The organism is Cyanobium sp. NIES-981 (assembly GCF_900088535.1).
GTDB lineage: Bacteria > Cyanobacteriota > Cyanobacteriia > PCC-6307 > Cyanobiaceae > NIES-981.
Genome location: NZ_LT578417.1, coordinates 709,086 through 763,161, shown reverse-complemented (window position 1 = coordinate 763,161; position 54,076 = coordinate 709,086). Strand labels below are relative to the sequence as shown.

Genomic DNA, 54,076 nt, shown 5'->3' with positions numbered 1-54,076 from the left:
GCCTGGACTTGCCGCTGAGCTTCCAGCTCCGTACCTGCCCAGGGGTGGACTGTTCAACCCCGCCGATCCCTCCTTCGGGGGCCCTGCTCTGGGAGACAATGCCGGCATCCGAGCCGAGCCCTTGCCCACCCTGGTGATCGCCACTGGCAATCCCCACAAGGTGCGGGAGATCGGGGCCATGCTCCAGCCCCTGGACCTGGAGGTCTGCCCCCAGCCGCGCGACCTCGAGGTGGAGGAGACCGGCGCCACCTACGGCGAGAACGCCAGGATCAAGGCGAGCGCTGCGGCGGTGCGCACCGGCCACTGGGCCCTGGCCGACGACTCCGGCATCGAGGTGGATGCCCTGGGCGGCGCGCCGGGTCTCTTCTCCGCCCGCTACGCCCCCACGGATCCCGAGCGGGTGGCCAGGCTCCTGGCCGAACTTGGCGACACCCCGTACCGCAGCGGCAGCTTTGTGTCCGCCATGGCCCTGGCGGATCCCAGCGGGACCGTGCGGCTGGAGGCCGAAGGGGTCTGTCGCGGGGTGGTGCTGGACGCCCCCCAGGGGCAAGGCCCTGGCTACGACCCGATCTTCTACGTGCGGGAGGCGGCCTGCACCTACGCCCAGATGGGCGAGCATCAGCGCCTGCGGCTCGGCAGCCGCGGCAAGGCCGCCCGCCAGCTTGCCCCAGGGCTGAAGGCCCTGCTCGGGCTCTCCTGAAGGCTGCCAAGGGCCCGGAGCAGCCCGGAGGCCCCTCAGCCTCGGGCCGTGGCGTTGATGTGGTGGATGGCCCGCATGGCGGCGGCGGCGGCCTCCTCCACGTCGCCTTCGCGGCCGGCCAGGGTGAGGCGGCCGAAGGCTCCCACCGCCTTCACGTCCACCACCGTGATGTTGGAGGCCTTTTCGGCCTCGTTGGCGGCGATCAGCACATAGCCGGCGGGCTCGGTCTCCAGGATGAACATGCTCATGCCGGCCTGGATCATCGAACCGCGCCGGTTCTGCCGGTTGATGAGCACGGCGTGGTCGGGCGTGATCGCCCGGATGATCTCCGTCCAGCTCACCTCGCAGCGGCTGCGCTGTTCGACGGTGTTGCCAATGGCCTCGAGCACCACGTCACCGGAGTGGAGCACGTTGCTCTGGTCGCGGTGGTAGAGCGCCAGCGAGCCGAAGGCCCGCTCCACGATCATCTGGCCCAGCCGCACGGTGCTGGCCTTCAGGGCGATGTCGGTGACGCGGTGCACCGCCATGCCGGGTGAAACCTCCAGCCACAGGCAGGCATCACCAGGGATCGGCAGGAAGCCCTGGCTCACGGTGCCCATGTAGGCGGCCAGCTGGGGTTGCAGCGAGTCGAGGAACACGTAGGTGCGCAGCTCGATGGACTGCACGTGGCTGTTCTGCCGCGCCAGCCGGCTGCCTTCGCTGTCCGTGGTGATCACACAGCTGGCGCCGGAGCTGTCCCGATCCACCGCAGTGCCCGTGATCAGACGCCCTCCGCCGAGGTAGCTGCCGCGTCGTTGCCGTGGGGCCCGATCGTCTGGGTTGAGCGGGCTGGAGGGCATGGGGTGGGCTGATTCTCCTCGTGATGCGCCAGTGGCTGAGCGTGGGGGCGGGGTGTGGAGGCTGGGTTGGCGGCGCCATGCCGGCGCTGCTCGCCCCGGCGGGAGTTGGGGCGACTTTACCTGTCGCCTCGGGCCGGCTCGCCCTTGCCCCGGGGCTGGAAGCCGATACCTTCCGCTCAACCCGATCGGAGCGCCATGGCCGCCAAGCGCAGCACAGCCCACGCCACCACCACCCAGGCCGATCCCATGCCGGAAGGCCAGCTGCCCTTGCCCGACTGGATGGCGGCCGCTTCGGCGCAGGGGATCAAGCCGGAGCAGGCCCTGGCCTTCATTGGTCTGGGCCTGATGCAGAAAATGGCGGGGTCCGCCGCGGAACTCCCCTGGGTGTGGAACGAGGTGGAGGACGGCGGCAGCGCCGATCTGGCTGCCCTGCGCCAGCGGCTCGAACTGGTGAACCTGGCTCTGCAGACAGGGGCGCCGCTCAGCACCGCGGAGGTGACGGTGCTGCTCGGTGCACGACCCGGCGCCTCGGTGGTCGAGCGTGGCGGTCTGAGGGCCCGACGGCTCAGCCGCAATGTGTGGAAGCTCAGCAAGGCCGAGACCTCCAACCCGGGTTTCAGCGACGGCTTCCGCCGCCGTCTCTGAGCGGGCGCGATCCCTCGACCAGCGATTCAGGCCTTGACCACCGATTCAGGGCTGAGTTCCACCAGCTTGCGGGAGTACTCCCACACCTTGCGGGCTGTCTCCGGATTGCTGGCCTTGTCGGAGAGCTCCTGGCTGAACTGGCGACCGCCGCGTTTCTGGCGGTTGCCCCAGCTCCAGTGCACTCCGGAGACAGCGAATTCAGGATCCGCCACCACCTGGGCCACCCGTTCACCGGCCAGGGACTGGCTCACGTAGCCGCCCGTGATGTTCTTCTGAAACCAGGGAAAGATCCGCTGGAACAGCCGCGGCGTGTTCCGGAACAGCGGCGTATCCGCCACACAGCCTGGGTAGAGCGAGGTGAACACGATTCCGGTGCTGGCGTGCAGACGGCGGTGCAGCTCCTGGGTGGTGATCATGTTGCAGAGCTTGCTGTCCTTGTAGGCCTTGCCGGGCTTGAAGGCCTTGCCGCTGGCCATGGCGATCGGCGCTTTGAAGCCCGCCGCGAAGCCGGAGAGATCCCCGAGGTCGGCCGGGGCTGGAATGGGGATCTTGCCACCCAGTTCCTTGGAGTTGGCGGTGACGGTGCCAAGGATGACCACCCGGCGTGAGGGGTGGGTGGAGCGCTCCAGATCCGGCAGCAGCAGCTGGATCAGCAGGAAGTGGCCCAGATGGTTGGTGGCCATCGACAGCTCATATCCCTGGGGCGACCGCTCGGGCTGCTTCAGCCGAGGTTTGTACACGGCGGCATTGATCACCAGGGCATCGAGGGGGCGTCCCAGTGACGACACCAGGGTTTCCACTCCCGCTCGCACGCTGTCCAGATCACCCAGGTCGATCCGCAGGTGGTGCAGGTTGTCCGAGGCGATGCCGAGGGATTCGGCCGCCGCGGCCGCCCGCACCGGATCGCGGTTGGCCGTCACGACGGTCCAGCCGCGGTCCACCAGGGCCTTGGTGGCATGGAGACCCACTCCTGAGGTGGTGCCGGTGATCAGGACCGTTCCGGGGGGCGGGGCGGCGGCCATGGAAGAGGGCAGGGTGGACAGGCGCCCAACTTACGGAGTGGCTCAGGGTTTCCCGGGGCCAGGCCGGTCCTGCTCAACAGAAGGAAATGGGGCCTGCTGCTTCCAGACCACGCGCAGGCGATCCGGTGCGATCCACTGGTTCTGCTCGCGGATCAGGTGCTGTTCCCCTTCCACGGTGAACAGCTGGTCGAACCGCTCCCTCGCCTTGGCGAGCTTGGCCTCTTCGATCTGGAGCACCGCCGAGAGCTCCCCCTGCCGTTCCATGCGGTCCTGGTAGGCCACGGCCAGGCGCACCAGGCTGACCGCCGCCACGATGGCCAGCCCCGTCTTCACCGTGAGGCCCACCACGCTGCAGATGAGCTCCCGCCGTTCCATGGACAGGCTGGCCGCCGAGGACAGGCTGGCCGCCGAGGACAGGCTCGCGGCTGAGGCGGGGGCTGGCCTGGAACTGCTGCTGGTCCCTGCGGGCCAGGGTCCCACGGCCGCCAGCGGTGACGTGGCGGGCCTGGCCGGGCGTGGGGAGGGGGCGGGCCGGAGCGCAGGAGCCAACGTGGGAGCCGTGGAGAGTGGACTGCTTCTAGCGGGTCGGGGGGGCCATGCCAAGGGTCTGGCTCTGGCCCGCAGGACAGCCGCGCGAGGCGTGACGGCCGTCAGGCCTTGTAAAGCGTGAAGCAGAGGCGCACCGCCAGGACTCCGGCGTGGGCCGCCACCACGAGAGCGATCAGAACCTCGGCCTGGTTGAGAGCGGAGACCATGGGGGCACACAACAGAACGTGACGGCACCATTCTTTGCGCTGGTCCCGCTACGGTCCAGCCCCGCCCTCCCTGCTGTCACAGCTCTTGATGCCCACCCCGCCCCTGGCTTCCGCAACCGATCCGGGGCCCGTGCTGGTCGGAGCCGCGGCCATCGCGGCCCTCGACCTCTCCCCCCTGGCGGCCTGGGCGGCCTTGCCGCCCGAGCAGCTGCTGCAGCGGAGCGGCAGCCTCGGCCTCAGCTTCGACTGGCCGCGCCAGCCCGATGATCCGCGCGAACTGTCCGAGATTCCCGAAGTCCGGCTCTGGTGCCTGCGGGCCGACGCGTCGATGCCCTGGCTGCCCCTGCTGATCGAGCGCAGCAGCGGCCAGCTCACCCGCCACGTGGCCATGCTGCTGCCCCACGGGTTCAGCCGCGGGGAGGGGATCCGCTTCGCGCCCGAGGCCCTGGAGCTGTGGGTCACCCACCGCCTCTTCCTTCTGGATGCCTGGTGCCGAGGCTGCGGACTCCAGTGCCGCCAGGGATTGGTGCAGATGGCGGCCGTGCTGGGGCTGGAGGTGGATGCGGCCTTCTGGCGGCCGATCGATGGAGACGCCTAGCACCGGGCCCAGACCGCCTGGTCGCTGGCTGCCCACCACCTGCCTGGGCGGCGCCTGGCAGATGGCCCTCGATGCCTGGTTGCTGGAGCAGCCCCGTCCTGCCTTCCGCCTCTACCGCTGGCGGCGTCCCACCCTGTCGCTGGGGCGGCACCAGCGCCGATACCCCAGCCACTGGCGCGAGCTGGGCGCCGCCGGCACGATCGACCTGGTCCGCCGTCCCAGTGGCGGGCGAGCCGTGCTGCATGGCGGCGATCTCACCTATGCCCTGGTGTGGCCCGATCCTCCCCGGCGCCGGGTGGAGGCCTACGGGGCGGCCAGTGCCTGGTTGCAGGAGGCCTTCCGGCGGCTGGGTCAGCCCCTGATGTTCGGCACCACCCCGGCGGGTGGCCACCTGGATTCCCCGAACTGCTTCGCGCTCGGCACCGCTGCCGATCTGGTGCATGGCGATGGCAGCAAGCGGGTGGGCAGTGCCCAGCTCTGGCGTGCGGGCCGGCTGCTTCAGCATGGCGCGATCCAGCTGGCGCCCTCGCCGCGGCTCTGGCAGCAGGTGTTCGGCAGCCCGCCTCCGGCGCTGCCCCCCCTCCCCTGCCAGGGCGAGGAGCTGGAGCGGCTGTTGCTGGAGGCTGCCCGCGACGCCCTGCCCTTCCGGTGTGGCCTGGACCTGCCGGAGCCGCTGCGGGCCGCTGAACTGGCTGCGGTGGCGCTCCACCACCTGGAGGATGGCGCCAGCTCAGCTGCCGGGTTCAGGGGCTGAGCTGGTTTCGCCGGAGGCCACCATGCTGCGCACCACCTGGGGAAGGGCAAGCCCAAGGGGATAGATGTTCTGGCGGCGGGCCGCCTCCAGCAGGGGGGCGGGCAGCTTCAGGCCGAGCTTCTGCAGCACGGCTTCACCGAGGTCCGGCCGCTCCAGGGTTCCGCTGGGGAGGCCGGCCGGCCCCATCACCAGCAACCGGCTGGTCTGGTCGGTGTCCAGCAGCTGGACGGCCTGCCAGAGCGGCGCCGCTTCCGGGATCGAGGGCAGGCTGGCGAGGGGCTTGAGATGGTCAGCGATGCGGTCGGTGTCCCAGCGCTGCACGGGAATCTCCTGCAGGGCCGCATCGTCGATCACGCCGCGCCAGCGGCCCCGCTCGCACACCAGCAACCAGTCCGCCTCCCCAACCGGGCTGGGCTCGGCCAGCCGAAGCCGGCTGACATCCCGCAGGGTTCGGTCGGCCTCGAGCACCCGGAAACGGCGGCGGGCGGCATCCTTGACCTGCAGGGTGTTGAGCGCGTTCTGAAGCACGAGCATCTGCTGCTGGTTGCGCACGGCCCCCAGACCGAACCAGCCCAGCAGGATCAGCCATGCACCGCCGATACCACCACCGCGCAGCAGCAGGACGGTGCCCAGGCCCATGGCCAGGTAGGCCAGGAACCGGCCGCAGCCATTGGCCACCTCGATGCCCCGGCGACGGCTGCCGCTGGCCTGCCACACCAGGGCCTTCACGATCAAGCCGCCATCGAGGGGCAGGCCCGGCAGGAGGTTGAACAGGGCGAGCACCATGTTCAGCGTCCCGAGTTCGGCCACCATCACCCCCAGCCAGGGGGCCAGGTGGCTGGCGGCATGGCTGCTGGCCAGCAGGGAGATGCCCAGCCCGAGGCTCACGGCGGGTCCGGCGGCGGCCACCAGTAGGGCTCCGATGGCGGTGCTGCATTCCCGTTCCACACTCGCCACGCCGCCCAGCAGGAAGAGGGTGATGCTGCGCACCTTCACCCCCTGGCTGATGGCCACCAGGGAATGGCCCAGTTCGTGCAGCAGCACCGACACGAACAGCAGCACCGCCGTTCCCAGGCCCAGGGCCCAGAGACCTGCCTCCCCCACCGCCCCACCCTTGAGGGCTGGGGTGTTGGTGTAGAGCTGCTGGAACGCCGCGGTGGCCACCAGGAGGATGACGAACCAGCTGGGGTGAATCCGCAAGGGGATCCCGCGGATCTTCATCAGCTGCCAACCCTCACCCACGCTGTAACATCACGGTGCCGGTGCCGGGCCGGTCGTTCCACTGCTGATCCTAGAAAGGGCGGCGTTGATCCGCTCCCGATGCGGCCCGCCACCCCGTTGTCCTCCCGCCTTCCCACCCAGATCAAGATCTGCGGGCTGCGGGATCCAGCCCAGGCCGCTGCCGTGGCCGCCCTGGGGGTGGACGCGATCGGGGTGATCGGGGTGGCGGGCTCGCCCCGCTATGTGGCCCCGGCCCTGCGCCCCCGGCTGTTCACGGCGGTGGGGGAAGCGGCCCCCGCATGCACCGGTGTGCTCGTGGTGGCCGACCCCGACGACGCCGACCTCGCTGACCTCGAGCCTGCCCACGGCCATCGCATCCTGCAGCTGCATGGCCGGGAAACACCGGAGCGCTGCAGCACCCTGGGGCAACGGCTCGGCTGCCGGATCTGGAAGGCCTTCCGCATCCGCTCCAGAGCCGATCTGGCCCTGGCCGATGCCTACCGCGGCCATGTGGATGCCCTGCTGCTCGATGCCTACGTTCCGGATCAGCTCGGGGGCACCGGCCATCGCCTTCCCCTGGACTGGATCGAGGGGTGGTGTGCGCCTTTGCCCTGGTGGCTGGCGGGAGGCATCAGTCCCGAGCGGGTCGGTGCCGTTCTCCAGCGGGTGGCCCCCACGGGGGTGGATGTCTCCAGCGGTGTGGAGCGCTCACCGGCCGACAAGGATCTGGCGCGGGTCGCCGCTCTGGTGGCCGCCGTGCGGTCTGCGGTCTGAGCGGCACCTGCACTCCGGGCGCGAGGCCTGCACGTGAAGCGCAGGGCCGCGCTCCGCAGGAGCTTCCCGATGGCGTGGAATCAGGTGGCCAGCAGGGCTTCCTGTTGCTTCACCAGCTCAAAGAACTCCGCCTTGAGGCTGGGATCATGGCGGAAATCACCTCGCACGATGGAGTTCACCATGCTGGTCTGGGGTTCTTTCACACCCCGCCACTTCATACAGTAGTGCTGGGCTTTGACGAGAATCGCCAGGCCCTGGGGCTTGCAGAGCCGCTCAATCTCATCGGCAAGGATCATCACCGCCTCTTCCTGGATGTGGGGCCGGGAAAACACCCAGTCCGCCACCCGGGAGAACTTGGAGAGGCCGATCACATGCTCACCGGGCTTGATGCCGATCCAGCAGTTGCCGAGGATGGGCACCAGGTGGTGGGAGCACGCTGAGCGTACGGAGATCGGGCCGACGGTGTAGATCTCATCCAGCTTTTTCACATTGGGGAAGCTGGCGATCTTGGGTTGCTGGTGGTAGCGACCCTTGAACACCTCCTGCAGGTACATCCGAGCGACCCGCTCAGCGGTTTCCTCGGTATTGTGATCGTTGTCGATGTCAATCACGAGGCTGCGCAGCAGCTCACGGACCTTGCCGGCAACCTCGATCTCCAGCTGATCCAGTTCACCCTCGAGCAGGTGATCGGCGATGTTGTCGTTGGCGAAGAAGGAAGCACCAGCCTTCTCGAGCCGATCGCGGATCCTGAGGGAAACGGGCAGCGGCATGGCCGCAGGGGCCGAGCCGGTGGTACTGAAACTGGAGGGTAGGGTTGAAGTCATAAGGATGGTCAGAGCGCGCCGGCGGCCGGCATGAGGGTCAGATCTTCCACCACTTGGGTGGCGGGCTGTTGGGCCAGGTACAGCAGGGCGTCGGCGGCCCGCTCAGGGTCAAGCATGGCACGCCGATCGAAGGAACTGTGGACGGTTTCACTATCCCAGAGTGGTGTATTCACCGCACCCAGGGTGAGCGTGCTGACCCGAATGCCGTGGCTCCGCTCTTCAGCGGCCAGGCAGCGGCTGAGCGAGGCCAGCCCGGCCTTGCTCACGCAGTAGGCCCCCCACTCCGGAAAGGCCTGGTGGGCCGCATGGCTGCTCACGTTGATGATGTGGCCGCCACCTCGGGCCCGGAGGCGCGGGATCACGCACTGGCACACCTGGAACACCGCGGAGAGATTGAGCTGAAGCAGCCGTTGCCACTGCTCCAGCGGCATCGCCGCCAGTTCCCCTGTGTAGGCCATGCCGGCGTTGTTGATCACCACGTCCGGCTCCATGCCCCGGGAGCAGAGCTCGGCGATGCCGGCCGGCAGACCTTCGGCCTCTGCCAGGTCGAGAGCCGCGCACTCCACCCTGGCGCCATGACCGCCGAGGGAGGCGGCCAGGCGGCTGAAGGCGTCGGAGCTTCTGGCGACCAGCAGCAGGTTGAAACCCTCCGCAGCGAAGCGGCGGGCCGCTGCCGCCCCAATCCCGCGGGAGGCTCCGGTGATCAGAACGGTGGGCAAATTTGAGCCGGGGACAAAGAACGGGGAAGGATCAGGAGCTGGGAATCCAGCCTCGGGGCGGCGAGCCGCTGATCCCGAAAGGAACCTTAAGAGCTCAGGGAGGGTTCTGGGGTGCCGGGTTCGAGCACCTTGCCAAGACGCCGGAACTTCTCGTAGCGCTGGGCCTGCAGCTCTGATTCGCCCAGCGATCGCAGATCCGAGAGGTGGTGCAGCAGGGCTTTCTTCAGCGTTTCGGCGGCCTGGAGCGGGGCCCAGTGGTTGCCCCCGGACGGTTCGGGGAGCACCTGATCCACGATGCCCAGCTGCAGGAGATCCGGACCGGTGATCTTGAGCGCCTCAGCGGCCACCGGTGCCTTGGTCGCATCGCGCCAGAGGATGGAGGCACAGGCCTCCGGGGAGGCCACGGTGTACACGCTGTGCTCGAACATCAGCAGCCGGTCGGCCACGCCGATCCCCAGGGCGCCCCCGGAGCCCCCTTCGCCGATCACCGTGGCGATGATCGGCACCCGCAGCCGGAACATCTCCCGCAGGTTCACCGCGATGGCCTCCCCCTGGCCCTGTTCTTCGGCCAGCACGCCTGCGTAGGCCCCCGGGGTGTCGATGAAGGTGAGGATCGGCAGGCGGAAGCGATCGGCATGGTCCATCAGCCGCATGGCCTTGCGGTAGCCCCCAGGGGAGGCCATGCCGAAGTTGCGGGCCACGTTCTCCTTGGTGTCCCGTCCCTTCTGGTGGCCGAGCAGCATCACACTGATGCCGTTGAGCCGGCCCACGCCACCCACCAGGGCCTGGTCATCGGATCCGCGCCGGTCGCCGTGCAGTTCGATGAAGCTGTCGGTGATCAGCTGGATGTAGTCCAGCGTGCTGGGGCGCTGCGGGTGGCGGGCCACCTGGATCTTCTGGGCGGCGCTGAGGCTGTCGAAGATCTCCTTGCGCCGGCGGGTGGCCAGGGTTTCCAGCTGCAGCAGCTGCTGGCTCACATCCACCTCGGAATCGCGGGCCAGCTGGCGGATCTGCTCGATCTGGTCCTCCAGCTCAACCAGCGGTTTCTCGAACTCCAGGAGAGCGCGGCGGGCCATGGGGTGGCGATGCGTCGGGACAGGGAAACCTGAGGCTGAGGGGCTCAGGGGGGAGGCTCAGGCAGCGGCAAGGGCTGGTGACACGGCGCCGGCATGCTGCAGACCCAGGGCCTCGAAACCATGGCGCAGGGAGGCCTCGCCGATCCGGTCCATCGCCGCGAGGGTGATGTTGTTGCGCCCCCAGCTGAAGTTGGTGTGCAGGTCTTCGAAATCGAGCAGCATGGCCTCGGCGAAGCAGGCGAACATCTGGCGCTGGGGCACGGCCATCTCGGCCACTTCCATCATCTGCCAGCCGATGTCCTGCCAGAACTCCACGATGCCGCCCTTGAGCACGTGGATGCCCTCGGCAGCGGCCTTGGCGTCCAGGTTCTTGGGGTAACCGCCATCGATCATCAGGCAGGGCCGTTTCAGGGTGGTCGTGTCGATCTGCAGGCTCTGGGGCAGGCTGGCCACCCACACCACCACGTCGGCCTCCGGCAGGGCCTCCTCCAGCGCGAGGATCCTGCCCTCCCCCAGGTTCTCCTGCAGCTCCACCAGGGGTTGGGGCCGCCGGGCCACCAGCAGCAGATCACCGACACCGCGGCGCTGCAGCCAGCGGCAGACCGCACTGCCGATGTCGCCCGAGGCTCCCACCACCGCCACCTTGGCGGTGGAGAGATCGATGCCGAGCTGGGAGGCATTGCGCTCCACCTGCTGGCAGATCACCCAGGCCGTGTGGGTATTGCCGGTGGTGAAGCGCTGCCAGTCCAGGTGAACGGCGCTCACCCGCTCCTCCCGCAGCAGGTTCATGTCCTCAAAGATGATCGAGGTGAACCCGCCCAGAGCCGTGATGTCGATGCCGGAGCGCTGCGCCAGTTCCATGGCCTTGAGCACCTTGCGCTTGGCCGTCTTGAAACGGCGCAGCATCTCGGGCACGAAGACCGAATCGATGTAGGCCCCCTTGATGACCTTGCCGGTGCGGCTGGTCACCTCCACCCTCTCCACCAGCTGGGGAGGGGCCGCGCACCACATGTCGAGGTCACCGTCGGCGTACTCGTCAAAACCAAGGGAGCGAGCCTTCGCCCGTGCCTCCTCAAAGCTGGTTGAGTGACCGATCAGGCCGAACATGCGGAATGCGGGAGGATGTCGCGGACGCTACATCCTCCCATGGGAGCGTGGGGCCGCCGGTCAGCCGACCAGAGCGGCAGCCGCCAGCTTGGCGATCTCGCGGCCCGTGAAGCCGATGTCCATGAGGGCTTCCTGGTAGGAGCTGAGGAAATCGGCCATCAGATCCTCCTTGTCCATCTGGAGCACGGCCGCATCTCCTGCCACCTGGTCCAGCATCTTGCGCACGAGGGGAAGATTGTCGCGGTTGGCCTGCTCCAGTTCGTCCCGCACCTCGGCCAGGTTGGCCTTGAGCCATTCCTGGCCGTAATTCAGATGGGTGTATTCGTCCTTCACCACCCCTTCGGTGATCCGCCGGGCGAAGGGATCAGCAACGGGGATGTAGATGTGATAGGCGGAAATGGCGAAGGCTTCGATCAGGATGGCCTGGATCAGCAGGCAGGTGGTCACCTTGCCCTCGGCCAGGGCCTTCTGGAAGTTGCCGTGGAGCGGGGCGAAGAACTCCTTGGCGAAGGGCATGTCCGCCGTGACGCCCAGGTTGTTGGCACAGGCGGTGAAGCCCTTCATGTGCTTGAGCTCCATGCGGGCCAGCTTGGCGAGCTCCTCCGCCTGCTCAGGGATCAGGGTGCCCAGGGCGATGTAGTTGTCGTGGGCTTCCTGCTCGCCCTCGATCACGATCGCGTTGATGCGGCTGTAGGCATCCTTGTAGGCGGCGCAGCCAAAGTCGGGAAGTCCGTCGGCCAGCGCTGCTGTGGTGTCGGTGGGCTGTTCGGCGACAGCAGGGTGGGCAACAGACGCCATGGGACTCCTGAACGCGAGGCAGTGGCCAGACTGTAACCACCCCGGGCTGATCCGGGCTGGCGTCAGGACCCGTGGCCGTTGGCAGAGTCCTTGGCCGCCAGGGACGCGGTGGGCGGCCAGCGGCTCGTCAGCAGGCTCTCGCAGCGGCGCACCCAGCCGTCCACCAGCCGTTCGAACAGCTCGGCGCCCAGCTCGGCGCTCGCCCCGGCACTGTCGCCGATCACCCCGCTGGCGCTCAGATCCGAGCTGAGCCAGGCGCACGGGGCCGCTCCTTCCAGGCTCCACCCCTGGGGTGGGGGTTCTGCGCTGAGGCCGTCGCACGGTCGCTCCGGCAGCACCAGCTCGGCGGCGAGGTGCAGCATCAGGCTCGTCTCCGCCAGGCCGGCATGGAGACCATGCCGGCGTTCAGCCTCGGGCAGCAGGGCGGCCACCCCTTCCGGGCCGCTCCAGAGAAAGCAGGGCAGCACCGCCATCTGCGGCGCCGAGGCCCGCAACTGGCGGGCGGCGGCCTGCAGCAGACCGATCTGACCCCCATGGCCATTGAGCAGCAGGAGGCGGCTGAAGCCCGCCGCGGCCAGCTGCCCCCCCACCGCCATCACCAGATCCACCACCTGGCCGGCGCTGAGGCTGAGGGTGCCGCAGAACCCCTGGTGCTCCGGTGAGAAGCCGATGCTCTGCAGCGGCAGCCTCCAGATCGGCCGCTCGGGCGGCAGCCGCTCCAGCACGGCATTCACCACCCGGTCGGCGAAGAGGGCATCGGTGCCCAGCGGCAGCTGGGGACCGTGCTGCTCGAGGGCACCCCACGGCCAGATCACCGTGCTGCCGGCCTGGCTGGCGGCGGCCTGCACCTGGGGCCAGGGCAGGGCCATCAGCTCCCGCGGCTGCCCTGGGTAGGTGCGGGTCTTGGGCTGGGGCGGCATGGCGGAGGACTCCCCGCCCGGAGGGCGGTGCTGGGGTGGCTCGGTCGGCGAAGAATCCGATCCCTACAGTGTGATGCTGTCAGCCCCACCGCAGATGGCCGGAACCGGCAATCAACCGCCAGCCCCGTCCACCCGGCCTGTGCCACCGGGAGCGCCACGACCCCCGGCCGGCTCTCCCCAGCGCAAGCCTCCCCAGGTGCTGATGATCAAGAAGGACGAGCCCGCGGCTGAAGGGTCCGCCTCGGAGGCCCCGGCAGCCGGGCCGGTGGCGCCCCAGCCACCAGCCGCCGCTGCCCCCCAGCAGCCGGTGCGGGAGCCGCAGCGGCCCCAGCCCCGCAGCGATGACGACCTGTTCGACATGGGGGCCATGGAGGGCCTCACCATGGCCGACCTGCTGGGGCCGGATGCCGCCGCCGGCCAGAAACGGCCCGCCCCCACCCCCCGCCAGGGCGTGAGCCGCAGCGTGGATGAGTTCGACTTCGACGAGCAGGCCTTCCTGGCCGCCCTCGACGAGCAGGATTTCGTCGGCACCACCGGTGAGGTGGTCACCGGCGAGGTGATCGGCCTGGAGAGCGACGGGGTGTACGTGGACATCGGCGGCAAGGCGCCGGGCTTCATGCCCAAGAAGGAGGCCGGGCTGGGCGTGATCACCAACCTCAAGGAGCGCTTCCCCAAGGGCGCCCGGGTGGAGGTGCTCGTCACCCGGGAGCAGAACGCCGACGGCATGGTGACCGTGAGCGCCCGCGCCCTCGCCCTGCGTCAGAGCTGGGAGAAGGTGCGCGCCCTGGAGAAGGAGGGCAAGGTGGTGCAGGTCAAGGTGAATGGCTTCAACCGCGGTGGCGTCACCTGTGACCTCGAGGGCCTGCGGGGCTTCATCCCCCGCTCCCAGCTGCAGGAGGGTGACAACCACGAGGCCCTGGTGGGCAAGACCCTCGGGGTCACCTTCCTGGAGGTGAACCCCGACACCCGCAAGCTCGTGCTCTCGGAGAAGCGGGCCGCCACAGCCGCCCGCTTTGCGGAACTGGAGGTGGGTCAGCTGGTGGAGGGCGTTGTGGCCTCCGTGAAGCCCTATGGCTTCTTCGTTGACCTCGGCGGCATCAGCGGACTGCTCCACCACAGCTGCGTCACCGGCGCCGAACTGCGTGATCTGCGTGAGGCCTTCAGCCAGGGCGAGCGGTTGAGCGCCCTGATCACCGATCTCGATCCCGGCAGGGGCCGCATCGCCCTGAACACGGCCCTGCTGGAGGGCCAGCCCGGTGAACTGCTGGTGGAGAAGGATCGGGTGATGGCCGAGGCCGCCGACCGGGCCAACCGGGCCCGGTCCGTGCTGCGGCAACAGGAGCAGAACGCCGGATGACGGGGGTGCGTGAGACCGGCTCTGCCGCGCCGTCAGGTGTGATCCAGGGCGTCGGCCCCGACTGGGAGCTCGACTTCTACTCGAGGCCGATCCTCGAGCCCGACGGCAAGAAGCGCTGGGAGCTGTTGATCTGCTCCACCCCGGCGGTTGCCGCAGACGGCCGCCTCCTGGCGGATGGGTTCCGCTGGATGCGGGCCTGTCCCGCCTCGAGCGTGAACTCCATCTGGCTGCGGGAATCGCTGCAGCTCGCCCAGGAGCAGGCGGCCGCCGAGGGCTTTGCGCCGCCCCGGAGGCTGCGCTGCTGGCGTGCCTCCATGCGCACGATGGTGCAGCGTGCGGCCGAAGGACTCGGTCTCGAGCTCATCCCAAGCCGCCGCACCTACGCCCTGGTGAGCTGGCTCCAGCAGCGGGAACGGGAGGTGTATCCCCAGGAGGAGGGCTACATGGCAGGGCCGCTGGCACCACCTCCCCAGGCGATCCGGCCGGTGCCGGTGCCCCTGCCGGAAGCCGCCCGCGGCGACAGCTGGGCCTGGGCCACCCTGCCCGTCAGCGCCCTGGCGGGGGCCCGGGACTGGGACACCGGATTCGCCGGCCTGGTGCCCCTGCCGGAGGGGGCTGAGCCGGAAGCGCCGGTGCCGGGTCTGCGCCTGTTCAGCGCCAGCCGGGCCCTGGCGTTGGCCGGCTGGCTGGCGGGTCTGGAGCCCGTGCGCCTGGAGATCGTGGAGCGCCAGCTGGTGCTGGAGGCGGGCCTGGAGGATCGCTGGCTGCTGGCCACGCTGCCCGCGCCGGAAGCCGAGGCGGCCCGCCAGGCGTTCGGCGAAGCCCGCGAGCGGGCGGGCGGGTTGCAGTTCATCGCCGTGCAGGCCCGCGAGAGCGACCAGCGGTTCGAGGGCTTCTGGCTGCTGCGGGATCTGCCCGATGGCTGAGGCGGTCGCGGCGCCGTTCGATCGCCCCGACGCCGGTTTCAATGCCCTTCCGGGTTGGACCTGGGTGGGGTGCTACGGCGGTTACTACCTGCAGTGCGACCTGCTGGCCGACTTCGAGCACGGATTCTTCAGCCGCCAGTGGCAGGGAAGGCTGCCGGGTGTGCTGGCCGGCTACCTCAGCGCGGGCGTCACCGTGCACCGCACCGTGCAGGTGCACGGATCCCTCGTGCTGCCGGCCAGCCAGGCGGCCGCTGAACCGCGGCCCCAGGCGGACGGCCTGGCCAGCGACGCCGGTGCCCAGAGCCTCTGGGTCTGCGGTGCCGACTGCACGCCCGTGCTGCTGGCCGATGGGGCCTCCGGACGGGTGGCGGCCTGCCATGCCGGCTGGCGCGGCGTGGCCGGCAGGATCGTGCCGGCGGCTGTGGAGCTGCTGCTGCAGGCGGGCACCCGCCTGGAGGATCTGCGTGTCGCTATGGGCCCCGCCATCGGCGGCCAGCGTTACCAGGTGCTCCGGGAGGTGAGCCAACAGGTGGCCCTGGGCCTGGATCCATCCCCCAGTGAGCCGGAGCAGGCCCTGGACGCCCTGCGCGGTTGCGGCGCCCTGCTGAGCGACCCGGAGCCTGGGCGGGATCGGCTCGACATCCGTGCGGCCACCCATGGCCAGCTGCAGCGGCTTGGACTGCTGCCGGAGCAGATCGCCACGTGTCCCCTCTGCACGGCGGCGGAGCCGGAGCTGTTCCACTCCTGGCGCCGCGACCAGGTGAAGGCTGTGCAGTGGAGCGGGATCGTGTCCCAGGGCTGACGAGGGCGGGGCGGGCACTTGATCCCACCCGGCCCAGTCCGGTTGCCGCTCAGCCCGCTCCGAACAGGCTGAGCTGCTGCGCCGCGCTGCCGTTGCGGCGGCGCTGGCCGCCCGGCGTGCGGCCCATCACGAACCAGCTCTCCAGAGCCCTCAGCTCCTCCCGATCCAGGCTGTCGATGTCCACGGGCACAGGCAGCAGGCTGTGGCTGCGGCACCAGTCCGTCTCGCCCCCCGCGAACCGCTCCGCCCCGAAGGGCGTCAGGTCGGCCGGCATCGGGCTGAAACCGCCTCGGGTCCAGCTCTGGCGTCGCGCCTCGAGCGCCTGCAGACGGGCGCGCCTGGCCGTGTCGTAGTCGAGCATGGGTGGCGGATAGCCCGCCATGGCCGGAGGCATGCCCAGCTGATCATTGGTGAGTTCGGCCAGCTCGGGCAGCCAGCGGCGGATGAACATGCCGTGGGGATCGCAGCGGTCCACCGCCACCTGCCCGGGGTGGTAGATCCGCGTCCACCCCCCGGTTCCGCCCACCGTCACCCCGGCCTGCATGGCCCATTGGTAGTGGTCGATCGGGCAATCACCGTCCAGCAGGTGTCGCATGTAGTGCAGGGCGCCGTAGCGCCAGTCGATGCCGCAGAGGTTGGTGAGGAAGCTGGCGTGGATGGCGCGGCTGCGGAAGTTGAGGTCGCGCCAGCCGCCCGTGGCCAGCAGGCAGCGGGATGCGGCATCGACGATCGGGAAGCCCGTGCTCCCCTCCTGCCAGCGCCGGTACATCTCCTCCTGGGCCCCGGTCAGCGCGGCATCGTGGCGGTGGCAGCGCCACAGGGGTTCCAGCTCCAGCTGGGGCAGGTAGCGAAAGCGCTGGGCCATGCCGGCACCCCAGCGCAGGCGGCTCACCAGCTGGCGCCAGCTGCGCTGCCGGCCGGTGTCGCCGTGGCGCAGCGGGGCAATCGCGTGCAGGCACTGGCGATGGGTGACCACGCCGAACTTCAGGTAGGGGCTGAGGCCGGAGCTGGCGCGGGCCGCGGGGTAGCTGAGCTGCCAGTAGTAGCGGGACGCGACCTCCTGCCGGCAGAACGCCTGCAGCCGTTGCAGGGCCGCCGCGCTGCCCGCTGGGGGGCGGGGCTTGCCGTCCTCGACCAGCCCGAGCGCCTCCAGGGTCGGTACGGCTGAGCGGGGCTCCTCGGCCCGGGGTGGGGGAGTGGCCAGCCTTGGCGGCGGGGGCAGGGGTTCGGCCGCCATCGCCCCATGCCAGAACCGCCGGTAGGCGGGGTAGGGCACCAGGGCCTCGAGCCCCCCCGGGGGTTCGACCCAGCGCAGGGGCACCCCCGCCTCCTCCAGGTGGCGTTGCACCCGGGCATCCCGCACCCGTCCGACGATGCGCTCACTGTCCACATGGGCGATCACACCATCGGCCCCGTAGGCCCGTACCACGGCCAGCAGGCTGGCGGCGGGCTCGCCCCAGCGCACCAGCAGCCGCGACTGAAGCCGTTGCAGATCCCGCTCGAGGGCCGCGAGGCTGTCGAGCAGCACTCCCACTCTGGCGACGCCGGTTTCCGGGTGCTGCAACAGCGCCGGATCCAGGATGAACAGGGGAAGAACCGCGCCTTCCGAAGCCGCCTGATGCAGTGCAGGGTGATCTCCCAGCCGAAGATCGCGTCTGAACCAGACAACCTGCAGCCTCATGATTGTGTTGACGACCTTGCTAAAGCGTTGTTTGGATGGTAATAATGCAGGCAGTGCATACGCATTACTATGCTGACCGGAACCGATCTTCTCAATAAAGTCAAGGAGCTTGGCGACGTTGGCAAATCGGATCTTGTCAGGGCCTGCGGGTATGTCTCCACCAAGAAGGACGGCTCGGAACGACTGAATTTCACGGCTTTCTACGAGGCCCTGCTCAGTGCCAAAGGGGTGGAATTCAGCAGCTCCCCATCCACCGGTAAGGGGGGCCGCAAGCTCAGCTTCTCCACCAAGGTGCAGTTCAACGGCAATCTGATGGTGGGGCGGGCCTACACCGACCTGCTCGGCCTCAAGCCCGGCGATGAGTTCGAGATCAAGCTGGGCCGCAAGCAGATCCGCCTGATGCCGCTCGGTTCGGAGGAGGAGGACGAGTGAGACGGGGGCTGCGCGAGGCTTGGCTCAAGGGCGGGAAGGCCCAGACTGCAGCGCCAGGGCCACCTGTTCCGCCAGTTTGATGCCATCGATGGCCGCCGAGAGGATGCCGCCGGCATAGCCGGCTCCCTCGCCGCCTGGGTAGAGCCCTGGCGTGTTGAGGCTCTCCAGGCTGGTGGCGTGTCGCGGCATCCGCACGGGAGACGACGTGCGTGTCTCGACGCCCGTGAGCAGCGCCTCCGCCGTCGTGAAGCCCGGAATACGGCGCTCGAACGCCGGCAGGGCCTCCCGTAGGGCAGCCACCACGGGGGCGGGCAGACACGCGCTCAGATCAGCCCAGCACACTCCCGGCTGGTAAGAGGGCAGCACGCCCGCCGATGCGGCAACGGGGCCACACCGGCTTTTGCCCGCCAGGAAGTCTCCAACGGTCTGGGCCGGTGCCCGGTAGCTGCCGCCACCGCCGGCGAACGCCCGGGCTTCCCAGTGGCGCTGGAAGGCCACACCGGCCAGGGGGTCGTCGGCACCCTGGCCGTAGGGCCTGAGGTCATCCAGCGCCACGTTGACCACCAGGGCGCTGTTGGCGTTGCGCTCGTTGCGCGAGTGCTGGCTCATGCCGTTGGTCACCACGGCGCCGGGCTCGGAGGTGGCTCCCACCACCAGGCCTCCGGGGCACATGCAGAAGCTGTAGACGCTGCGGCCCTCCAGTCCGGCTCCCGTGCAGTGGTGCACGAGCTTGTATTCGGCGGGTCCCAGGCGCGGGTGGCCCGCCGCCTCCCCCCAGCGGGCCCGGTCGATCAGGAGCTGGGGGTGCTCGATCCGCAGGCCGATGGCGAAGGGTTTGGCCTCCATCGCCACCCCCGCCCGCTGCACCATGGCGAAGGTGTCGCGGGCGCTGTGCCCCACCGCCAGCACCACGTGGTCGGTGGCGATGCGGCGCCCATCGGCCAGCACCACCGCCTCCACCTGCCGGTCGGTGGCCCGGCAGATCAGCTCATCCACCCGGCTCTCGAACCACACCTCGCCCCCGAGTTCCTCGATGCGGCGGCGCAGCCCCCGCACCACCGTGGCCAGCTTGAAGGTGCCGATGTGGGGACGGTGCAGGGTGAGGATGTCCGCATTGGCTCCGGCCGCCACCAGCTCCTCCAGCACCTTGCGCACGTAGCGCTTCGGTTCGCTCACCTGGCTGTAGAGCTTGCCGTCGGAGAAGGTGCCGGCACCGCCCTCGCCGAACTGGGCATTGGATTCGGGGTTGAAGGGGAGCTGCCCCTTCCAGAACCCGAAGGTGTCGGCGGTGCGGCGCTTCACGGCCTGGCCGCGCTCCAGCAGCAGCGGCCGCAGCCCCATCTGGGCCAGCAGCAGGGCGGCGAAGTAGCCGCAGGGTCCGGCCCCGACCACCACCGGCCGCCGCCGGCCGACCTCGCCCTCCACCGCAGGCGGAACGACGAACCGGTAGGTGGTGTCGGGACTGGGCCGCAGGTGGGGGTCGCCGCTGAACCGGCGCAGCAGGCGCTCCTCCTCGCGGCTGGAGACATCCAGCACCAGATCGAGGCTGTAGACGAGCCGGATCGGCTGCCCCCGGCGGGCATCGACGCTGCGCTTCACCAGCCTGTGCTCGCGCAGCTGCTGGGGAGCGATGCGCAGTCGCCGGCAGATGGCCGCCGGCAGATCCGCCTCGCTGTGGTCCAGCGGCAGCTTCAGTTCACTCAGCCGCAGCACGTGGGGTCCGGTCCGACCTATCCGTTGTAGATCGCGGCGGTTCCGTTGCAATCGCGTCGCCGGCTCCCCGGCGCCGCCATGGTGGGAAGGCAGGAGTCCTCACCAGCTCCCCCCACCTGTCTCCGTCACCCGCCTCGTCGCCATGGGACTCGCCCACTGCCCCCTCTGCGTCGCCCTCGCGGTGCTGTCGGTGCTGCGCTGCGGGGCCCATGCCGTGCAGCTGTGGCATCTGGGCGCCATCGTGGTGCCCACCGCGCGGCCGCTGCGTCTGCAACCGCTCTAGGGTCTGGACGGGTGTGGTCCGATCCAGCTGCCCGCAGAGTTCCCCGCCCGGTTCCCCCCCATTTCGCTCTCCCCATGCCGCTCGGCTTGCAGGCCACCTACTACGGAGCGAACGGCTGGCTGCTGCAGTTCGACCAGCTGAGGGTGCTGGTGGATCCGTGGCTCACCGGCGCCCTGGAGTTTCCCCCCGGCCCCTGGTTCTTCCGGGGCCAGCTGCCCCGCCCCTGGCCCGTTCCGGAAGGGCTGGACCTGCTGCTGCTCACCCAGGGCCTGGCCGACCACTGCCATCCCCCCAGCCTGGCGCTGCTGGATCGGCACCTGCCGGTGGTGGCTTCACCGACGGCGGCCCGCCGCGTGGGCGAGCTGGGGTTCCGTCACGTCACGGCCCTGGCACCGGGTGACAGCCACAGCCTGGGCGATCTGCGGATCCGGGCTACCGCCGGCGCCCCCGTGCCCCAGGTGGAGAACGGCTACCGCCTCGACCACCCGGCCGGCAGCCTCTATCTCGAGCCCCACGGCTTTCTCGACCCCAGCCTCCCCGCCGAGCCGCTGGATGCGGTGATCACCCCCGTGGTGGACCTGGGCCTGCCCCTGGCCGGTGCGTTCGTGCGGGGCCGGCAGGTGCTGCCGTCGCTGCTGGAGCGCTTCAGGCCCGCCACCGTGCTGGCCAGCACCGCCGGTGGGGATGGGCGCTTCGAAGGGCTGCTCACCCGGGCCCTGTGGCAGCAGGGCAGTGCCGAGGAGGCGGCGCTCCTGTCGGCCGGGGCGGGCCCCCATCGCCTCATCGACCCGGTGCCCGGTGAGCCCTACCAGCTCGCCGGATCCGGCTGACATCCGGCGACCCCCCTCCCATGGCCGCTTCCCCTTCCCCCGCCACGGCCCCCGCCTGGACCAGTGATCCGCTGCTGGCCAAGTTCATGGCGGCGGGCCTGGTGCTGCTGGCGGTCACCCTGCTGATCCGGATCAGCCAGGCCTCCCTCACCCGCTACCTGCGCGACAACGACACGCGCTACTACGCCCGCAAGCTGGTGGCCCTGAGCGGCTATTTCCTGGCCCTGGTGGGCATCACCGTCATCTTCAAGGACCGCCTCGGCGGTCTCACGGTGGCGATCGGCGTCGCCGGCGCCGGCATCGCCTTCGCCCTCCAGGAGGTGATCGGCAGCGTGGCGGGCTGGATCGCCATCTCCTTCGGTGGCTTCTACGCCCCGGGGGACCGGGTGCAGCTCGGCGGGATCAAGGGCGATGTGATCGACATCGGCATCCTGCGCACCACCTTGATGGAGCTGGGGGAGTGGGTGAACTCCGATCTCTACAGCGGCCGCATCGTGCGCATCGCCAACAGCTTCGTGTTCAAGTCGCCGGTGTTCAACTACTCCGGCGACTTCCCCTTCCTCTGGGACGAGCTGCGCATCCCGGTGACCTACGGCGGCGACCACCGCCTGGCCCGCCGCATCCTCGAGGAGATCGGTGCCGAGATCGCCACCGAGCAGTTCACGGCCACGGTGCGCTCGGCCTGGCGCCAGATGCTGCAGAAGTATCTGCTCGAGAACGCCGGCGTGGAACCCCAAGTGACCCTGGTGCTCACCGACAACTGGATGGAGTTCACCCTCCGCTACGTGGTGGATGTGAAGAGCCGCCGCTCCACCAAGGACCATCTCTACCAGCGCATCCTGGAGGCCTTCGAGGCTTCTGGCGACCGGGTGCAGATCGCCTCCTCCACCTTCCACCTGGTGCAGGCGCCGCCGCTGCGGGTGCATCTGGAGGGTCCCCCCCCGGCTCCCGGGGAGCGGCCTTCAGCTCCCGGCCTCTGACCTTCCCGGCCCGCCGGCGCCGCCACCGAGCTCCGTTTCGATGGCCGCCACCGAGAGGCGCGTCTGCAGCACGGCGTCGGGATTGAGGCTGATCGAGTCGATCCCCTCGGCCACGAGGAAGGCGGAGAAGTCCGGGTGGTCGCTGGGGGCCTGGCCGCAGATGCCGATCTTGCGGCCGCAGCGGCGGGCGGTGCGGATCGCCATCTGGATCATGGTCTTCACCGCCGCCTGCCGCTCATCGAAGAGGTCGGCCACCAGGGCGGAATCGCGATCCAGGCCCAATGTCAGCTGGGTGAGGTCGTTGGAGCCGATCGAGAAGCCATCGAAGCGCTCGGCGAAGGCCTCGGCGGCGATCACGTTGCTGGGCAGCTCGCACATCACGTACACCTCCAGGCCGTTGCGGCCGCGCTCGAGCCCATGGCGGGCCATTTCCGCAAGCACCCGGTCGCCCTCCTCCGGGGTGCGGCAGAACGGCACCATCGGGATCACGTTGTCCAGGCCCATCACCTCCCGCACCCGCCGCAGCGCCTGGCACTCGAGAGCGAAGGCCTCGCGGAAGGCCGGGGCGTAGTAGCGGGAGGCACCGCGCCAGCCCAGCATCGGGTTCTCCTCCCTGGGCTCGAACACCCCGCCCCCCAGCAGGCGGGCGTACTCGTTGCTCTTGAAATCGGAGAAGCGCAGGATCACAGGCCGGGGGTGGAAGGCGGCGGCGATCCGGCCCATGCCCTGGGCCAGCAGGTCCACGTAGTAGTCGGTGGGCTGCCCGTAGCCGGCCGTGAGCTCGGCGATCGCCTGCCGTTCGGCCGCCTCGGTCACCCGCTCGGGTTGCAGCAGGGCCAGCGGGTGCACCTTGATGTGGTTGGCGATGATGAACTCCAGCCGGGCCAGGCCCACGCCGTCGCAGGGGATGGCCGCCAGCTTGAAGGCCTCCTCCGGGTTGCCCACGTTCATCAGGATCCGGGTGCGGGTGGGGGGCAGGTTGCCCAGGTCCTGCTCCTCCACCGTGAACGGCACGGCTCCGCGGTACACCTTGCCCTCGTCCCCCTCGCAGCAGCTGGCCGTGATCAGCGTGCCATCGGGGATCCGCTGGGTGGCGTCGCCCGTGCCCACGATCGCCGTGATCCCCATCTCACGGGCGATGATCGCGGCGTGGCAGGTGCGGCCGCCCTGGTTGGTGATCACGCCGCTGGCCCGCTTGAGGATCGGCTCCCAGTCGGGGTCGGTGCGCTCGGTCACCAGCAGGTCGCCCTGGCGGAAGCGCTGGATCTCGCCGGGATCCCGGATCAGCCGCGCCGGGCCGCTGCTCACCGAGGCCCCGATCGCCCTTCCCCGGGCCAGCAGCTCGGCGTTGTGGGCAGCCAGCGACCAGCGCCGCAGCACGGTGCCGCTGCGCCGCGACTCCACCGTTTCGGGCCGGGCCTGGAGGATGAACAGCTCGCCGGTGTTGCCGTCCTTGGCCCACTCGATGTCCATCGGCGTGGGCGTGCCCCGCCGCTGGCTGTAGTGCCGCTCGATGGCGCAGGCCCAGCGGGCCAGCTGCAGGGCCTCGGCGTCGCTGATGGCGAAGCGGCGCCGCTCCTCCGCCGGCACGGACAGGGTGCGGGTGCTCGCCTGGCCCGGTTCATGGGCCCAGCTCACCGCTCCGTCCCCGGTCGGGGCCGCGGCGTCGGCGTAGACCATGCGGATCGCCTTGCTGCCGCAGCGCCGCTGCACGATCGGCGCGTAGCCCTGCTCCAGGGTGGGCTTGAAGATCAGGTATTCATCGGGATTCACCGACCCCTGCACCACGGTTTCCCCGAGCCCGTAGGCGGCCGTGAGCAGCACGGCATCGCGGAAGCCGGTTTCGGTGTCGATGCTGAACATCACCCCCGACGCCGCCAGATCCGAGCGCACCATCCGCTGCACCCCGATCGAGAGGGCCACCTCGAAGTGGTCGTAGCCGTTGATCTGGCGGTAGGAGATGGCCCGGTCGGTGAACAGGGAGGCGTAGCAGCGGCGGCAGGCGGCCAGCAGGGCCCCTTCGCCCCGCACGTTGAGGTAGGTCTCCTGCTGGCCGGCGAAGGAGGCGTCGGGCAGGTCTTCGGCGGTGGCACTGGAGCGCACGGCCACCGCGATCGGTTCGGGGCATTGCCCCGCCGGCACCGGCGGACTGAGCTGGCGGTAGCTGGCCAGCAGGGCCTCCTCGAGATCCCGCGGCAGGGGGGCCGCCAGCAGCAGGGAGCGGGCCGCGGCGCCGGCGGCCTGCAGGGCCGCCAGGTCGCCCGCATCCAGCCCGTCGAGGATCCCGTGCAGCGGCGCCTCGAGGGCGTTGGCGGCCAGGAAATGGCGGTAGGCGCTGGCGGTGGCCGCAAAGCCCCCCGGCACCTGCACCCCGGCGGCGGCCAGGGCCTGGATCATCTCGCCGAGGGAGGCGTTCTTGCCGCCCACCTGCGGCAGGGCCTGCAGGTCCACCGCCGCCAGGGGCAGCACCAGCGCGTCAGGGGAGGCCATGGCCAGCGGCAGCTTCCCTGAATCTGGCCACGATGGACACTCTGCGCTCCGACTGTGAATGGGCCGAAAGACTGGGTGTGCCGGGTCCTGGGTGCCACAGTGGTTCCAGTCCAACCGCACCACCCACGGTTTTCGTGTTCCGCTCCCTTCAGGCCTGCCTCACCGCCAAGGCTCGGGTCTCCGTCGTCGCCACCAGCGCCGCTGTCTCAGCGCTTGCCTCCGCCCTGGCGATCAGCGCCGGCAGCCTCCCTGGCATGGGCCGGCCTGCCCTCGCCCAGGCGGCCGCTGCCAAGCCGGCCTCCATGGAGCTGATGAACGACATGGCCCTGGCCGCGGCCGTGAACGTCTGTGAGCTGGTGGTGGAGTCGAAGATCCCTGTGGAGAAGGCGGTGCTCTCCAATGCCAAGGCGATCACCTACGTGGTGACCAATCGCTACGGCGGGCAGGTGGCCAATGCCGGCAAGTTGCAGCCGGAGCAGATTGCCAATGGCACGATCATCCAGGTGGTGGGGCGGGTGCGTCAGGGTTGTTACAACCGTCTGGGTGCCGCCGACAAGAAGTTTGTCGATGAGGTGCTCAGCGAGTACTCCAAAGCCGTGGACAGCAAGAAATAGGGCGGGGAGCCTGGCCAGGCCGGCAGGCCTGACCTGATCCCGTGCTGCAGGCTGAGCGGCCCGGACGCGCTTCGGGGCGGCAGCACCAGGCGGGCTTCAGTCCCTCCTGTCCTCCTCGGGCTCCGGCTCCGGCAGCAGCTGGGCCAGCAGTCCCGCGGCCATCAGGGCGCTGCCCAGGCCCGCGGCCAGGGACCGGTTGCCCTCGGCGGCACCTTCCCCCCAGAGCGCGGCCGCCAGGAAGGCCCCTCCCAGCAGCAGGGAAGGCACCAGAACGATGCCCTTGGCGGTGCGGTTCAGGCTCATCCCAGCTCCGGGCACCCCATGGCGCCGGCGCCCGTGGCCCGCTCCGCCAGGCCGGCCTCCAGCAGGCCCTGGCCCAGATCCAGGGCGTCGCTCCCGGCGCGCTCCCGCGGCAGGCGGGTGACCCGGGCCATCAGGGTGCCGGCCTCGCTGCCGAAGGGGCGCAGGTTCACCTTGCTGCGGCGCGGCAGCGCCTGGCGCAGCCAGGCCACGGCCTCCGGGCGCTGCTCCGGCGTGATCTGGATGCAGGCCAGCCCCACCGTGTAGCTGCGGTTGCCGTCGCCGATCTGCAGCTGCCCGCTGCCCCGCACCTGCAGCACCTCGGCGGCCGCGGCGGCCCCAGCCTGGCTGACCAGGGCGGTGGCAGCCAGGGCCAGGGCCAGGATCACCCCCAGGCCCCTGCGCAGGAGCGGCGTGAGCGGCTTCAGAGCTTGGCGCCGCAGCTGGGGCAGAAGCGGTGGTCGCTGGCCGTGCTGGAGCCGCAGCTGTTGCATTGCCGGGTGGTGTCGATGGCGAGTTCGGGGTGGGAGGGCAGGCCCACCATCTGGGCGTTGCTGGCGCCCGGGGGCACCATCGGGTAGCAGTTCTCGTTGCGGCGCACCTTCACATCGATGAAGACGGGCCCGGGGTGGGCGAGGGCTTCGGCCAGTTGCTCCCGCAGCCGCGACCGCTCGGTGATCAGCATGCCCCGCACGCCGAAGGCCTCGGCCAGGGCCTCGAAATCGGGCATGCCGCCGGTCATCTCGGAGGCGGAGTAGCGCTCCTCGTAGAAGCTCTCCTGCCACTGGCGCACCATGCCCTGCCAGCCGTTGTTCAGCACCACCACCTTCACCGGCAGCCCGTACTGGGCCAGGGTGCCCAGCTCCTGGATGTTCATCAGGATCGAGGCATCGCCGGCCACGCAGATCACCTGCTCGTCGGGGAAGGCCGTCTGCACCCCCATGGCCGCCGGCAGGCCGAAGCCCATGGTGCCCAGCCCGGCACTGCTGATCCAGTGGCGGGGAGCGTTGTGCAGGTACTGGGCCGCCCACATCTGGTGCTGGCCCACATCGGTGGTGTAGTAGGCCTTGGGGGCCAGCTCCTGCAGGGCGATCACCACCTCCTGGGGCGCGATCTCGCCCTCAGGGGTGGGAATGACGAGCGGGTAATGGCGCTTCCAGCTGGCGATCCGCTCCAGCCAGGGGGCGGTGCGGCCCTGCGGCAGGCCACCGTCCTGGCCGGCCGCTGCGGCCTGGGCGGCGTTGAGCAGGGCGTCGAGGGCCAGGCGCACATCGCTCACCACGGCCACATCCGGGATGCGGGTCTTGCCCACCTCGGCGGCATCGATGTCGATGTGCACCACCTGGGCCCGGGGCGCGAAGCTATCGAGCCGGCCGGTGACGCGGTCGTCGAAGCGGGCCCCGGTGGCGATCAGCAGATCGCACTCGGTGACGGCGAAGTTGGCGTAGGCGGTGCCGTGCATGCCCAGCATGCCCACGGCCAGGGGGTGGGTCTCATCGAAGGCCCCCTTGCCCATCAGGGTGGTGGTGACCGGGATCTGGAACAGTTCCGCCAGCTGCCGCACCTGCCCATGGGCGCCGCTGCTGATCGCTCCCCCTCCCACGTAGAGCAGGGGCCGGCGGGCCTGGCGGATCAGCTGCAGGGCGGCCTGAATCCGGTCGGGGTCGGGCTGGGGGGGGAGGCGGAAGCCGGCGGGGATGGCACTGCCGGGCTCCACCGGCACGTAGTCGAACTGCTCGATGCCCACGTCCTTGGGCACGTCGATCAGCACGGGGCCGGGACGGCCCGTGGCGGCGATCACGAAGGCCTCCGCCACGATGCGGCCGATGTCGCGGGGGTCGCGCACCACCCAGGAGTGCTTCACGATCGGCAGGGTGATGCCGAAGATGTCCGTTTCCTGGAAGGCGTCGGTGCCGATCGCCGCCCGGGGCACCTGGCCCGTGATCACCACCATCGGCACCGAATCCATATGGGCGGTGGCGATGCCCGTCACCAGGTTGGTGGCCCCGGGGCCCGAGGTGCCGAAGCACACGCCCACCCGGCCCGTGGCCCGGGCATAGGCGTCGGCCGCGTGGGTGCCGCCCTGCTCGTGGCGCACCAGGATGTGCTTGAGCCAGCCGCGGCTCTCGGCCTTGTGGAGCTCGTCGTAGATCGGCAGGATCGCCCCGCCGGGGTAGCCGAAGATGTGGGTCACCCCGTGGCGGTGCAGGGCGTCCATCAGGGCGTAGCCGCCGGACACCCGCAGGGGCTGCTCTGTGAGCGGCCCAGTGGGTTGATCAGCGGGCTGCCCGGCGGTGCCGCCCGGCGACTCCGGGGCCTCCCCGGCGGGGACCGTCGTCGTCGCGGACTGGACCGCAGGAGTGAGGGGCGTAAGCGTCACGGCTGCAGCAGGCCTGCCACGCGGGCCTTCTATCGAACACCAGCAACCCTAGGCCGTGGTGCTGCTTTTGGGGCCCGCCTGGCCCGCGCCATCGCCCGCAGCACCTTGGCCGGATCGATCCACCGCCCCCCGTGGCGCAGGCCCCAGTGCAGATGGGGGCCGGTGGTGCTGCCGCTCAGCCCCACGTGGGCGATCACCTGGCCGGTGCGCACCGCCTGCCCCACCCGCAGCTGCACGTCGCCGCTGCGGTAAAGCCCGCCCTGGCCGATGCCACCCAGGTGGCAATAGATGTGTTCGTAGCCGCCGGAGCGGATCACGAGGCCCACGCCGCAGCCGCCATCGTTGATCACTTCCTGCACCACTCCCGACCACCAGCTGCGGATCGGGGAGCCGAGCGGGGCGGCGATGTCCAGGCCGTAGTGGGGACGGACATCGCCGCGGAGGGGATGCACGCGCATGCCGAAGGCGCTGGTGTAGCCGGCGAAGCTGGCCACTGGAAAGGCCCCGAGCCTCCAGCTGTTGGCCCGTGCGGGCTGGGCAGGGGCCAGGCTGGTGCCCAGAACCAGGCCGATCAGCGCCAGGCGGATGGCGGGGCCCATCGGGTCACAGCAGGCCCAGCGCATGCAACGGGCCCCGTCCACTCAGGAGCTCCAGCAGGAACGCCGAGAACCCCACCATGGCCAGACGGCCGTTCCACACCTCGGAGCTGTTGTTCCAGCCCCACGCCCACTTGTCCTGCGGGTAGAGCTTCACCTTGGTGGGCAAGGACGCCGCCTGGTCCAGGTTCACCTCGGGTCCTTCCAGGGCGTGCTGCACGAGGTTGGCCAGGCCGGAGATGAACGACGCACTGGTGTCGAGGGCAGGAACGCGGCGGAAGTTGGTGATGCCCGCTTCGGTGGCGATCTCCCGGTACTCGATGTCGATCTCCTCCAGGGTCTCGATGTGTTCGCTCACGAAGCTGATCGGCACCACCACCAGATCCTTCACCCCCTGCTCCCCCAGGTCGTGGAGGGCTTCGTCGGTGTAGGGCCGCAGCCACTCCACCGGCCCCACACGGCTCTGGTAGGCGAGGGTGAACGGATTGGTATGGCCAAGGTCGGCCTCCAGCTTCTGCATGATCAGGCCGGCGCAGGCCTCGATCTCCTGCTGGTAGGGGTCGCCCGCCTCCTCCACGTAGCTCTTGGGCACGCCGTGGGCGCTGAAGAACACGTGGGCCTGGCTGGGGTCCGGGCAGGCCTGGATCTCCCGGGCGATCAGTTCGGCCATCGCCGCGATGTAGCCGGGGTCGTCGTAGTAGCTGCGGATGCAGCGGATCGGCAGCCGCCGGAAGGCGGGGTCGGCCTGGCGCAGGCGCTGCAGTTCCCGGAAGCTGGAGCCGCTGGTGCTGATCGAGAAGTGGGGGTAGAGGGGGAGCACCACCACCTCATCCACCCCGTCGGCCTTGATGTCCGCCACGGCGGATTCGGTGAAGGGATGCCAGTAGCGCATCGCCACGTAGCTGGTGGCATCGATGCCCCGCTGGCGCAGGGTGCTCTGCAGTTCCCGGGCCTGCTGTTCGGTGATGCGGCGCAGCGGTGAACCTCCGCCGATCGAGCGGTAGGCCTCCTGGGATTTGCCGGCCCGTAGGCTGCTGATCAGCCAGGCCAGGGGCTTCTGCAGGGCCGGGTTGGGCAGCCGGATGATCTCCGGATCGGAGAACAGGTTGTACAGAAAAGGGCCGACATCCTGGATCCGCTCGGGGCCCCCGAGGTTCAGCAGCAGCACGCCCACTTTGGCCATGCTCTCGGTTCCCTTCGCCGTCATGGCCGTGAGCGTAACGCTGCAGGCCTGGGGCTAGCCGTGTCCTGTGGGGATCGATAGGGTCTGGCCGATTCGGACTTCGGCCATCTCCTCCCGTTCCGCCGTTCCCGACGCGCTGCCGCCGGCCCGCCCGGATGCCGGAACCGTGGCGGCGGTGGATGGGCTGATCGGCCAGCACAATGCCCGCCTCGCCGTGGCCGGTCTGAATCTGCGGCTTGAGCGCCGCGGCGGCCGCATCGGCCTGCGCGGGCCCCTCCCCTGCCGCGCCGGGGGCGGCCGGTGGCGGGTGCAGAGGCTCAGCCTGGCCCTGCCGGCAACGGCCGATGGGGTGGCTGAGGCCCTGCGTTGCCTGCGCGAAGTGCAACGCCAGCTGGAACTCGAGGCCTTTACGTGGTCCAGCTGGAGCCGCACCACCGCTGCGGACCCCCCGGCCGAGCCCCGGTCTGCGCCCACCACCGGCCTTGATGGCGTTATCACGGCCTTCGAGCAGGCCTTCTTCCGCGATCCACGCCGCCGCCGCAATCCGGCCGGCAGCCGCACCACCTGGACCGCCGCCTACAGGCCGTACCTCCGGCGGCTGCGCGCCCTGGCGGGTGGGCAGCCGCCGGACGAGGCCCTGCTCCTCCGGACCCTGGAGAGCTACGCACCGGGAAGCCGCAGCCGCCAGCAGTGCGGCACGGCGCTGGCGGCGCTGGCGCGTCAGGCGGATGTCGCCCTGCCCTCCGACTGGACCCAGAGAGCAGCCGGCTATGGCCTTCACGTGGCCCGCTTCCGCCAGCTGCCGAGCGACGGCCAGATCCTCGCGCTGGTGGAGCAGGTGCCGAATCCGGCCTGGCGCCTGGTCTACGGATTGATCGCCTGCTACGGCCTGCGCAACCACGAGGCGTTCTTCAGCGACCTGTCACCGCTCGGGCCCGGCGGTGACCGGGTGATCCGGGTGCTGCCCACCAGCAAGACCGGCGAGCACCAGGTGTGGCCGTTCCAGCCCCACTGGGTGGAGCAGTTCGGCCTCGAACGCCTTGGCCATGGCGCGGAGGTGCTGCCGCAGGTCTGCACGGATCTGCGGCGCACCACCCTGCAGCAGGTGGGCCGCCGGGTGGCGGAGCAGTTCCGCCGCTACGGCCTGCCGATCACCCCCTACGACCTGCGCCACGCCTGGGCGGTGCGCACCATCCACATCGGCCTGCCCGACACGGTGGCGGCCCGGATGATGGGGCACTCGGTGGCGATCCACACCCGCACGTATCACCACTGGATCACCCGCCGGGATCAGCAGCAGGCGGTGGATGCGGCCCTGGCCCGTGGCACGGGGCCCGGCTCCCCCGCCCGGCAGGTGGCCTGAACCGGTCAGGATGCTGCTGATCCGCCGGTCTGAGCGCCCCATGAGCGACACCTCCCTCGACCAGATCGCCCAGGAGCTGGGACCGGGTGGCGCCCTGGCCCCGGAACGGGATGAGGAGGCCTACCGGCGCCGCATGGCCCGGCGCAAGGAGGTGCAGCAGCAGCGGGTGGGGGAGCGCAGCCTGGAGAAGGGCCTGGTGCTCGTGTTCACCGGCAACGGCAAGGGCAAGACCACCGCCGCCCTGGGCCTGGTGCTGCGCACCCTCGGCCATGGCGGCCAGGTGGCGGTGGTGCAGTTCATCAAGGGGGGCTGGCAACCCGGCGAGGCCCGGGCGCTGGAGGTGTTCGGCGAGGCGTTGCACTGGCATGCCCTCGGTGAGGGCTTCACCTGGGAAACCCAGGACCGGGAGCGCGACCGGGCCCTGGTGCAGCTGGCCTGGGAGCGCTCCCGCGCCTACCTCGCCGATGGCAGCCGCCAGCTCGTGGTGCTCGATGAGGTGAACGTGGCCCTCAAGCTCGGCTACCTGGAGCTCGAGCAGGTGCTGGAGGGCCTGGCCCTGCGGCCGCCCCTCACCCACGTGGCCCTCACGGGCCGCGGCGCTCCCGCCGGCCTGCTGGAGCGGGCCGACCTGGTCACCGAGATGACCCTGGTGCGCCATCCGTTCCGGGAGCAGGGGGTGAAGGCCCAGGCCGGGATCGAGTACTGAGCCCTGCCGCCGCTCAGCCCAGGTCGTCCTGGAGCTGGGCCAGCCCGCTGATCAGCACCGAGAGGCCGCTGATCAGCAGGGCGTGATGCACGGCGGGCTCCCGCCAGATGCCGGCGTCGCCGCTCGCCCGCTCCAGGGCCGAGAGGGTGAGGCGGGCCATCACCCCGCAGGAGCGCACCGTGGATGGGGTGGGATCGGCGGCCATGGGGCGTCAGCCTCGGCGGGGCGTCATCGCCAGTGAAGCGCCCCGCCGGGGCCGCGACAAGCCAGACGGCCAGGGCACGACTCCCTTCCATGCCATTGCTACGGTGCGGCAAATCCGTGGTGCCGATGGGTTATCAGCGCGTGCTCCTCAAGCTCAGCGGCGAGGCGCTGATGGGAGAGCAGGGCTACGGCATCGATCCGGCGATCGTGCAGGCGATCGCCGCCGACGTGGCGGCCTGCGTGGCCGACGGCACCCAGCTGGCGATCGTGGTGGGCGGCGGCAACATCTTCCGCGGCCTCAAGGGCAGCGCCGCCGGCATGGACCGCGCCACCGCCGACTACGTGGGCATGCTGGCCACCGTGATGAACGCCATCACCCTGCAGGACGGTCTGGAGAGGGCCGGCGTGCCCACCCGGGTGCAGAGCGCCATCTCCATGCAGGAGGTGGCGGAGCCCTACATCCGCCGCAAGGCCATCCGCCACATGGAGAAGGGGCGGGTGGTGATCTTCGCGGCCGGCACCGGCAATCCCTTCTTCACCACCGACACCACCGCCGCCCTGCGGGCCGCCGAGATCGGCGCCGATGTGGTGTTCAAGGCCACCAAGGTGGATGGGGTGTACGACAAGGACCCGGCCAAGCATGCCGATGCCCGCCGCTACGAGAGCCTCTCGTTCCTCGAGGTGCTCAGCGGTGAGCTGGAGGTGATGGATGCGGCCGCCATCGCCCTCTGCAAGGACAACGCCATCCCCATCGTGGTGTTTGATCTCTTCGGTGCCGGCAACATCGGCCGCGCCGTGGCGGGTGAAGCGATCGGCACCCGCATCCACCCCGCCTGAGCCCCACCCCCTCTCCCCCAGACTTCCCGCATCAGCCCCCAAGCCATCGCCATGGACCTCGAAGCCAGCATGCGCAAATCGGTGGACGCCGCCCTGCGCAACTTCAACACCATCCGGACCGGCCGGGCCAATCCCTCCCTGCTCGACAAGATCTCGGTGGAGTACTACGGCGCCGAAACCCCCCTCAGGTCGCTCGCCAGCCTCTCCACGCCGGATTCCCAGACCATCCAGATCCAGCCGTTCGACACCAGTGCCATGGGCCTGATCGAAAAGGCGATTGCCATGAGTGACCTGGGCCTCACCTGCAACAACGACGGCAGGGTGATCCGCATCAACATTCCCCCCCTCACCGAGGACCGCCGCAAGGAGCTCTGCAAGATCGCCGCGAAGTATGCGGAGGAGGGCAAGGTGGCCCTGCGCAACAACCGCCGTGACGGCATCGACCGCATCAAGAAGCTGGAGAAGGACGGCGAGCTGTCCGAGGACCAGAGCCACGACGAGCAGGAGAAGGTGCAGAAGCTCACGGACAAGTTCATCGAGGAGCTGGAGAAGCACCTGAAGGAGAAGGAAGCCGAGATCCTCAAGGTGTGAGCGGATCGCCGTGAGTTCCCTGGCGGGCTGCAGGCCCGAGGTGATCGTGGTGGGAGCCGGCGCCGCCGGTGCCGCCGCCGCCTTTCACCTCGCCCGGCTGGGCCGCGATGTGCTGGTGCTCGACAGTGCCACCTTCCCCAGGACCAAGCCCTGCGGCGGGGGCATGGCCGCCTCGGTGCAGCGCTGGTTCCCCTTCGATCTGCGCCCGGCGGTGGACACGGTGATCGAGCGGGTGCGGTTCAGCTGGGCCCTGGGCGATCCCGTGCTGGCGGAACTGCCGGGGGAGGCTCCGTTCTGGATCGTGCGGCGGTCCCGGCTCGATGCCTATCTGATCGAGCAGGCCCAGGGCGTCGGGGCCCGGCTGGCCTGTGGCATGGCCGTGGAGGGCCTCGAGACCACCCCCGGCGGCTGGTCTGTCCAGGTCAGGGAGCCCGGGGGCGCCCGGCTCGCGCTGCAGGCGCAAGCCGTGGTGCTGGCCGATGGCTCCGGCTCCCGCCTGGCGGCCCCGCTGGGGCTGGGTCCGCGCCAGCCCCGCTTCGCCGCCACCGTGTCGGTGGAGCTGGAGGGGCCCGTGCTGGATCCTGCCGCGGCCCGGTTCGACTTCGGCCTGGTGCGCCACGGCTTCTGCTGGGCCTTTCCCCGCCAGGGCGGCTACAGCATCGGCCTGGGCAGCTTCGTGGGCCGCGACGGCCTCGAGGAGAATGCCGTGCTTGCCGAGCTGCTGCCCAGCCTGGGGTTCTCCGCTGATGCGGGGGTGCGCACCCGCGGGCGGCTGCGGCTCTGGAATGGCCATTACCCGCTGCACGGGGCCGGCCTGGTGGTGGCCGGGGACGCGGCCTCGCTGTGTGATCCCTTCCTGGCCGAAGGCCTGCGGCCGGCGCTGCTGAGCGGTTGCGAGGCGGCCGCGGCGGTGGATCGCTGGCTGGGCGGCGAGCCTGAGGCCCTGGCGGCTTACTCGGCCGTGATGCGGCGGGTGTGGGGCGATTCGATGGCCTGGGGGCGGCGGATCGCCCAGGTGTTCTACCGGGTGCCGCGGGTGGGCTATCAGCTCGGCATCAAGCGCCCCACGGCCCCGCGCCGGATCGCCCAGATCCTCTCCGGGGAGCTGGGCTATGGCGACATCGCCCAGCGGGTGATCAGGCGGCTGCTGCTGCAGCGCAGCTGATCGGCGGCCAATCCCGGCCCCGCCGGGCTCAGATGCGGGTGCAGTCCTTCAGCTGGCGCAGCCGCATGTCGATCGACCCCAGCAGTTCGATCGCGAACATCGGCGACTCCTGCACGGCGAACAGGAACTTCTCGCGGTTCATCACCAGCAGCCTGCAGGGGGTGAGGGCGCGGGCATTGCCGTAGCGGCGGTGCTCGCTGGTGACCAGGGCTCCGGCGCCGAACACATCGCCGGCGTTGATCTGTTCGTGGCCCTGGTCGCCGTTCCAGCTCAGCTCGACCCGCCCCTCCAGCAGGCCGAACATGCAGTCGCCCGGCTCGCCGGAGCTGAAGATCAGCGTTCCGGGCTCCACCGTGATCACTTCGCCGGTGCTGGCGAGGGCCTGCATTGTCTGGAGGGCGTTCACGGCGGTGGATCAGCGGCTGGCCGCCAGGGCCAGGGCGGCACCAAGACCGCCGCGCACGTCCTCCGGAGCCAGCCGTCCGTCGTTGTCGGTGTCGAGGGCATCGAAGACCGCATCGCTGCCCAGCCATTCCTCGCGGGTGATGCAGCCGTCGCCGTCGAGGTCGTTGAGCAGGAAGATCTCATGCACCGCATGGCCGAAGGCAGCGCCGCCCTCCAGTTCGGCGAGGCGGTGGGCGAGCTGGGCCTCGAGGGTCTCGATGGCCTTGCAGAAGCCCCGGATCCCCTCGTCCAGCTTTTCGGTGGCCATGGGATCCTCTTCCATCATGGCCCGGAAGCGGGCCTCATCGAGGTGGATCTGGGGCTGGGTGGGGGCTGGATCGAAGGCGTTGAGCTTGCGGTCAAGGGTTCCCTGGGTTCCGCGCAGCTGGGCCAGCAGCGCCGGGGAGATGGTGAGCAGGTCGCAGCCCGCCAGTTCGATGATCTCGTCGGTGTTGCGGAAGCTCGCCCCCATCACCTCGGTCTTGTAGCCGTAGGTCTTGTAGTAGTTGAAGATCTCGGTCACGGAGATCACGCCGGGGTCTTCGGGGCCGGGATAGCCCTCGCGGCCGGTGCTCTTCTTGTACCAGTCCAGGATGCGCCCCACGAAGGGGGAGATCAGGGTGACGCCCGCCTCGGCGCAGGCCACGGCCTGGGCGAAGGAGAACAGCAGGGTGAGGTTGCAGTGGATGCCCTCCTTCTCCAGGGCCTCGGCGGCGCGGATGCCCTCCCAGGTGGACGCCACCTTGATCAGCACCCGCTCCTTGCCGATCCCTGCCTGCGCATAGAGCTCGATCAGCCGGCGGGCCTTGGCGATCGTGGCCGCGGTGTCGTAGCTGAGCCGGGCGTCCACCTCGGTGGAGACCCGCCCGGGCACGATCTTGAGGATCTCCTTGCCGAAGGTCACGCAGATCTCGTCGAGGGCTTCCCGCACCACGGCATCCGCTCCGGCGTCAGCGCCGATCGCCTCGCGCGATTCCCGCAGGGATCGGTCGATCAGCTCCTGGTAGGTGGGGATCTGGGCGGCCGCCAGGATCAGCGAGGGGTTGGTGGTGGCATCGCGGGGGGTGAACTGCTGGATGGCCTCGATGTCGCCGGTGTCGGCCACCACCACGGTCATGGCGGACAGTTGGTCAAGCAGGTTGGCCATGGCCGGCGATGATCCCTGGAATGTCCGCACGCTAGCCAGATCGGCTGTCCTGCCCTGTTCCGTGATGGGCTCGTTGCGTGAATGGCCACAGAGCTGATGTCAGTCCCTCTGGGCTCCAGCGGCCCCCTTCAGCGCGGTGGTGGTCACGGCTCCGGGATCGGAGGGCGGCAGCTTCTCGAGCACCACCAGCGCGTCGATGATCTTGCGGGCCACCGGGGCCGCCACCGTGGAGCCGTAGGTGTTGCCGCCCTTGGGTTCATCCACCACCACCAGCACCACGTAGCGCGGGTCGTCGATCGGCAGATGGCCCACGAAGCTGGTGATCAGGGCGCCGGGGATGTACACACCGCGCTCGGCCTTCTGGGCCGTGCCGGTCTTGCCGCCGATGCGGTAGCCGGGGATCTGGATGCCCAGACTCTTGCTGTTGGCCACCACGCTCTCCATCCAGCCCATCACGACCCGGGTCACCTTGGGATCGAGCACCTGCAGCCCGCCGCCGCCGGGGGTCGGCGCCAGCGCATCGCCGGAGCGCAGCCCACGGGTGATGTGGGGGCTCACCAGGCGGCCGCCGTTGGCCAGCATGGCGTGGAGCTGCAGCAGCTTGAGCGGGGTGAGCGAGAACCCCTGGCCGAAGGCCGCCACCGCCGGTTCGATCGGATGGCTGATGAAGGTCTTGCGGTCCTTGAGTTCGCCGGCCACCGCCCCGGGCAGGTCGGTGTCGGGGCGCTGGTCGATGCCGATCGTGTGCAGCCACTTCCAGAAGCGCTCCCGCTTCACCTGGCCCATGGCCTTCACCATCGCCACGTTGCTGGAGGCCTGCAGCACGGTGGGAAAGTCGATCAGGCCGTTGCCCTGGCGGTCGTGGTTGAAGATCGGCCAGCCCCCGATGCTGAGGGAGCCGTTGTCGTACACCTTGCCGTCGGGCTGGATCGCCTTTTCCTGCAGCGCGAGGGCCAGGTTGATCGGCTTGAAGGTGGACCCGGGTTCGTAGAGGTCCTGCACCGACCATTCGCGGAACAGCCCGGGCTGGAAGCTCCAGAACCGGTTCGGGTCGTAGGTGGGCACCGAGGCCAGAGCGAGCATCTCGCCGTTGCGCGCGTCCATCACCAGGGCGGCGGCCCGTTTGGCCTTCCACTTCTTCACCTGGTCGGCCAGGGCCTTCTGGGCCACCTGCTGCAGGCGGGCGTCGAGGGTGAGCTGCAGGCGCAGGTCGTCGCCGTAGAGGGATCCGGCGGCGATGCCCTCGGGCAGGGGAGTGCCATCGGCGCCGCGGCGCATCCGCAGGGTGGTTTCGTGCCGTTTCAGGTCGCTGTCCCGGCTCTGTTCCAGCCCGGCCTGCGGCACCCGCTCCAGGTTGAGGAAGCCCACCACATTGGCGAAGAGGCTGCCCTGGGGGTAGACCCGCTGGGGGTAGGGCTCCAGGTCGAGGCCGCTGATGTTGAGCTGGCGCAGGCGTTTGGCGGTCTCAGGGTCGATGTCGGTCTGCAGCTTCACGCCGCTGCGCCGCTCGCCCATGGTGGCCTGCAGCACCTGCTTGGGCTGGGCCAGCACCGCGGCCAGGCGCTCCGCCACCTCATCGGGGCGGCGCACCTTCTGGGGATCGTCCCCGGGGAAATTGAAGTAGCGGGGGTGGGCCCACAGCGTGAAGCGCTCCTCGTCGAGCGCCACCAGGCGGCCATTGCGGTCCACGATCGTGCGCCGCTTGCCGATCGGCGCCACCGACTGGGTCTGGATGGCCCGGGCCCGGCTCTGGAGGTTGGGGCTGTCGATCACCTGCAACCAGGCCAGGCGGGCGGCCAGGCCCAGCAGGCTGGCGCTCAGCAGCCCGTACACAAGCAGCAGCCTGTGGGCGGGCAGCGGCTGCATCGCCACCACCCGGCCCGACCGCTGCGGCCGCCCCGGCCGGGTGGCGGAGGGGCGAGGTGGTCGGTGCGGGGCAGCGGGCTGGGCCATCGAGGGGCGACCGGGCGAGGAGGAGGGGGGGGGATCCGAGCCGCTGGACGGTGGTGGGGCGGGCAGGGGGGTCGGGCCGGGCGGGGTCAGTAGCCCGCCGGCACGTTCTGGAGCCTGATCTGGTTGAGCAGGGGGGGCAGGGCGGGCTTCCGGTCCGTCTTCGGTGTGGCCAGGTAGATCAGCTGATGGCTGCTGGTGGGCACGAGCCGGCCGGGCTTGCCCACGGCCGTCAGGTGGTGCTGTTCGAGCAGAGCCGCCGATTCCTGCATCCGGTGCTCCAGCACCTGGGCCGCCTCCAGGGCCTGGAAGCTCTTGCCCCAGTGGTTCTGCCAGTGCAGGGTCAGGGCGCTGAGGCCGAGCATGCACACGCCCAGTCCCACCAGGGTGCCGTCCGCCACCCGGTGAAGCCCGGCCAGCCAGGGGGCCTGGCGGGCCACGGTCTGGGCCGAGAGGGAGCCGTGGATCAGGGTGAGGGGAGGCGTGCCGGAGAGGCGCTGCCGCCTGGGATCGGTGCGGCGACGGGCACTGGCCTCGGGCAATCGGTCGGCAGGCCCATCGGGATGCCGCTGTGGCGGGGCCTGCCAAGGCGTGAAGGAGGCGACCACGGATGCAGCGGAACACTGCGCAAGTGAACCATCCCGCCGTCTCCCCAGCAAGGCTGGCGGGCCCGTCCCGGCGACCTCACCCCGCCAGCAACAACAGATTGGTGAAGGTGAAGCCGTTCCACAGGGCATGCACCAGGGTGCAGCTCCCCAGCCGTCCACCCTGCAGGCGCAGCCAGCCCAGACCCAGGCCGAGCACCAGCAGCGGTGCCAGTTCATTCAGGCTGAGATGGGCCGCAGCGAACACCCCGGCACTCACCACCACGGCCGTGCTCCCCCCCCAGCGCTGGCCCAGCACCGGCAGCAGCACCCCGCGGAAGAGGGTCTCCTCGAACAGGGGCGCCAGCACCACGGCGGTGAGGGCGAAACAGCCGAGCGCCAGCGGCTGATCGGTGGTCAGCACCAGCTCCAGCAGTGGGTTGCTGCCCCCCTGATTGCCGAACAGCTGGCTGGTGAGCCAGCCCACCAGGGCCACGGCGGGCAGCAACATCAGCACCTGCTGGAGGGCGAGCTGCACGCTGGTGCCCAGCGGCGTCCAGCGCCATTGCAGCCATCCGGCGGCGGGGGCGGCGGCGGGGCTGGTGCGCAGCTGGCCCCAGAGGATCGCCAGGGGGGCGGCCATCAGGGCCAGGTAGAGCAGCAGCACCTGCAACCCCTGCTGCAGGGCCGGCTCCTGGGCCAGTGGGCGAAGCAGCGCCTGCACCGCCGGGGCCAGCAGTAGGGGCACGCTGAGCTCGCCGAGTAGCACGAAGCCCCCGGCGATCAGCAGGGTCACATCCACCAGATCGAGGGGGGGACCCTGCAGCGGGGGAGGGCTGGGGGCCAGCCCCCGGATCCGGATCCAGGCCTGCCGCAACAGCAGCCCGAGGCCCACCAGCAGCAGCACCCCGGGCACCCAGCTCACCCCGAGCAAACGCCACAGAGCACGGCGGGCTTCGCTCCCGCCGCCACAGGGGCCCGGTGCCGCGCTCAGGCGCTCACACACCAGGCGTTCGTTCAAGGGGCTGAGCAACCAGGGCTGTTGCAGGGTCTGCAGCAGCTCCGGGGCGAGCGGTTCCGCCCGCTCCAGGGCGCCCACCAAAGCCCGTTGCTCGGGTGGGATCTGCTGCTGCAGGCGCCGCCAGAGCTGGGCGGCGCCTGCAGACTCCCCGGCCTGGCTCTGCAGCAGTGCCAGCTGCAGCAGCTCCTCCGGCTGGCCGGGTCCGTCGCTGTCGGCCAGCTGCTCGGCGAGGGAGTCCCGCAAGGCCTCCAGGGGCTCGGCGCCGGTGAGCAACTCGCGCAGCCTTGCCGGGACGGCCGGAGCGGCCAGGGCGGTGAGCTCCAGCTGCCGCCGGTCCAGCGCCCCCACCACCGTGGGCTCCTCCAGACTCTGCAGCAGGGCGTTCACCCAGAGCAGGGCACTGAGCGACAGGCTGAGCAGGGCCAGGAGGGTTTTCCAGGCTGGGGGTCTGGGGCCACGGACGTTCAAGCGGATCGCTCCCTGTGGGCGTGTGCCGATTCTGTGCCGGTGCTCTGCGGCCTGGCGTCCGCCCGGGCGCTCCGGGGTGCTCCCATACGATGGCGCCAGCAGCCCGGATGCCGGTGGCCCTTCGGATCGTGTTGGTGCGCCACGGGCTGAGCAGCTTCAACGTGGAGCGGCGGATCCAGGGCCGCGACGATCTCTCCACCCTCACCCCGGACGGCGAGCTGCAGGCCCAGGCGGCGGGCAAGGCCCTGGCTGGAATCGGCTTCGAGGCCGCCTACACCTCGCCGTTGCGCCGAGCCAGCGATACGGCGGCCCACCTGTTGGCCGCCCAGGGCCACAACCTCACCGCCGAGCCCGTGGAGGATCTGGTGGAGATCGATCTGGCTCCCTGGAGCGGCCTGCTGCGGCAGGATCTGCGGGAGCGTTTTCCGGATCAGGAGCGCCAGTGGCGTGAGGCGCCCCACGGCCTCACGCTGCAGCGGCCGGACGGCAGCACCTACCGCCCCCTGCCGGAGCTGATGGAGCAGGCGGGCCGGTTCCAGGCCCTGCTTCTTGAGCGCCATGCGGCGGCGCTGGCCGGACCGCCCGCCGGCCAGCAGCCCGGGACCACGGTTCTGGTGGTGGCCCACAACGCGATCCTGCGGTGCCTCGTGCTGCGGCTGCTGGGGCTGGACGCCACCGAGTTCCGCCGCCTGCGCATCGACAACGGCTCGATCTCGGTGCTCAACCTCAGCGGTGGGGCGGGGGACTCCATCGCCGTCCAGCTGGAGTCGCTGAACGGCACGGCCCACCTCGGTGAGCCCCTGCCGGCCAAGGGCCCCTGCCCGCGGCTCCTGCTGGTGCGCCATGGCGAAACCGACTGGAACCGCCAGGGCCGCTTCCAGGGCCAGATCGACATACCGCTCAATGCCAACGGTCGCGCCCAGGCGGAGGCGGCGGGAGCCTTCCTGGGACTGGTGAGCATCCAGCGGGCCTACAGCAGCGTGATGGCCCGGCCCCGCCAGACCGCCGAGGCGATCCTGGCCCTGCACCCCGGCGTGCCCCTCACCACCACCACCGGGTTGGTGGAGATCGGCCATGGGCTCTGGGAGGGACGGCTCGAGGATGAGATTGAAGCCGGCTGGCCCCAGCTGCTGGCCGACTGGAAACGGGAGCCCCACACCGTGCAGATGCCCGAAGGCGAAACCCTGCAGCAGGTCTGGGACCGCTCCGTGGCCACCTGGAGCACCATCGTGCGCAGTCTCGCGGCCGAGGAGACGGCCATGGTGGTGGCCCATGACGCCGTGAACAAGACCATCCTCTGCGCCCTGCTGGGGCTTCAGCCCGCCGACATCTGGACCATCAAGCAGGGCAACGGCGGGGTCACGGTGATCGACTATCCCTTCGGCATCGAGGGCATCCCAGTGGTCACCGCCCTCAATCTCACCCCGCACCTCGGTGGCGTGCTTGACCGCACTGCGGCTGGGGCGTTGTAGGGCCTGAGCGCATGGCACCGCGTTGGTTGCAGGGGGTTCAGCTGCTGCGGGGCCCCGGAGCGGCTCTCGAGCCGCTCGATGCCCTGATCGGCGCCGATGGGGTGCTCGAGGATCTCGGCGCGCAGGCAGCTCAACGGGGGGGCGCCCTCGGCCTGCAGCCCATTCCCGCCTCAGGCTGGATTCTGGCTCCGGTGCTGGTCGATCCCCATTCGGTGCTGGAGGATCCCTGGGACGGTCGCTCGGAAACCCTGGCCACCCTGGCGGCGGCGGCGGCCAGCGGCGGCTACGGCACGGTTGCCCTGCTGCCCTGGGCCAGGCCATGGCGCGACCGGCCGGAGCGGCTGACGCTCCGCTGGCCCGATCCACAGCGGTTGCTGCTCTGGGGAAGCTTCAGCCGAGACGGTGCCGATGCCGATCTGGGCCCCCATGCCGATCAACTGGAGGCCGGCGCCATCGGTCTGGCCTGTGGTGCCGAGTGCCCCCCCCTGTCGCTGCTGGAGCGGGGCCTGCTGCTGGCCGAGTCCGCGCCCCGGCCGGTGCTGGTGGCCCCGCGCCAGAGCGCCCTCACCAGCGGCGGCTTCGTGCGCGAAGGGGTGGAGGCGCTGCGGGCCGGCTGGCCGCCCGACCCCCTGGCCAGTGAACTGCTGCCTCTGGCGGCCCTGCTGATCCTGGCGGACCGGCCTGGAGGGCAGAGCCTGATGCTGATGAATCTGTCCACCGCCGCCGGGGTGGACGCCCTGGCCCGGGCGCCGCGGCGACCGTCCGTCACGGTGGGCTGGTGGCATCTGGTGGCCGACAGCGCCAGCCTGGCGCCCACGGACGAGGGTTGGCGGGTGGAGCCCTCCCTGGGCACCCCCGCCGATCGGGAGGCCCTGCTGTCCGCCCTCCGCCAGGGCCTGATCCAGGCCGTGGCGGTGCATCACCAGCCCGTGGACGCGGAGGAACGCCTGCTGCCCCTCGACCAACGCCGCCCGGGCGTGGCTGGTCACGGCGGCCGTCACGGGCTGGTGCTGCCGGCCCTCTGGCAGGAACTGGTGGAGCGCCGCCACTGGACGGCGGCGGAGCTGTGGCAGGTGCTCAGCTGGGGGCCTTCGGCCCTGTTGCGGCAGCCCCCCGAACAGATCGCAGCGGGAAGCCGCCGCTGGCTGCTGTTCGATCCGAAGGCGCGCTCCGGTACCGCCCCCGGCCCATCGCCCTCCCGGGCCGCCAATCAGCCCCTGCAGGGGAGGCCACCCCTGGGGGTGGTCCGTGCGAGCGGGCTCACGGAGGCGGCGCAGTGGTGGCTGGATCCGCCGGAGGCGGAGGAAGCAGGGTTCCCGCCTGCTTGATCGGGTAGAAGCGCCAGAAGGCGCGGCCGATCACCTCGCGGGTGGGCAGGAACGCCCCGCCTGGCCAGAAGCGTCCATCCCAGCTGTTGGCCCGGTTGTCGCCCAGGGTGAGCACGTGGCCGGGGGGCACGATCGCCTTGAGCGTGCGACACGGACCCATGCCCTGGGCATCGACCGGGCAGTAGTTCTGCACATACGGCTCATCCAGCTTGCGGCCGTCGATGAACACCTCACCCCGGGGATTCACGCTCACCTCCTCGCCGGGCAGGGCCACCACCCGCTTGATGTAGGCATCGCAGGCGGGATTGGCGAGTCCGGGCAGGGACCCCAGGAAGGGGATGTTCACCAGCAGGCAGCGCAAGGGGTTGCGGTCGACGTCGCTGGCCAGCACAGGATCGAAGCTGTGGGGGGACTGGAACACCACGATCTCCCCCCGCTGCGGCGGCCGGCGCCGGTAGGTGAGCTTCTCCACCAGCAGGCGATCCTGCAGCTGCAGGCCCGGCAGCATCGATCCGGAGGGGATGTAGCGGGCTTCCACCACGAACTGGCGGATTCCCAGGGCCACGGCGAGGGTGAGCACCACGCTGCGCCAGAACAGCCAGGGGCTGTCGGGCTGGGTGGTCGGGGTGGGGCTGGCCGTGTCCGCTGGAACTCCGCTGCCGCTGGGTCCGTTCTGCTCGCTCAAGTCCTGATGTCTCCGCTGCGGCATGACAGCTTGTCCAGGGCAGATTAGGCACGCCTGATCCTCCGCCCTGCCGATGGCCCGACCGCGCTGGCAGCGCCCCCGTCCGCGATCCACCGGCGTCAGGGGCCTCGTGTGGGACCGCTTCGTGGCCATCTGGGCCACGATCAACCTGGCCTGGGTGGCGTTCGACCTCACCTACGTGCCGCTGCGCACCTTCTGGCTGCAGCGCAACCTCTACCCGATCCCCTCGGCGCCCCTGGCGGTGCCCCTCACCTTCATCCCGGACATCACCCCCTGGGTGGATCCGATCAAGGGGATCGAGCCCCATCGGGAAACCAGCACCTTCCTGCAGGCCTTCTCGGAGCTCGAGCGGGTGATGGCCAGCCCGGCGGCGGATCCGGCGCTGCAGACCCGCCTGCTGCAGCGCCAGGCCGAGCTGATGGCGCAGATGATCGACAGCAATCCGTTTCTGGCTTCCGACCGCGCCGGCACGCTCGAGAAGATCAAAAACCGTCTGCGCCAACGGGTCGACCGGGATTCGGCCAAGGAGTCCGCCCGGCTGCTCCTGAGCCGCGAGTGGCTCGAGCGCCACTCCTGGGCCCGGGAGCTGCAGTTCTGGCGGGAGCAGGTGCTGCCGCTGGTGGAGACCAACTACTGGCGCTCGATCGACGAGAACGGCCGCCCCACCGACCATTTCTGGCGGATCGATCTGCTGCTCTTCCAGAGCGTCTTCCTGCTCGACATCCTGCAGCGGTTGATCCGGATCAAGCGGCGGCTGCCAGGACTGCGCTGGGACGAGGTGCTGCTGCGGCGCTGGACCGACCTCCCCCTGCTGCTGCCGTTCTGGCGCTGGCTGCGGGTGCTGCCCGTGGCCGAGCGGCTGCAGACCTCGGGGCTGGTGAACCTGGAGCCCCTCAGGGCCGTGGTGAGCCGCGGGGTGGTGGCCCTGCTGGCCGTGGAGCTGTTCGAGGTGCTGGCCCTGCAGCTGCTCGACGGGATCCAGGGCCTGATCCGCTCACGCCACTGGCCCGAGCGGATCCGCGCCCTGCGCAGCCATCAGAGCGTGACCAGCAGCAGCGAGGAACGGGAGCTGGCCGAACTGGTGCGGATCTGGGCTCCGCTGCTGCTGGCCGAGGTGGCTCCCCGCCTGGCTCCCGAGCTGCAGGGGGTGCTGGGCTACACCCTGCGCCAGAGCCTCGACCGCACGGTGGTGCCTCCCCCCCTGCGGCAGCTGAAGCCGCTGCTGCAGGTGGAAAGCGGGGTCAGCCGCCAGCTGGCGGCCGGCATGGTGGACAGCCTGCTGGAGCTCTCCCGCAGCGCCGGCCAGCGGCTGGCCCAGAGGGATGACGCCCAGCTCGACCTGCTGCAACGGTTCGTGGACCGCTTCTGGGATGAGCTCGCCCTGGCGCTGGAGCGCGGGCCTGCTCTCGAGCGCTCCCAGGACCTGCTCTGTGCGCTGCTGGAGCAGTTGAAGGGCACCTACCTCAGCCAGATCAGCCGGGCCGGCATCGAATCGCTGCTGCGGGAGCTCGATGCCCTCACCGTGGCCGCGGCACCGAAGGGAAGCTCCAGCGTCAGTCCGCCAGCAGAGCCTCCCACTCCTCGGGCTTGAAGCCCGTCAGGATTCGGCCTGCGTCGGTGATCAGAAACGGCCGCTTGATCAGCTTCCCATCGGCGGCGAGGGCCTCCAGCGCCTCGTGGTCATCCATGGCCTTCACCGCGGCGGCCCCGAGGCTGCGGTAGCTCTGGCCGCTGGTGTTGAACAGGCGCTGGCGACCGAGCTGGGCGAGCGCCTGCTCCAGCTCCCCGCGGCTGGGGGGCTGCTGGGTGATGTCGATCGGTGGGGTCGTCACACCCCGCTCCTCGAGCCAGCGCAAAGCCTTGCGGCACGTGCTGCAGCCGGCATAGCTGTAGAGCCTGATCCCGCCCATGGCGATGCAGTGCTTCGGCCGCCGTTGGCCCGGCCGGTCAGCGGCCCACCAGGGCCTTGAGGGCACCCACCAGACTGTTGCTTCCCTTGCCGACGGCATCGGCGGGGCGGGTGCGCACGGTCACATCGCCGTTGACGCTGGTGCGGCAGCTCAGGCGGTAGTTGGCGGGTCGGTCGGCCAGGTAGACCTCCTCGACATCGCTGCGGGGCGAGAGGTTCTGCATGCCTTCAACCACCTCCATCACACAGGTGCCGCACTGGCCGAGGCCGCCGCAGTTGTTGACGTTGTTGAGGCCCTTGTAGGGATTGATCCCGGCATCCAGGGCCGCCTTGCGGAGGTTCGCCCCCTCGATGCAACCGACCTGCTGGCCTTCCTGTTCGAATCGGATGGTGGGCACGGCCGGTCAGGGATGAAACGCGCCCGCAAACTTAAGGCCCCCAGGGGCCCCCTGCCTAGCATCGACGCAGTTGTTGCGAGTTCTTGGCGGTTCCGCAGGGGTACGACCTGGTCGTGCAGCAGTTGATTCCTGGCTACGCCAGCCTGGCCCGGCTGGCCGTGGCCCTGCTGGCCGCCTCGCCGAAGGCCGGTCGGGCCGGGGCCCAGGTGCTGGTGGCGGGGTGCGGCACCGGCGCCGAGCTCGTGGAGGCCAGGGCCCAGCGTCCGGACTGGCGGGTGACCGCCATCGACCCCTCGGCCGAGATGCTTGCCGAGGCGCAGCAGCGGCTGGGGGAGGCCGGCATCGTCTGGCGTCAGTCCCGGGTGGAGGAACTGCAGGCCGATGCCTGTTTCGCCGGGGCGCTCTCGGTGTTGGTGCTGCAGTCGTTGCCGGATGACGGCACCAAACTGGCCTTTCTGAGTGCCCTGGCCCGCAGCCTCGAGCCCGGTGGCCAGCTGGTGCTTGTCGATCTGATGGCACCGGAGCGCTCACCGCTGCAGGCCCAGGTGGACGCGGCCTGGCTCGGCTTCCAGAAGGCCAGCGGCCTGCCGGCAGCGGATGGGGAGCTCTCGGCCCTCACCCATGGCCTCCACCCGATCGGCACAGCACGGCTCACGGCTCTGGTGAATGCCGCCGGATTCAGCGATCCCGCCAGGGTGTTCCAGGCCCTCGGCTATGAGGGCTTTCTGCTGCAACGGGCCGCCTAGCTGCCCCCGCCCTGCTCGGCAGCCCCGATGCAGTGCTCCAGCAGCGCCGGCACAGCATCGGCATCAAGCCAGCCCTGGATCTGGGTCACCCGGCCTTCCATGTTCTTGTAGGTGCGGAAGAACTCCGCCACCTCCTCCAGCGTGTTCGGTGCGATCTGGCGGATCGAGCGGATCTGCTGATGCCGGAAGCCGGCCTCCGGCACGCACAACAGCTTGCCGTCATGGGCCCCGGAATCCACCATGTCGAGGATGCCGATCGGCCTGGAGCGGATCAGACAGCCGGCAAAGGTGGGCTCCTCCATGATCACCATGGCGTCCAGCGGGGCGCCGTCGTCGGCCAGGGTGTTGGGCACGAAGCCGTAGTCGAAGGGGTAGCGCACGGAGGAGTGCAGCACCCGGTCGAGGGCCATCACGCCGGCGGCGGCGTTGTACTCGTACTTGTTACGGCTGCCGGCCGGGATCTCCACCACCAGGTTCACCAGCCCGGGTGCTGGGGATGCCGGCAGTTGGCTGAGATCCATAGAAGAGAGCGGGACCCGGCGGAGTCGGACGGCCTGCCATCACGGTGGCCAGGGGAACAATGGCTGTCAGCAGTCCGATCAGGCTGCCGATCAGGAAGTCGAGGGGTTGGGGCCCCGGACTGTGGGGGTCCTCGGTGGAATCCGAGGGCGCTGCTTGCGGTGGCTCGGTTTCGGCAGGACTGCCGTGCCTGGTCAGGGAACCGTCGGCAGGGCGTTGGGGCAGGGCGGATTGGGTCATGGAGGTGGTCTGAGCCGCGGCGCTACCCAGGCCAGGGGGCGAGGGCGCCGGACCGTGCGGCGGTTGGAGACCGAAACCTGAGTGGGCAGAAAGGTTGCCCCAATCCTGGCACCTTGAAGGATGGAATGTCAGGCCGCCGGCCGGGACTGGGGCTCGAGGCGCGGCGCCAGCTCGGTGGGGCCGACGGGCCTGGCGGCAGGCCCTTCGAGCCGGTCCAGCTGGCTCCGGATGGTGCGCAGTTCCTCGAGGATGGCGCCGAGCAGCTGCTGGGTGGCGGTGGAGGGCGAGTTCAGCACCTCCACGGTGACTTCCTTGATCCGCAGGACATCGCGGGCGAAGCGGGCCACCTCGTGGGGATGAAAGAGCAGGGGATCCTTCTGATCGCTGCGGTATTCCGGGTTGAGGCGTCGCGGGTTGAAGGGGGGATTGAGGTTGCGTGGATCGGTGTTCGTGTAGCGGTACACCGAGGCGCGGGAACGGTTCAGGGTCTTCTGCACCTCGTCGATGCCGATCAGGGTCTCCCCTCCTCCGGATTCCGGCGAGCTGCCGAGGCCGGCCAGGCCGGGGCTGGCGCCCGCGGCAGACGGCACGGCTGCGGATGCTCCAGGCCCCCTGAGCTCCGCCTTGAAGCCGCCTTCGCTGGGGCTGGTGATCATGAGACCCGAATGGGACATTCTGGACAGAACCTTGAAATTAGCAGAGTTCCCGGGCGGGTGCAGTGGCGGCCGCGACCGTCGTGCACCCCCCTTCCCCCAGTCAGTCCACCTCCCCCATCCCGCCGGGCTGTGGGGCAGGGGCCAGCGGCGCAGCGGTGGTAGTTTCCGCCCTCCCCGAGCTCTTTGCCATGCGCGTCTCCCGCCTGATGCTGGTGACGCTGCGGGATGATCCCGCCGAGGCTGAAATCCCCTCCCACAAGCTGCTGCTGAGGGCGGGCTACATGCGCCGGATCGGCAGCGGCATCTACGCCTACCTTCCCCTGCTCTGGCGGGTGCTCCGCAAGGTGTCCGCGATCGTGCGGGAGGAACTCGACGCCATCGGGGCTCTGGAAACCCTCCTTCCCCAGATGCAGCCGGCCGAACTCTGGCAGCGCAGCGGCCGCTGGAGCGGTTACACCGATGGCGAGGGGATCATGTTCCACCTGGAGGACCGCCAGGGCCGGGAGATGGGGTTGGGGCCCACCCACGAGGAGGTGGTCACGGCCCTGGCCGCCGATCTGCTGCGCTCCTACCGGCAGCTGCCGGTGACCCTGTATCAGATCCAGACCAAGTTCCGCGACGAGATCCGTCCGCGGTTCGGCCTGATGCGTGGGCGCGAATTCATCATGAAGGATGCCTATTCCTTCCACGCCGACGAGGCCTCGCTGCGCGAGACCTACGCCGCCATGGACGCGGCCTACACCCGCATCTTCCGCCGCTGCGGCCTGCGGGCCGTGGCCGTGGAGGCCGACAGCGGCGCCATCGGCGGCTCGGCCAGCCAGGAATTCATGGTGACGGCCGAGGCCGGCGAGGACCTGGTGCTCAGCAGTGCGGACGGGCGCTACGCGGCCAACCAGGAGCGGGCCGTCTCCCTGGCGCCCGAGCCTGTGCCCCTCCCCGGCGGCCCCCGGGCCGGGGGCTCGGGGGAGCTGTTCCCCACCCCGGCCCAGGGCGCGATCGACACGCTCACCGCCGCCCACGGACTCCATCCCAGCCAGCTGGTGAAGGTGCTGCTGCTGCTGGCCCGCTTCGAGGACGGCCGCAGCCAGCCCCTGCTGGTGAGCCTGCGGGGCGACCAGCAACTCAACGAGGTGAAGCTGGCCAATGGCGTCAGCCAGCGCTGCGGTGAGCACCACGGCACCCTGCTCGACATCACGCCCCTCACGGAGGACGCCCTCAGCCGGGAGGGTCTCGCTCCCCTGCCCTTCGGCTTCCTCGGCCCCGACCTCCCCGACGATCTTCTCGAGGGTGCCCGGCACTGGATCCCCCGCTTCCTGCGCCTGGCGGACCACACCGCCGCGGCGCTGCCCGCCTTCGTGTGCGGCGCCAACCAGGTGGATCACCACCGGCGCGGCGCCACCTGGGACGCGCTCGGCCCCCTGCCCGAGGCGCTGGACCTGCGGTCCGCCCAGCCCGGTGATCGCTGCGTGCACGACCCGGAGCAGTGTCTGCACTCCAGCCGGGGCATCGAGGTGGGCCACATCTTCCAGCTGGGCCGCAAGTACTCGGCGGCCATGGCCGCGAACTTCACCAATGAATCCGGTGAGGAGGAACCCCTCTGGATGGGCTGCTACGGCATCGGCGTGTCACGGCTCGCGCAGGCGGCGGTGGAGCAGCACCACGACGGCAACGGCATCCGCTGGCCCACGCCGATCGCCCCGTTCGAGGTGATCGTGGTGGTGGCCAATGGCGCCGATCCCACCCAGACGGCCCTCGGCGAGCAGGTGTACGCCACGCTGCGGCAGGCCGGTGTGGACACCCTGCTGGATGACCGCAGCGAGCGGGCCGGGGTGAAATTCAAGGACGCCGATCTGATCGGCATCCCCTGGCGGGTGGTGGTGGGGCGGGGTGCCCCGGACGGCCAGGTGGAACTGGTGCGCCGGGAGGATGGCAGCCGCGTCGACCTTGCCGCCGAGGCCCTGCTGGAGCAGCTGCTTCCCGCCCTGGCCCGGGAGCGGCGCGGACTGGCGAACGACCCCATGGATGGCGATCCGTAGGATCGACCCACCCGCTTCTCCTCGATGGCCGCTGTGATCCTCAACCCGGTGCGCCGTCTGCTGGGGAACTGGAGCCGCGCCCTTCTCGCCGCCTGCCTGGCCGCCTGCCTGCTGCTGACGGGCTGCAGCAGCAACCAGAGCCTCACCGGCAACTACGTGGATGACACGGTGGCCGTGGCCGACGCCCTGATCGCCACGGTGAGCCTCCCGGCTGATGACCCGGGCCGGGCCGAGGCCGAAACCGAGGCCCGCGGCCTGATCAACGACTACATGGCCCGCTACCGCCCCCGCACGTCGGTGCACGGTCTGGCCTCCTTCACCACCATGCAGACCGCCCTCAATTCCCTGGCCGGTCACTACGCCAACTACCCCAACCGTCCGGTGCCCGAGGCGCTGCGGGAGCGGATCACCAAGGAGCTGCAGAAGGCCGAGCGCGGGGTGGTGCGCGGCGCCTGAGGGAAGCCCCGGCAACGTCCCGGTTTTGACGAACGGGGCCTCGATCTGAGAGTCTCTGCAGTTGTGCTCTGAAGCGGCTGCGGGCCGCTGTGTCCTTGGCCAACGTCGTCGTCATCGGTGCGCAGTGGGGTGACGAGGGAAAGGGCAAGATCACCGATCTGCTGAGCCGCTCCGCCGATGTGGTGGTGCGCTACCAGGGCGGCGTCAACGCCGGCCACACGATCGTGGTGGATGAGAAGGTGCTGAAGCTGCACCTGATCCCCTCGGGCATCCTCTATCCCGACACCGTCTGCCTGATCGGCTCCGGCACCGTGGTGGATCCGCGGGTGATGCTCGAGGAGCTCGACATGCTCGCCGACTTCGGCATCGACATCTCGGGCCTGCGGCTGGCCTCCACCGCCCACGTGACCATGCCCTACCACCGCCTGCTGGACCAGGCGATGGAGCAGCGGCGGGGCGACCGCCGCATCGGCACCACCGGCCGGGGCATCGGCCCCACCTATGCCGACAAGTCGGAGCGCAACGGCATCCGCATCATCGATCTGCTCGACGAGCACCGGCTGCGCGACCGCCTCAGCGGCCCCCTGGCCGAGAAGAACGAGATCCTCACCAAGCTCTACGGCATCGAGCCGCTCGACTTCGAGGCGGTGGTGGCCGAGTATCTCGGCTATGGCCAGCGCCTGGCCCCCCATGTGGTGGACTGCACCCGCACCATCCACGAGGCCGCCCGCGCCCGCCAGAACATCCTGTTCGAGGGAGCCCAGGGCACCCTGCTCGACCTCGACCACGGCACCTACCCCTACGTCACCTCCTCCAACCCGGTGAGCGGGGGGGCCTGCATCGGTGCCGGGGTCGGCCCCACCCTGATCGACCGGGTGATCGGCGTGGCCAAGGCCTACACCACCCGGGTGGGCGAGGGGCCCTTCCCCACCGAGCTGGACGGCAGCCTCAACGACCACCTCTGCGACCGGGGCGGCGAGTACGGCACCACCACCGGCCGGCGTCGCCGCTGCGGCTGGTTCGACGGCGTGATCGGCCGCTACGCGGTGGAGGTGAACGGTCTGGACTGCCTGGCCATCACCAAGCTTGACGTGCTGGACGAGCTCGACGCCATCAAGGTGTGTGTGGCCTACGACCTCGACGGGGAGCGCATCGAGCACTTCCCCAGCAGCGCCGAGGTGTTCGCCCGCTGCCGGCCGGTGTACGAGACCCTGCCCGGCTGGCAGACCTCCACGGCCGACTGCCGCAGCCTGGAGGATCTGCCCGCCACCGCCATGAGCTATCTGCGCTTCCTCGCCGAACTGATGGAGGTGCCGATCGCCATCGTGTCGTTGGGTGCCGACCGCGATCAGACGATCGTGGTGGAGGATCCGATCCACGGTCCCAAGCGGGCCCTGCTCAGCGTCTGACCTCTTTCCCCATGCCCACCAAAAGCCTCGATGTCGTCGGCATCGGCAACGCCATCGTGGATGTGCTCGTGCAGGCCGACGACGCCTTCCTCGCCGACCATGGCCTCACCAAGGGCACCATGGCCCTGGTGGATGAGGCCAGGGCGGAGCGGCTCTACGCCAGCGTGGGAGCGGGCCTCGAGACCTCCGGCGGATCCGCCGCCAACACCCTGGCCGGCATCGCCCAGCTGGGCGGCAGGGCCGGTTTCATCGGCCGGGTGCGCGACGACCAGCTCGGCGGCATCTTTGCCCATGACATCCGCGCCGTGGGCGCCCGCTTCGAAACACCGGCGGCCACGGAGGGACCCTCCACCGCCCGCTGCCTGATCCTGGTGACTCCGGATGCCCAGCGCACCATGTGCACCTACCTGGGCGCCTCCGTGGGGCTCGATCCGGCCGATCTCGACCTCTCGATGGTGGCCGAGGCCCGGCTGCTCTATCTGGAGGGCTACCTCTGGGACAGCGACGCTGCCAAACAGGCCTTCATCGCCGCCGCCGAGGTGGCGCGCTCCCACGGCGGCCAGGTGGCCCTGAGTCTCTCCGACGCCTTCTGCGTGGAGCGCCACCGCGCCAGTTTCCAGGAGCTGGTCGACGGCCACGTCGACGTGCTCTTCGCCAACGAGATGGAGATCACGGCCCTCTACGAGACCGACAGCTTCGAGGCGGCCCTGGAGCAGGTGCGGGGCCGCTGCCGCATCGCGGCCCTCACCCGCAGCGCCCTCGGCTCGGTGGTGCTCGACGGCCCCGACACCCACACCATCGATCCCTTCAAGCTGGGCCCCCTGGTGGACACCACCGGTGCCGGCGACCTCTACGCCGCCGGCTTCCTGCATGGGCTGGCCCAGGGGTGGGATGCCGCCCGCTGCGGCCGGCTGGGGTCCCTCTGCGCCGGCCAGGTGGTCACCCAGCTGGGACCACGGCCGATGGTGGACCTCAAGGCGCTGATGGAGACCCACTGCAGGGCTGATCAGGCGGCCTAGGCGCGTCGTGCGGGGCAGGTCCGCAGCTGGCGTTCAGCCACGCCCCGTAGGCGCCGCTCGCCTGGGCGGGCCAGGTGATCCACTCCGGCGTTTCGTAGCTGTGGCGCTCATGCACCAGCCGCCCCAGGGCCTCCAGCCGGCTGGGGTGGGACTTGATCAGCAACTGCACCTCCTGGCTGTGCTCCAGGCCCCCCTGCCAGCGATAGAGCGAACGGCACGGGGTGAGGACCACGCAGGCCGCCAGCTCCGCTTCCAGCACGGCGGTGGCCAGGGCTTCGGCCAATGCAGCACTGGCTTCGGTGGTGAGCGCCAGCACCAGATCCCCGCCGGGGGGAACGGTCTGGTGCTGCGGATCGGTAGGCACCATCGGGGCGGGCGGATCAGGCTCAGCCCATGCTGCTCCCGGATCAGCCCCCGGATCAGCCCGGAGGGCGCCACTGGGCCAGATCGCGCAGCAGCTCGGAGCCACTCAGCGCGGGTACGTCGGACCCTGGCTCCGGCCGCTGCAGCAGCAGCAGCCGGCAGCCGTGCCGGGCGGCGAGCCGATGCCATCGCCGCTCGGGTTCACCGCCCGACTGGCGCACCAGGATCACCTCAATCCCCCAGCGCCTCACCAGGGCGGCCTCGATCGACCCCTCCGCCGTGGGACGCAGGCAGGCCACCCGCTGGGGGGCAAGCCTCGCCGCCATGGCCTGCTGCAGGCTGTGGGCGTTCGGCAACAGGCGCGCGTGGTGCACGGCTCCGGCCGTGCAGGCCACCGCCTCCGGCAGCCGGCGCGCTCCGATCGCCAGCAGCAGGCGCCTGCCGCTCAGATCCAGGCTGGAAAGGTGAGCCAGTTCTGGCAGCACCGTGCAGCCGGGCCCCAGCCTGCAGGGCGGCCTCGAGAGGCGCAGCAGCGGCGTTCCACTGGCCGCGCATCCCTGTTGCAGCGTCGTGTGGATCCGCTCGGCGAAGGGATGGGTGGCATCGATCACCAGGGCGAAGGGATCGCTGCGGGCTTCCGCCTCCTCCAGGGCAGTGCGCAGAGCCCCCACGCCGGCGAGGGCACCCACGCTGATCTCCACAGCGCTGAGCTGTTCGTAGGGTTTCCCAGCGGCCGGATCCACCACGCTCACGCGCAGGCGCCAGCCCTGGGCCTGCAGCTGCTGTGCCAGCCCCGGACCTTCCCCGGTACCCGCGAACATCCACAGCCTGCGCCCCTGCCCCGCCGCTGGCGGCAGGGGCGCAGGCTGTGGCGGCCGTGGCGTCACGAACTGGTGCTGGCTGCCCCCTTGCATCAGGATGGGGAGGATCCGCTGGTCGAAGGCGAGTGAACCATTGTCTGCTGGAAGTTGATGTGCTCGAGGCTCCCCAGGTTCGCTACACCCAGGACAACCAGACGCC

At 70.3% G+C, this 54,076-nt stretch carries 59 protein-coding genes (1 of these 59 running past the window's edge); 27 read left to right on the top strand and 32 right to left on the bottom strand.

All coding sequences use genetic code 11. From position 1 onward, the window contains the following. Positions 1 to 121 precede the first annotated feature (121 nt). Positions 122 to 700: a non-canonical purine NTP pyrophosphatase gene (locus CBM981_RS03950; RefSeq protein ID WP_087067353.1), complete on the top strand. Its 579-nt coding sequence runs from the start codon at positions 122 to 124 to the stop codon at positions 698 to 700. A 35-nt stretch (positions 701 to 735) separates the two neighbouring features. Here the strand turns inward: CBM981_RS03950 and CBM981_RS03945 are convergent, their stop codons facing one another. Continuing rightward, positions 736 to 1,539, bottom strand: coding sequence for a BMC domain-containing protein (locus tag CBM981_RS03945; protein WP_225867518.1), 804 nt, complete (start codon positions 1,537 to 1,539; stop codon positions 736 to 738). A 195-nt stretch (positions 1,540 to 1,734) separates the two neighbouring features. Here CBM981_RS03945 and CBM981_RS03940 point away from each other — a divergent pair, with 195 nt between their 5' ends. After that, positions 1,735 to 2,184 carry a hypothetical protein gene (locus tag CBM981_RS03940; RefSeq protein ID WP_225867517.1) on the top strand — a complete coding sequence of 150 codons (450 nt, stop codon included), beginning with the start codon at positions 1,735 to 1,737 and terminating at the stop codon, positions 2,182 to 2,184. A 26-nt stretch (positions 2,185 to 2,210) separates the two neighbouring features. Here the strand turns inward: CBM981_RS03940 and CBM981_RS03935 are convergent, their stop codons facing one another. The 3 genes from CBM981_RS03935 to psaM form a co-directional block, all read right to left on the bottom strand. Next, positions 2,211 to 3,206, bottom strand: coding sequence for a protochlorophyllide reductase (locus CBM981_RS03935; RefSeq protein ID WP_087067352.1), 996 nt, complete (start codon positions 3,204 to 3,206; stop codon positions 2,211 to 2,213). A 42-nt stretch (positions 3,207 to 3,248) separates the two neighbouring features. After that, a complete protein-coding gene (locus CBM981_RS03930) occupies positions 3,249 to 3,581 on the bottom strand; it encodes a hypothetical protein (protein WP_157665322.1) in 333 nt (110 codons plus the stop codon). 275 nt (positions 3,582 to 3,856) lie between these two features. Continuing rightward, a complete protein-coding gene (psaM, locus tag CBM981_RS03925) occupies positions 3,857 to 3,961 on the bottom strand; it encodes a photosystem I reaction center subunit XII (RefSeq protein WP_087067351.1) in 105 nt (34 codons plus the stop codon). Positions 3,962 to 4,049: 88 nt separating this feature from the next. On the opposite strand from psaM, the gene CBM981_RS03920 reads away from it, so the two are divergent. After that, positions 4,050 to 4,559, top strand: a complete 510-nt coding sequence (locus CBM981_RS03920; RefSeq protein ID WP_172820806.1) for a CRR6 family NdhI maturation factor — start codon at positions 4,050 to 4,052, stop codon at positions 4,557 to 4,559. Continuing rightward, positions 4,546 to 5,313 carry a hypothetical protein gene (locus CBM981_RS03915; RefSeq protein WP_087067350.1) on the top strand — a complete coding sequence of 256 codons (768 nt, stop codon included), beginning with the start codon at positions 4,546 to 4,548 and terminating at the stop codon, positions 5,311 to 5,313. The genes CBM981_RS03920 and CBM981_RS03915 overlap by 14 nt, the downstream gene beginning before the upstream one ends. Here the strand turns inward: CBM981_RS03915 and CBM981_RS03910 are convergent. Then, on the bottom strand, positions 5,290 to 6,555 hold the full coding sequence (locus CBM981_RS03910; RefSeq protein WP_087067349.1) for a site-2 protease family protein: 1,266 nt from the start codon (positions 6,553 to 6,555) through the stop codon (positions 5,290 to 5,292). The two genes, CBM981_RS03915 and CBM981_RS03910, sit on opposite strands and share 24 nt — an antisense overlap. Before the next feature lie 78 nt (positions 6,556 to 6,633). Here CBM981_RS03910 and CBM981_RS03905 point away from each other — a divergent pair, with 78 nt between their 5' ends. Further along, complete coding sequence (locus CBM981_RS03905; RefSeq protein ID WP_087067348.1) at positions 6,634 to 7,308, top strand: phosphoribosylanthranilate isomerase; 675 nt, start codon at positions 6,634 to 6,636, stop codon at positions 7,306 to 7,308. Between the two features lie 80 nt (positions 7,309 to 7,388). On the opposite strand, the gene folE is transcribed toward CBM981_RS03905, so the two are convergent. The 6 genes from folE to CBM981_RS03875 all read right to left on the bottom strand — a co-directional run bounded on the left by folE (position 7,389) and on the right by CBM981_RS03875 (position 12,752). Continuing rightward, entirely contained in the window at positions 7,389 to 8,132 is a 744-nt protein-coding gene (gene folE, locus CBM981_RS03900) for a GTP cyclohydrolase I (RefSeq protein ID WP_087067347.1), read from the bottom strand. Between the two features lie 8 nt (positions 8,133 to 8,140). Further along, positions 8,141 to 8,851, bottom strand: a complete 711-nt coding sequence (locus tag CBM981_RS03895) for an SDR family oxidoreductase (RefSeq protein ID WP_087067346.1) — start codon at positions 8,849 to 8,851, stop codon at positions 8,141 to 8,143. Positions 8,852 to 8,937: 86 nt separating this feature from the next. Then, a complete protein-coding gene (locus tag CBM981_RS03890; protein ID WP_087067345.1) occupies positions 8,938 to 9,927 on the bottom strand; it encodes an acetyl-CoA carboxylase carboxyltransferase subunit alpha in 990 nt (329 codons plus the stop codon). A 57-nt stretch (positions 9,928 to 9,984) separates the two neighbouring features. After that, entirely contained in the window at positions 9,985 to 11,034 is a 1,050-nt protein-coding gene (locus CBM981_RS03885) for a long-chain acyl-[acyl-carrier-protein] reductase (RefSeq protein ID WP_087067344.1), read from the bottom strand. 60 nt (positions 11,035 to 11,094) lie between these two features. Then, on the bottom strand, positions 11,095 to 11,832 hold the full coding sequence (locus CBM981_RS03880; protein ID WP_157665321.1) for an aldehyde oxygenase (deformylating): 738 nt from the start codon (positions 11,830 to 11,832) through the stop codon (positions 11,095 to 11,097). Positions 11,833 to 11,894: 62 nt separating this feature from the next. Next, entirely contained in the window at positions 11,895 to 12,752 is an 858-nt protein-coding gene (locus tag CBM981_RS03875) for a creatininase family protein (RefSeq protein ID WP_087067343.1), read from the bottom strand. 94 nt (positions 12,753 to 12,846) lie between these two features. Here CBM981_RS03875 and CBM981_RS03870 point away from each other — a divergent pair, with 94 nt between their 5' ends. Genes CBM981_RS03870 through pgeF form a run of 3 tightly spaced genes read left to right on the top strand, consistent with a single transcriptional unit; the run spans position 12,847 to position 15,837 of the window. Continuing rightward, positions 12,847 to 14,109, top strand: coding sequence for a S1 RNA-binding domain-containing protein (locus CBM981_RS03870; protein WP_087067342.1), 1,263 nt, complete (start codon positions 12,847 to 12,849; stop codon positions 14,107 to 14,109). Further along, a complete protein-coding gene (locus tag CBM981_RS03865) occupies positions 14,106 to 15,035 on the top strand; it encodes a Tab2/Atab2 family RNA-binding protein (RefSeq protein ID WP_087067341.1) in 930 nt (309 codons plus the stop codon). The genes CBM981_RS03870 and CBM981_RS03865 overlap by 4 nt, the downstream gene beginning before the upstream one ends. Beyond that, entirely contained in the window at positions 15,028 to 15,837 is an 810-nt protein-coding gene (gene pgeF, locus CBM981_RS03860) for a peptidoglycan editing factor PgeF (protein ID WP_087067340.1), read from the top strand. Before CBM981_RS03865 ends, pgeF begins: the two co-directional genes overlap by 8 nt. Before the next feature lie 49 nt (positions 15,838 to 15,886). Here the strand turns inward: pgeF and CBM981_RS03855 are convergent, their stop codons facing one another. Next, positions 15,887 to 17,518, bottom strand: coding sequence for an FAD-binding domain-containing protein (locus CBM981_RS03855; RefSeq protein WP_087067339.1), 1,632 nt, complete (start codon positions 17,516 to 17,518; stop codon positions 15,887 to 15,889). Between the two features lie 69 nt (positions 17,519 to 17,587). Between CBM981_RS03855 and CBM981_RS03850 the strand changes: the two genes are divergently transcribed. Next, positions 17,588 to 17,950, top strand: coding sequence for an AbrB family transcriptional regulator (locus tag CBM981_RS03850; protein ID WP_087067338.1), 363 nt, complete (start codon positions 17,588 to 17,590; stop codon positions 17,948 to 17,950). Positions 17,951 to 17,974: 24 nt separating this feature from the next. Here the strand turns inward: CBM981_RS03850 and CBM981_RS03845 are convergent, their stop codons facing one another. Next, positions 17,975 to 19,663: an NAD(P)/FAD-dependent oxidoreductase gene (locus CBM981_RS03845; RefSeq protein WP_087067337.1), complete on the bottom strand. Its 1,689-nt coding sequence runs from the start codon at positions 19,661 to 19,663 to the stop codon at positions 17,975 to 17,977. Positions 19,664 to 19,805: 142 nt separating this feature from the next. On the opposite strand from CBM981_RS03845, the gene CBM981_RS15575 reads away from it, so the two are divergent. The 3 genes from CBM981_RS15575 (at position 19,806) to CBM981_RS03835 (ending at position 21,756) form a co-directional block, all read left to right on the top strand. Beyond that, positions 19,806 to 19,946, top strand: a complete 141-nt coding sequence (locus CBM981_RS15575; RefSeq protein ID WP_172820805.1) for a hypothetical protein — start codon at positions 19,806 to 19,808, stop codon at positions 19,944 to 19,946. A gap of 74 nt (positions 19,947 to 20,020) precedes the next feature. After that, the gene (locus tag CBM981_RS03840; RefSeq protein WP_087067336.1) at positions 20,021 to 20,776 is read left to right on the top strand and encodes an MBL fold metallo-hydrolase; all 756 of its coding nucleotides are present in this window, start codon (positions 20,021 to 20,023) and stop codon (positions 20,774 to 20,776) included. Between the two features lie 20 nt (positions 20,777 to 20,796). Further along, positions 20,797 to 21,756, top strand: coding sequence for a mechanosensitive ion channel family protein (locus CBM981_RS03835; protein ID WP_087067335.1), 960 nt, complete (start codon positions 20,797 to 20,799; stop codon positions 21,754 to 21,756). Here CBM981_RS03835 and ppsA read toward each other — a convergent pair. Next, positions 21,739 to 24,246: a phosphoenolpyruvate synthase gene (gene ppsA, locus CBM981_RS03830; protein WP_087067334.1), complete on the bottom strand. Its 2,508-nt coding sequence runs from the start codon at positions 24,244 to 24,246 to the stop codon at positions 21,739 to 21,741. The two genes, CBM981_RS03835 and ppsA, sit on opposite strands and share 18 nt — an antisense overlap. Positions 24,247 to 24,380: 134 nt before the next feature. Between ppsA and CBM981_RS03825 the strand changes: the two genes are divergently transcribed. Beyond that, positions 24,381 to 24,860: a hypothetical protein gene (locus tag CBM981_RS03825; RefSeq protein WP_087067333.1), complete on the top strand. Its 480-nt coding sequence runs from the start codon at positions 24,381 to 24,383 to the stop codon at positions 24,858 to 24,860. A 96-nt stretch (positions 24,861 to 24,956) separates the two neighbouring features. Here CBM981_RS03825 and CBM981_RS03820 read toward each other — a convergent pair whose 3' ends face one another. From CBM981_RS03820 to hemH, 5 genes are all read right to left on the bottom strand, one after another. After that, positions 24,957 to 25,163, bottom strand: coding sequence for a GIVxVP protein (locus tag CBM981_RS03820; RefSeq protein WP_087067332.1), 207 nt, complete (start codon positions 25,161 to 25,163; stop codon positions 24,957 to 24,959). Continuing rightward, entirely contained in the window at positions 25,160 to 25,549 is a 390-nt protein-coding gene (locus CBM981_RS03815) for a hypothetical protein (protein ID WP_172820804.1), read from the bottom strand. Before CBM981_RS03815 ends, CBM981_RS03820 begins: the two co-directional genes overlap by 4 nt. A gap of 35 nt (positions 25,550 to 25,584) precedes the next feature. Then, positions 25,585 to 27,378: a biosynthetic-type acetolactate synthase large subunit gene (gene ilvB, locus CBM981_RS03810; RefSeq protein WP_369801684.1), complete on the bottom strand. Its 1,794-nt coding sequence runs from the start codon at positions 27,376 to 27,378 to the stop codon at positions 25,585 to 25,587. A 191-nt stretch (positions 27,379 to 27,569) separates the two neighbouring features. Further along, the gene (locus CBM981_RS03805) at positions 27,570 to 28,139 is read right to left on the bottom strand and encodes a M23 family metallopeptidase (protein WP_172820803.1); all 570 of its coding nucleotides are present in this window, start codon (positions 28,137 to 28,139) and stop codon (positions 27,570 to 27,572) included. 4 nt (positions 28,140 to 28,143) lie between these two features. Further along, on the bottom strand, positions 28,144 to 29,319 hold the full coding sequence (hemH, locus tag CBM981_RS03800) for a ferrochelatase (protein ID WP_087069175.1): 1,176 nt from the start codon (positions 29,317 to 29,319) through the stop codon (positions 28,144 to 28,146). A gap of 187 nt (positions 29,320 to 29,506) precedes the next feature. Between hemH and CBM981_RS03795 the strand changes: the two genes are divergently transcribed. After that, on the top strand, positions 29,507 to 30,682 hold the full coding sequence (locus tag CBM981_RS03795; protein ID WP_087069174.1) for a site-specific integrase: 1,176 nt from the start codon (positions 29,507 to 29,509) through the stop codon (positions 30,680 to 30,682). 40 nt (positions 30,683 to 30,722) lie between these two features. Then, the gene (gene cobO / locus CBM981_RS03790) at positions 30,723 to 31,388 is read left to right on the top strand and encodes a cob(I)yrinic acid a,c-diamide adenosyltransferase (protein ID WP_087069173.1); all 666 of its coding nucleotides are present in this window, start codon (positions 30,723 to 30,725) and stop codon (positions 31,386 to 31,388) included. 13 nt (positions 31,389 to 31,401) lie between these two features. Here the strand turns inward: cobO and CBM981_RS03785 are convergent, their stop codons facing one another. After that, positions 31,402 to 31,593, bottom strand: coding sequence for a hypothetical protein (locus tag CBM981_RS03785; protein WP_087067331.1), 192 nt, complete (start codon positions 31,591 to 31,593; stop codon positions 31,402 to 31,404). Between the two features lie 125 nt (positions 31,594 to 31,718). On the opposite strand from CBM981_RS03785, the gene pyrH reads away from it, so the two are divergent. Genes pyrH through CBM981_RS03770 form a run of 3 tightly spaced genes read left to right on the top strand, consistent with a single transcriptional unit; the run spans position 31,719 to position 34,185 of the window. Continuing rightward, the gene (gene pyrH / locus CBM981_RS03780) at positions 31,719 to 32,429 is read left to right on the top strand and encodes a UMP kinase (RefSeq protein ID WP_087067330.1); all 711 of its coding nucleotides are present in this window, start codon (positions 31,719 to 31,721) and stop codon (positions 32,427 to 32,429) included. 51 nt (positions 32,430 to 32,480) lie between these two features. Further along, complete coding sequence (gene frr / locus CBM981_RS03775; RefSeq protein ID WP_087067329.1) at positions 32,481 to 33,020, top strand: ribosome recycling factor; 540 nt, start codon at positions 32,481 to 32,483, stop codon at positions 33,018 to 33,020. A gap of 10 nt (positions 33,021 to 33,030) precedes the next feature. Beyond that, entirely contained in the window at positions 33,031 to 34,185 is a 1,155-nt protein-coding gene (locus tag CBM981_RS03770) for an NAD(P)/FAD-dependent oxidoreductase (RefSeq protein ID WP_087067328.1), read from the top strand. A gap of 28 nt (positions 34,186 to 34,213) precedes the next feature. On the opposite strand, the gene CBM981_RS03765 is transcribed toward CBM981_RS03770, so the two are convergent. From CBM981_RS03765 to CBM981_RS03745, 5 genes are all read right to left on the bottom strand, one after another. Continuing rightward, on the bottom strand, positions 34,214 to 34,591 hold the full coding sequence (locus tag CBM981_RS03765) for a Crp/Fnr family transcriptional regulator (RefSeq protein WP_087067327.1): 378 nt from the start codon (positions 34,589 to 34,591) through the stop codon (positions 34,214 to 34,216). A gap of 9 nt (positions 34,592 to 34,600) precedes the next feature. Further along, positions 34,601 to 35,776: a transaldolase gene (locus CBM981_RS03760; protein WP_087067326.1), complete on the bottom strand. Its 1,176-nt coding sequence runs from the start codon at positions 35,774 to 35,776 to the stop codon at positions 34,601 to 34,603. Positions 35,777 to 35,875: 99 nt separating this feature from the next. Beyond that, entirely contained in the window at positions 35,876 to 37,729 is a 1,854-nt protein-coding gene (locus tag CBM981_RS03755; RefSeq protein WP_087067325.1) for a penicillin-binding protein 2, read from the bottom strand. A gap of 86 nt (positions 37,730 to 37,815) precedes the next feature. Then, the gene (locus CBM981_RS03750) at positions 37,816 to 38,334 is read right to left on the bottom strand and encodes a hypothetical protein (protein ID WP_087067324.1); all 519 of its coding nucleotides are present in this window, start codon (positions 38,332 to 38,334) and stop codon (positions 37,816 to 37,818) included. Positions 38,335 to 38,410: 76 nt separating this feature from the next. Then, positions 38,411 to 39,799 (bottom strand): CPBP family intramembrane glutamic endopeptidase, encoded by a 1,389-nt coding sequence (locus CBM981_RS03745; protein WP_087067323.1) that lies wholly within the window; start codon positions 39,797 to 39,799, stop codon positions 38,411 to 38,413. 113 nt (positions 39,800 to 39,912) lie between these two features. Here CBM981_RS03745 and CBM981_RS03740 point away from each other — a divergent pair, with 113 nt between their 5' ends. Then, entirely contained in the window at positions 39,913 to 41,271 is a 1,359-nt protein-coding gene (locus tag CBM981_RS03740) for a histidine phosphatase family protein (protein ID WP_225867624.1), read from the top strand. An 11-nt stretch (positions 41,272 to 41,282) separates the two neighbouring features. Beyond that, a complete protein-coding gene (locus tag CBM981_RS03735; protein ID WP_087067321.1) occupies positions 41,283 to 42,599 on the top strand; it encodes a dihydroorotase in 1,317 nt (438 codons plus the stop codon). Here the strand turns inward: CBM981_RS03735 and lepB are convergent. Beyond that, positions 42,532 to 43,308, bottom strand: coding sequence for a signal peptidase I (lepB, locus tag CBM981_RS03730; RefSeq protein ID WP_087067320.1), 777 nt, complete (start codon positions 43,306 to 43,308; stop codon positions 42,532 to 42,534). The two genes, CBM981_RS03735 and lepB, sit on opposite strands and share 68 nt — an antisense overlap. A 49-nt stretch (positions 43,309 to 43,357) precedes the next feature. Here lepB and CBM981_RS03725 point away from each other — a divergent pair, with 49 nt between their 5' ends. After that, entirely contained in the window at positions 43,358 to 44,896 is a 1,539-nt protein-coding gene (locus CBM981_RS03725; protein ID WP_172820802.1) for a hypothetical protein, read from the top strand. Here the strand turns inward: CBM981_RS03725 and CBM981_RS03720 are convergent. Both CBM981_RS03720 and CBM981_RS03715 read right to left on the bottom strand, forming a co-directional pair. Beyond that, positions 44,859 to 45,215 carry an arsenate reductase family protein gene (locus tag CBM981_RS03720; protein ID WP_087067319.1) on the bottom strand — a complete coding sequence of 119 codons (357 nt, stop codon included), beginning with the start codon at positions 45,213 to 45,215 and terminating at the stop codon, positions 44,859 to 44,861. The two genes, CBM981_RS03725 and CBM981_RS03720, sit on opposite strands and share 38 nt — an antisense overlap. A gap of 37 nt (positions 45,216 to 45,252) precedes the next feature. Continuing rightward, positions 45,253 to 45,612, bottom strand: a complete 360-nt coding sequence (locus tag CBM981_RS03715) for a 2Fe-2S iron-sulfur cluster-binding protein (protein ID WP_087067318.1) — start codon at positions 45,610 to 45,612, stop codon at positions 45,253 to 45,255. A gap of 83 nt (positions 45,613 to 45,695) precedes the next feature. Between CBM981_RS03715 and CBM981_RS03710 the strand changes: the two genes are divergently transcribed. Beyond that, a complete protein-coding gene (locus tag CBM981_RS03710; RefSeq protein WP_087067317.1) occupies positions 45,696 to 46,358 on the top strand; it encodes a class I SAM-dependent methyltransferase in 663 nt (220 codons plus the stop codon). Here CBM981_RS03710 and CBM981_RS03705 read toward each other — a convergent pair. Then, entirely contained in the window at positions 46,355 to 46,879 is a 525-nt protein-coding gene (locus CBM981_RS03705) for an inorganic diphosphatase (protein WP_087067316.1), read from the bottom strand. The two genes, CBM981_RS03710 and CBM981_RS03705, sit on opposite strands and share 4 nt — an antisense overlap. Positions 46,880 to 47,245: 366 nt before the next feature. Then, positions 47,246 to 47,773 (bottom strand): resolvase, encoded by a 528-nt coding sequence (locus tag CBM981_RS03700; RefSeq protein WP_157665320.1) that lies wholly within the window; start codon positions 47,771 to 47,773, stop codon positions 47,246 to 47,248. Positions 47,774 to 47,961: 188 nt separating this feature from the next. Between CBM981_RS03700 and CBM981_RS03695 the strand changes: the two genes are divergently transcribed. The 4 genes from CBM981_RS03695 to CBM981_RS03680 all read left to right on the top strand — a co-directional run bounded on the left by CBM981_RS03695 (position 47,962) and on the right by CBM981_RS03680 (position 52,693). Continuing rightward, positions 47,962 to 49,809: a proline--tRNA ligase gene (locus CBM981_RS03695; RefSeq protein WP_087067315.1), complete on the top strand. Its 1,848-nt coding sequence runs from the start codon at positions 47,962 to 47,964 to the stop codon at positions 49,807 to 49,809. A 24-nt stretch (positions 49,810 to 49,833) separates the two neighbouring features. Further along, positions 49,834 to 50,265 carry a photosystem II protein Psb27 gene (gene psb27, locus CBM981_RS03690; RefSeq protein WP_172820801.1) on the top strand — a complete coding sequence of 144 codons (432 nt, stop codon included), beginning with the start codon at positions 49,834 to 49,836 and terminating at the stop codon, positions 50,263 to 50,265. 89 nt (positions 50,266 to 50,354) lie between these two features. Further along, positions 50,355 to 51,674, top strand: coding sequence for an adenylosuccinate synthase (locus CBM981_RS03685; RefSeq protein WP_172820800.1), 1,320 nt, complete (start codon positions 50,355 to 50,357; stop codon positions 51,672 to 51,674). Positions 51,675 to 51,685: 11 nt separating this feature from the next. After that, complete coding sequence (locus CBM981_RS03680) at positions 51,686 to 52,693, top strand: adenosine kinase (protein ID WP_087067313.1); 1,008 nt, start codon at positions 51,686 to 51,688, stop codon at positions 52,691 to 52,693. On the opposite strand, the gene cutA is transcribed toward CBM981_RS03680, so the two are convergent. After that, positions 52,647 to 53,060: a divalent-cation tolerance protein CutA gene (gene cutA / locus CBM981_RS03675; protein WP_087067312.1), complete on the bottom strand. Its 414-nt coding sequence runs from the start codon at positions 53,058 to 53,060 to the stop codon at positions 52,647 to 52,649. The genes CBM981_RS03680 and cutA overlap by 47 nt on opposite strands. A 52-nt stretch (positions 53,061 to 53,112) precedes the next feature. Further along, positions 53,113 to 53,877 (bottom strand): precorrin-6A/cobalt-precorrin-6A reductase, encoded by a 765-nt coding sequence (locus tag CBM981_RS03670; protein WP_157665319.1) that lies wholly within the window; start codon positions 53,875 to 53,877, stop codon positions 53,113 to 53,115. A gap of 125 nt (positions 53,878 to 54,002) precedes the next feature. Between CBM981_RS03670 and CBM981_RS03665 the strand changes: the two genes are divergently transcribed. Further along, positions 54,003 to 54,076: the beginning of a single-stranded DNA-binding protein gene (locus tag CBM981_RS03665; protein WP_087067310.1), read on the top strand. 439 nt of this gene lie beyond the right edge of the window; 74 of the gene's 513 nt are visible here — the first part of the coding sequence; its start codon is at positions 54,003 to 54,005; the stop codon falls past the right edge of the window.

Coding starts and splice junctions, on each gene's coding strand:
- CBM981_RS03695 (WP_087067315.1), top strand. CDS start 47,962: ATGCGCGTCTCCCGCCTGATGCTGGTGACGCTGCGGGATGATCCCGCC.
- folE (WP_087067347.1), bottom strand. CDS start 8,132: ATGACTTCAACCCTACCCTCCAGTTTCAGTACCACCGGCTCGGCCCCT.
- CBM981_RS03915 (WP_087067350.1), top strand. CDS start 4,546: ATGGAGACGCCTAGCACCGGGCCCAGACCGCCTGGTCGCTGGCTGCCC.
- lepB (WP_087067320.1), bottom strand. CDS start 43,308: ATGCCGCAGCGGAGACATCAGGACTTGAGCGAGCAGAACGGACCCAGC.
- ppsA (WP_087067334.1), bottom strand. CDS start 24,246: ATGGCCTCCCCTGACGCGCTGGTGCTGCCCCTGGCGGCGGTGGACCTG.
- CBM981_RS03870 (WP_087067342.1), top strand. CDS start 12,847: ATGGCCGGAACCGGCAATCAACCGCCAGCCCCGTCCACCCGGCCTGTG.
- cutA (WP_087067312.1), bottom strand. CDS start 53,060: ATGGTGCCTACCGATCCGCAGCACCAGACCGTTCCCCCCGGCGGGGAT.
- hemH (WP_087069175.1), bottom strand. CDS start 29,319: ATGGCCAAAGTGGGCGTGCTGCTGCTGAACCTCGGGGGCCCCGAGCGG.
- CBM981_RS15575 (WP_172820805.1), top strand. CDS start 19,806: ATGGGACTCGCCCACTGCCCCCTCTGCGTCGCCCTCGCGGTGCTGTCG.
- CBM981_RS03755 (WP_087067325.1), bottom strand. CDS start 37,729: ATGGCCCAGCCCGCTGCCCCGCACCGACCACCTCGCCCCTCCGCCACC.
- frr (WP_087067329.1), top strand. CDS start 32,481: ATGGACCTCGAAGCCAGCATGCGCAAATCGGTGGACGCCGCCCTGCGC.
- CBM981_RS03890 (WP_087067345.1), bottom strand. CDS start 9,927: ATGGCCCGCCGCGCTCTCCTGGAGTTCGAGAAACCGCTGGTTGAGCTG.
- pyrH (WP_087067330.1), top strand. CDS start 31,719: ATGGGTTATCAGCGCGTGCTCCTCAAGCTCAGCGGCGAGGCGCTGATG.
- CBM981_RS03840 (WP_087067336.1), top strand. CDS start 20,021: ATGCCGCTCGGCTTGCAGGCCACCTACTACGGAGCGAACGGCTGGCTG.
- CBM981_RS03880 (WP_157665321.1), bottom strand. CDS start 11,832: ATGGCGTCTGTTGCCCACCCTGCTGTCGCCGAACAGCCCACCGACACC.
- CBM981_RS03680 (WP_087067313.1), top strand. CDS start 51,686: ATGCCCACCAAAAGCCTCGATGTCGTCGGCATCGGCAACGCCATCGTG.
- CBM981_RS03700 (WP_157665320.1), bottom strand. CDS start 47,773: ATGATCACCAGCCCCAGCGAAGGCGGCTTCAAGGCGGAGCTCAGGGGG.
- CBM981_RS03940 (WP_225867517.1), top strand. CDS start 1,735: ATGGCCGCCAAGCGCAGCACAGCCCACGCCACCACCACCCAGGCCGAT.
- CBM981_RS03720 (WP_087067319.1), bottom strand. CDS start 45,215: ATGGGCGGGATCAGGCTCTACAGCTATGCCGGCTGCAGCACGTGCCGC.
- cobO (WP_087069173.1), top strand. CDS start 30,723: ATGAGCGACACCTCCCTCGACCAGATCGCCCAGGAGCTGGGACCGGGT.
- psaM (WP_087067351.1), bottom strand. CDS start 3,961: ATGGTCTCCGCTCTCAACCAGGCCGAGGTTCTGATCGCTCTCGTGGTG.
- CBM981_RS03805 (WP_172820803.1), bottom strand. CDS start 28,139: ATGGGCCCCGCCATCCGCCTGGCGCTGATCGGCCTGGTTCTGGGCACC.
- CBM981_RS03875 (WP_087067343.1), bottom strand. CDS start 12,752: ATGCCGCCCCAGCCCAAGACCCGCACCTACCCAGGGCAGCCGCGGGAG.
- CBM981_RS03930 (WP_157665322.1), bottom strand. CDS start 3,581: ATGGAACGGCGGGAGCTCATCTGCAGCGTGGTGGGCCTCACGGTGAAG.
- pgeF (WP_087067340.1), top strand. CDS start 15,028: ATGGCTGAGGCGGTCGCGGCGCCGTTCGATCGCCCCGACGCCGGTTTC.
- CBM981_RS03905 (WP_087067348.1), top strand. CDS start 6,634: ATGCGGCCCGCCACCCCGTTGTCCTCCCGCCTTCCCACCCAGATCAAG.
- CBM981_RS03760 (WP_087067326.1), bottom strand. CDS start 35,776: ATGGCCAACCTGCTTGACCAACTGTCCGCCATGACCGTGGTGGTGGCC.
- CBM981_RS03885 (WP_087067344.1), bottom strand. CDS start 11,034: ATGTTCGGCCTGATCGGTCACTCAACCAGCTTTGAGGAGGCACGGGCG.
- CBM981_RS03835 (WP_087067335.1), top strand. CDS start 20,797: ATGGCCGCTTCCCCTTCCCCCGCCACGGCCCCCGCCTGGACCAGTGAT.
- CBM981_RS03855 (WP_087067339.1), bottom strand. CDS start 17,518: ATGAGGCTGCAGGTTGTCTGGTTCAGACGCGATCTTCGGCTGGGAGAT.
- CBM981_RS03935 (WP_087067352.1), bottom strand. CDS start 3,206: ATGGCCGCCGCCCCGCCCCCCGGAACGGTCCTGATCACCGGCACCACC.
- CBM981_RS03865 (WP_087067341.1), top strand. CDS start 14,106: ATGACGGGGGTGCGTGAGACCGGCTCTGCCGCGCCGTCAGGTGTGATC.
- CBM981_RS03670 (WP_157665319.1), bottom strand. CDS start 53,877: ATGTTCGCGGGTACCGGGGAAGGTCCGGGGCTGGCACAGCAGCTGCAG.
- CBM981_RS03920 (WP_172820806.1), top strand. CDS start 4,050: ATGCCCACCCCGCCCCTGGCTTCCGCAACCGATCCGGGGCCCGTGCTG.
- CBM981_RS03705 (WP_087067316.1), bottom strand. CDS start 46,879: ATGGATCTCAGCCAACTGCCGGCATCCCCAGCACCCGGGCTGGTGAAC.
- CBM981_RS03850 (WP_087067338.1), top strand. CDS start 17,588: ATGCTGACCGGAACCGATCTTCTCAATAAAGTCAAGGAGCTTGGCGAC.
- CBM981_RS03945 (WP_225867518.1), bottom strand. CDS start 1,539: ATGCCCTCCAGCCCGCTCAACCCAGACGATCGGGCCCCACGGCAACGA.
- CBM981_RS03820 (WP_087067332.1), bottom strand. CDS start 25,163: ATGAGCCTGAACCGCACCGCCAAGGGCATCGTTCTGGTGCCTTCCCTG.
- ilvB (WP_369801684.1), bottom strand. CDS start 27,378: ATGGACGCCCTGCACCGCCACGGGGTGACCCACATCTTCGGCTACCCC.
- CBM981_RS03735 (WP_087067321.1), top strand. CDS start 41,283: ATGGCACCGCGTTGGTTGCAGGGGGTTCAGCTGCTGCGGGGCCCCGGA.
- CBM981_RS03785 (WP_087067331.1), bottom strand. CDS start 31,593: ATGGCCGCCGATCCCACCCCATCCACGGTGCGCTCCTGCGGGGTGATG.
- psb27 (WP_172820801.1), top strand. CDS start 49,834: ATGGCCGCTGTGATCCTCAACCCGGTGCGCCGTCTGCTGGGGAACTGG.
- CBM981_RS03725 (WP_172820802.1), top strand. CDS start 43,358: ATGGCCCGACCGCGCTGGCAGCGCCCCCGTCCGCGATCCACCGGCGTC.